Origin of the sequence: Streptomyces sp. NPDC093111, from assembly GCF_040683955.1 — a bacterium.
Lineage (GTDB): Bacteria > Actinomycetota > Actinomycetes > Streptomycetales > Streptomycetaceae > Streptomyces.
Window position 1 is genome coordinate 1 of the sequence record NZ_JBFBNW010000027.1, and the last position, 56,674, is coordinate 56,674.

44 protein-coding genes and 3 pseudogenes (1 of these 47 cut by a window edge) are annotated in these 56,674 nt (G+C 74.2%); 21 read left to right on the top strand and 26 right to left on the bottom strand.

From position 1 onward, the window contains the following. The first annotated feature begins 447 nt into the window (after positions 1-447). Positions 448-897 (top strand): PTS glucose transporter subunit IIA, encoded by a 450-nt coding sequence (locus AB0Q96_RS34375; protein WP_365332449.1) that lies wholly within the window; start codon positions 448-450, stop codon positions 895-897. A gap of 82 nt (positions 898-979) precedes the next feature. Next, a complete protein-coding gene (gene ptsP, locus AB0Q96_RS34380) occupies positions 980-2,650 on the top strand; it encodes a phosphoenolpyruvate--protein phosphotransferase (RefSeq protein ID WP_365332452.1) in 1,671 nt (556 codons plus the stop codon). Between the two features lie 75 nt (positions 2,651-2,725). Here the strand turns inward: ptsP and AB0Q96_RS34385 are convergent, their stop codons facing one another. Next, positions 2,726-3,616 (bottom strand): hypothetical protein, encoded by an 891-nt coding sequence (locus AB0Q96_RS34385; protein WP_365332454.1) that lies wholly within the window; start codon positions 3,614-3,616, stop codon positions 2,726-2,728. Between the two features lie 22 nt (positions 3,617-3,638). After that, positions 3,639-4,919: an MFS transporter gene (locus tag AB0Q96_RS34390; protein ID WP_365332456.1), complete on the bottom strand. Its 1,281-nt coding sequence runs from the start codon at positions 4,917-4,919 to the stop codon at positions 3,639-3,641. 41 nt (positions 4,920-4,960) lie between these two features. Between AB0Q96_RS34390 and AB0Q96_RS34395 the strand changes: the two genes are divergently transcribed. Beyond that, a complete protein-coding gene (locus tag AB0Q96_RS34395) occupies positions 4,961-6,286 on the top strand; it encodes an aminotransferase class I/II-fold pyridoxal phosphate-dependent enzyme (protein ID WP_365332458.1) in 1,326 nt (441 codons plus the stop codon). Between the two features lie 50 nt (positions 6,287-6,336). On the opposite strand, the gene AB0Q96_RS34400 is transcribed toward AB0Q96_RS34395, so the two are convergent. Beyond that, positions 6,337-8,310, bottom strand: a complete 1,974-nt coding sequence (locus AB0Q96_RS34400; protein ID WP_365332460.1) for an acetoacetate--CoA ligase — start codon at positions 8,308-8,310, stop codon at positions 6,337-6,339. Between the two features lie 215 nt (positions 8,311-8,525). Between AB0Q96_RS34400 and AB0Q96_RS34405 the strand changes: the two genes are divergently transcribed. Next, positions 8,526-10,880, top strand: a complete 2,355-nt coding sequence (locus AB0Q96_RS34405) for a glycoside hydrolase family 31 protein (protein ID WP_365332462.1) — start codon at positions 8,526-8,528, stop codon at positions 10,878-10,880. A 39-nt stretch (positions 10,881-10,919) separates the two neighbouring features. On the opposite strand, the gene AB0Q96_RS34410 is transcribed toward AB0Q96_RS34405, so the two are convergent. Further along, on the bottom strand, positions 10,920-11,432 hold the full coding sequence (locus tag AB0Q96_RS34410; RefSeq protein WP_365332464.1) for an NUDIX domain-containing protein: 513 nt from the start codon (positions 11,430-11,432) through the stop codon (positions 10,920-10,922). A 67-nt stretch (positions 11,433-11,499) separates the two neighbouring features. On the opposite strand from AB0Q96_RS34410, the gene AB0Q96_RS34415 reads away from it, so the two are divergent. From AB0Q96_RS34415 to AB0Q96_RS34425, 3 genes and pseudogenes are all read left to right on the top strand, one after another. Continuing rightward, on the top strand, positions 11,500-12,309 hold the full coding sequence (locus tag AB0Q96_RS34415) for a M15 family metallopeptidase (RefSeq protein ID WP_365332590.1): 810 nt from the start codon (positions 11,500-11,502) through the stop codon (positions 12,307-12,309). A 69-nt stretch (positions 12,310-12,378) separates the two neighbouring features. Beyond that, positions 12,379-12,831: pseudogene (locus AB0Q96_RS34420) on the top strand (zinc ribbon domain-containing protein); the annotation flags it as partial. Between the two features lie 98 nt (positions 12,832-12,929). Beyond that, complete coding sequence (locus tag AB0Q96_RS34425; protein WP_365332466.1) at positions 12,930-14,117, top strand: lipid-transfer protein; 1,188 nt, start codon at positions 12,930-12,932, stop codon at positions 14,115-14,117. A gap of 219 nt (positions 14,118-14,336) precedes the next feature. Here the strand turns inward: AB0Q96_RS34425 and AB0Q96_RS34430 are convergent, their stop codons facing one another. The 4 genes from AB0Q96_RS34430 to AB0Q96_RS34445 are packed head-to-tail and all read right to left on the bottom strand — an operon-like array spanning position 14,337 to position 18,483. Then, positions 14,337-14,942 (bottom strand): ATP/GTP-binding protein, encoded by a 606-nt coding sequence (locus AB0Q96_RS34430; protein ID WP_365332468.1) that lies wholly within the window; start codon positions 14,940-14,942, stop codon positions 14,337-14,339. Beyond that, on the bottom strand, positions 14,923-15,330 hold the full coding sequence (locus AB0Q96_RS34435) for a DUF742 domain-containing protein (protein WP_365332470.1): 408 nt from the start codon (positions 15,328-15,330) through the stop codon (positions 14,923-14,925). Before AB0Q96_RS34435 ends, AB0Q96_RS34430 begins: the two co-directional genes overlap by 20 nt. A 16-nt stretch (positions 15,331-15,346) precedes the next feature. Further along, the gene (locus tag AB0Q96_RS34440; RefSeq protein ID WP_365332472.1) at positions 15,347-15,787 is read right to left on the bottom strand and encodes a roadblock/LC7 domain-containing protein; all 441 of its coding nucleotides are present in this window, start codon (positions 15,785-15,787) and stop codon (positions 15,347-15,349) included. Continuing rightward, positions 15,784-18,483 (bottom strand): nitrate- and nitrite sensing domain-containing protein, encoded by a 2,700-nt coding sequence (locus AB0Q96_RS34445; RefSeq protein WP_365332474.1) that lies wholly within the window; start codon positions 18,481-18,483, stop codon positions 15,784-15,786. The genes AB0Q96_RS34440 and AB0Q96_RS34445 overlap by 4 nt, the downstream gene beginning before the upstream one ends. Before the next feature lie 432 nt (positions 18,484-18,915). Between AB0Q96_RS34445 and AB0Q96_RS34450 the strand changes: the two genes are divergently transcribed. Beyond that, on the top strand, positions 18,916-19,266 hold the full coding sequence (locus AB0Q96_RS34450; protein ID WP_365332476.1) for a hypothetical protein: 351 nt from the start codon (positions 18,916-18,918) through the stop codon (positions 19,264-19,266). Between the two features lie 113 nt (positions 19,267-19,379). Here the strand turns inward: AB0Q96_RS34450 and AB0Q96_RS34455 are convergent, their stop codons facing one another. The 5 genes from AB0Q96_RS34455 to AB0Q96_RS34475 all read right to left on the bottom strand — a co-directional run bounded on the left by AB0Q96_RS34455 (position 19,380) and on the right by AB0Q96_RS34475 (position 28,277). Then, on the bottom strand, positions 19,380-24,128 hold the full coding sequence (locus AB0Q96_RS34455) for a hypothetical protein (RefSeq protein ID WP_365332477.1): 4,749 nt from the start codon (positions 24,126-24,128) through the stop codon (positions 19,380-19,382). Positions 24,129-24,212: 84 nt separating this feature from the next. After that, positions 24,213-25,109, bottom strand: coding sequence for a hypothetical protein (locus tag AB0Q96_RS34460; RefSeq protein ID WP_365332479.1), 897 nt, complete (start codon positions 25,107-25,109; stop codon positions 24,213-24,215). Continuing rightward, a complete protein-coding gene (locus AB0Q96_RS34465) occupies positions 25,106-25,975 on the bottom strand; it encodes a hypothetical protein (RefSeq protein ID WP_365332482.1) in 870 nt (289 codons plus the stop codon). The genes AB0Q96_RS34460 and AB0Q96_RS34465 overlap by 4 nt, the downstream gene beginning before the upstream one ends. After that, positions 25,972-27,498, bottom strand: coding sequence for a hypothetical protein (locus AB0Q96_RS34470; RefSeq protein WP_365332484.1), 1,527 nt, complete (start codon positions 27,496-27,498; stop codon positions 25,972-25,974). Before AB0Q96_RS34470 ends, AB0Q96_RS34465 begins: the two co-directional genes overlap by 4 nt. Before the next feature lie 83 nt (positions 27,499-27,581). Next, positions 27,582-28,277 carry a GntR family transcriptional regulator gene (locus AB0Q96_RS34475; RefSeq protein ID WP_365332486.1) on the bottom strand — a complete coding sequence of 232 codons (696 nt, stop codon included), beginning with the start codon at positions 28,275-28,277 and terminating at the stop codon, positions 27,582-27,584. Between the two features lie 245 nt (positions 28,278-28,522). On the opposite strand from AB0Q96_RS34475, the gene AB0Q96_RS34480 reads away from it, so the two are divergent. The 5 genes and pseudogenes from AB0Q96_RS34480 to AB0Q96_RS34500 all read left to right on the top strand — a co-directional run bounded on the left by AB0Q96_RS34480 (position 28,523) and on the right by AB0Q96_RS34500 (position 32,568). After that, positions 28,523-29,803, top strand: coding sequence for an MFS transporter (locus AB0Q96_RS34480; protein WP_365332488.1), 1,281 nt, complete (start codon positions 28,523-28,525; stop codon positions 29,801-29,803). After that, positions 29,800-30,261 (top strand): annotated as a pseudogene (locus tag AB0Q96_RS34485) (DUF1445 domain-containing protein). Before AB0Q96_RS34480 ends, AB0Q96_RS34485 begins: the two are co-directional and overlap by 4 nt. 59 nt (positions 30,262-30,320) lie before the next feature. Further along, on the top strand, positions 30,321-31,085 hold the full coding sequence (locus tag AB0Q96_RS34490; protein ID WP_365332490.1) for a 5-oxoprolinase subunit PxpA: 765 nt from the start codon (positions 30,321-30,323) through the stop codon (positions 31,083-31,085). After that, a complete protein-coding gene (locus AB0Q96_RS34495) occupies positions 31,082-31,708 on the top strand; it encodes an allophanate hydrolase subunit 1 (RefSeq protein ID WP_365332492.1) in 627 nt (208 codons plus the stop codon). Before AB0Q96_RS34490 ends, AB0Q96_RS34495 begins: the two co-directional genes overlap by 4 nt. Then, the gene (locus AB0Q96_RS34500; RefSeq protein ID WP_365332494.1) at positions 31,705-32,568 is read left to right on the top strand and encodes a biotin-dependent carboxyltransferase family protein; all 864 of its coding nucleotides are present in this window, start codon (positions 31,705-31,707) and stop codon (positions 32,566-32,568) included. The genes AB0Q96_RS34495 and AB0Q96_RS34500 overlap by 4 nt, the downstream gene beginning before the upstream one ends. 9 nt (positions 32,569-32,577) lie before the next feature. Here the strand turns inward: AB0Q96_RS34500 and AB0Q96_RS34505 are convergent, their stop codons facing one another. The 6 genes from AB0Q96_RS34505 to AB0Q96_RS34530 all read right to left on the bottom strand — a co-directional run bounded on the left by AB0Q96_RS34505 (position 32,578) and on the right by AB0Q96_RS34530 (position 41,642). Beyond that, positions 32,578-36,171 carry a hydantoinase B/oxoprolinase family protein gene (locus AB0Q96_RS34505; protein ID WP_365332496.1) on the bottom strand — a complete coding sequence of 1,198 codons (3,594 nt, stop codon included), beginning with the start codon at positions 36,169-36,171 and terminating at the stop codon, positions 32,578-32,580. A 4-nt stretch (positions 36,172-36,175) separates the two neighbouring features. After that, positions 36,176-37,150, bottom strand: a complete 975-nt coding sequence (locus tag AB0Q96_RS34510; protein ID WP_365332498.1) for an SGNH/GDSL hydrolase family protein — start codon at positions 37,148-37,150, stop codon at positions 36,176-36,178. Continuing rightward, positions 37,147-38,310: a glycosyltransferase gene (locus AB0Q96_RS34515; RefSeq protein WP_365332500.1), complete on the bottom strand. Its 1,164-nt coding sequence runs from the start codon at positions 38,308-38,310 to the stop codon at positions 37,147-37,149. The genes AB0Q96_RS34510 and AB0Q96_RS34515 overlap by 4 nt, the downstream gene beginning before the upstream one ends. Then, positions 38,307-39,440 (bottom strand): glycosyltransferase family 1 protein, encoded by a 1,134-nt coding sequence (locus AB0Q96_RS34520; protein ID WP_365332502.1) that lies wholly within the window; start codon positions 39,438-39,440, stop codon positions 38,307-38,309. The genes AB0Q96_RS34515 and AB0Q96_RS34520 overlap by 4 nt, the downstream gene beginning before the upstream one ends. Before the next feature lie 139 nt (positions 39,441-39,579). Next, the gene (locus tag AB0Q96_RS34525) at positions 39,580-41,001 is read right to left on the bottom strand and encodes a HEAT repeat domain-containing protein (protein WP_365332504.1); all 1,422 of its coding nucleotides are present in this window, start codon (positions 40,999-41,001) and stop codon (positions 39,580-39,582) included. 242 nt (positions 41,002-41,243) lie between these two features. After that, a complete protein-coding gene (locus AB0Q96_RS34530) occupies positions 41,244-41,642 on the bottom strand; it encodes an ankyrin repeat domain-containing protein (protein ID WP_365332506.1) in 399 nt (132 codons plus the stop codon). A gap of 294 nt (positions 41,643-41,936) precedes the next feature. On the opposite strand from AB0Q96_RS34530, the gene AB0Q96_RS34535 reads away from it, so the two are divergent. Beyond that, complete coding sequence (locus AB0Q96_RS34535; RefSeq protein ID WP_046907412.1) at positions 41,937-42,131, top strand: hypothetical protein; 195 nt, start codon at positions 41,937-41,939, stop codon at positions 42,129-42,131. A 37-nt stretch (positions 42,132-42,168) separates the two neighbouring features. Beyond that, entirely contained in the window at positions 42,169-43,806 is a 1,638-nt protein-coding gene (locus tag AB0Q96_RS34540) for a hypothetical protein (RefSeq protein WP_365332508.1), read from the top strand. An 81-nt stretch (positions 43,807-43,887) separates the two neighbouring features. Here AB0Q96_RS34540 and AB0Q96_RS34545 read toward each other — a convergent pair whose 3' ends face one another. After that, positions 43,888-45,387, bottom strand: a complete 1,500-nt coding sequence (locus AB0Q96_RS34545; RefSeq protein ID WP_365332510.1) for a PLP-dependent aminotransferase family protein — start codon at positions 45,385-45,387, stop codon at positions 43,888-43,890. 114 nt (positions 45,388-45,501) lie between these two features. Here AB0Q96_RS34545 and AB0Q96_RS34550 point away from each other — a divergent pair. From AB0Q96_RS34550 to AB0Q96_RS34565, 4 genes and pseudogenes are all read left to right on the top strand, one after another. Then, positions 45,502-46,107: pseudogene (locus tag AB0Q96_RS34550) on the top strand (hypothetical protein); the annotation flags it as partial. A 221-nt stretch (positions 46,108-46,328) separates the two neighbouring features. Beyond that, positions 46,329-47,093, top strand: coding sequence for a glycerophosphodiester phosphodiesterase (locus AB0Q96_RS34555; RefSeq protein ID WP_365332512.1), 765 nt, complete (start codon positions 46,329-46,331; stop codon positions 47,091-47,093). A gap of 136 nt (positions 47,094-47,229) precedes the next feature. Next, a complete protein-coding gene (locus AB0Q96_RS34560) occupies positions 47,230-48,558 on the top strand; it encodes an MFS transporter (RefSeq protein ID WP_365332593.1) in 1,329 nt (442 codons plus the stop codon). Positions 48,559-48,813: 255 nt separating this feature from the next. After that, on the top strand, positions 48,814-49,188 hold the full coding sequence (locus AB0Q96_RS34565) for an RNA polymerase-binding protein RbpA (RefSeq protein WP_015032218.1): 375 nt from the start codon (positions 48,814-48,816) through the stop codon (positions 49,186-49,188). 188 nt (positions 49,189-49,376) lie between these two features. Here the strand turns inward: AB0Q96_RS34565 and fxsA are convergent, their stop codons facing one another. The 4 genes from fxsA to AB0Q96_RS34585 form a co-directional block, all read right to left on the bottom strand. Then, positions 49,377-49,970: an FxsA family membrane protein gene (gene fxsA, locus AB0Q96_RS34570; RefSeq protein WP_365332514.1), complete on the bottom strand. Its 594-nt coding sequence runs from the start codon at positions 49,968-49,970 to the stop codon at positions 49,377-49,379. 47 nt (positions 49,971-50,017) lie between these two features. Beyond that, positions 50,018-50,797, bottom strand: coding sequence for a polyprenol monophosphomannose synthase (locus tag AB0Q96_RS34575; RefSeq protein ID WP_365332515.1), 780 nt, complete (start codon positions 50,795-50,797; stop codon positions 50,018-50,020). 402 nt (positions 50,798-51,199) lie between these two features. Beyond that, positions 51,200-52,810: an amidohydrolase gene (locus AB0Q96_RS34580; protein WP_365332517.1), complete on the bottom strand. Its 1,611-nt coding sequence runs from the start codon at positions 52,808-52,810 to the stop codon at positions 51,200-51,202. 67 nt (positions 52,811-52,877) lie between these two features. Then, positions 52,878-53,318, bottom strand: coding sequence for an Lrp/AsnC family transcriptional regulator (locus tag AB0Q96_RS34585; RefSeq protein WP_329418887.1), 441 nt, complete (start codon positions 53,316-53,318; stop codon positions 52,878-52,880). Positions 53,319-53,541: 223 nt separating this feature from the next. On the opposite strand from AB0Q96_RS34585, the gene AB0Q96_RS34590 reads away from it, so the two are divergent. Further along, complete coding sequence (locus AB0Q96_RS34590; RefSeq protein WP_365332519.1) at positions 53,542-53,910, top strand: hypothetical protein; 369 nt, start codon at positions 53,542-53,544, stop codon at positions 53,908-53,910. Between the two features lie 3 nt (positions 53,911-53,913). Here the strand turns inward: AB0Q96_RS34590 and AB0Q96_RS34595 are convergent, their stop codons facing one another. Together AB0Q96_RS34595 and AB0Q96_RS34600 are read right to left on the bottom strand one after the other, a co-directional pair. After that, a complete protein-coding gene (locus tag AB0Q96_RS34595) occupies positions 53,914-55,014 on the bottom strand; it encodes a phosphotransferase family protein (RefSeq protein WP_365332521.1) in 1,101 nt (366 codons plus the stop codon). Between the two features lie 14 nt (positions 55,015-55,028). Continuing rightward, a complete protein-coding gene (locus AB0Q96_RS34600; protein WP_365332523.1) occupies positions 55,029-56,150 on the bottom strand; it encodes a hypothetical protein in 1,122 nt (373 codons plus the stop codon). A gap of 181 nt (positions 56,151-56,331) precedes the next feature. Here AB0Q96_RS34600 and AB0Q96_RS34605 point away from each other — a divergent pair, with 181 nt between their 5' ends. Further along, positions 56,332-56,674, top strand: the 5' portion of a protein-coding gene (locus AB0Q96_RS34605; RefSeq protein WP_365332525.1) for a hypothetical protein. It continues 53 nt past the right edge of the window; the window shows 343 of its 396 coding nt (coding positions 1-343); its start codon is at positions 56,332-56,334; its stop codon lies beyond the right edge, outside the window.

The window sequence follows — 56,674 nt, forward strand, 5'->3', positions numbered from 1 at the left end:
ACCCTCTCGGGCTTTCCTCCGGGCGCTTCCTTCGTTCTTGCGTTTCCGACTCTATCAGATCTTTCCGATCCGATTTCCTCGGTGCTTTCCGGTCCGAATTTCGCTTTCGCTTTTCGGCCCTTCCGGCGGGGTCAAACACTACCAGGCTTTTTCGCTCCCCCCGACCACTCCGTCTGCGAGCACGCAGAGGTGTAGACCACTGGGGTTAGGATCTGGCTTGATAGGTGCTGCCGACCCACGACTCAAAGCCGCGTTGGGGTCAAGCAGGAGTACGACAGTACATCCCACCGTCACTTGAGGCAAATCGTTTCCGGGTAGTCCCTAGGTCCGCCAACTGGTACGTCTCGTGCGGAACTGGGACTTCTTATGACTTACGCTTCTGAACAGTACGCCGTCCAGGACAGGTAGTGACGGCGCCACACAATCTCCGCCCCTGGGAGGCTTCCCATGACATCCGTGACGTCGCCACTCGCTGGACGCGCCATTGGTCTCGCCGCAGTACCCGACCCCGTCTTCTCCGGTGCGATGGTCGGTCCCGGCACCGCCATCGACCCCGTGCGTGAGCCCTCCGCGGCCGTCTCGCCCGTCGACGGTGTTGTCGTCTCGCTCCACCCGCACGCGTTCGTCGTCGTCGACGACCAGGGTCACGGGGTGCTCACCCACCTCGGGATCGACACCGTTCAGCTCAACGGCGAGGGCTTCGAGCTCCTCGTGAACAAGGGCGACACCGTGACCCGCGGACAGGAAGTCGTCCGCTGGGACCCGGCCGCGGTCGAGGCCGCCGGCAAGTCCCCCATTTGTCCCATCGTGGCCCTGGAGGCCACCGCGGACTCCCTCTCCTCTGTCGTCGAGGAAGGCGAAGTGAAGGCCGGCGACGCGCTCTTCGGCTGGAACTGACCGCCGGCTCGTCCCTGTGACGCGTCCGCGTACGACATTCAACGCGGCGGCCCTGGCCGCCGCTCTATCGGAGACGGGTGAGATGGAGACAACGCTGCGAGGCGTCGGTGTCAGCCACGGAGTGGCGATCGGCGAGGTCCGGCACATGGGCACGGCGGTTCTGGAGCCGCCGGCCAAGCAGATTCCAGCCGATGAGGCGGAGCGCGAACAGGGGCGCGCCCGTCAGGCTGTGGAGGCTGTTGCTGCCGACCTGAATGCACGCGGCAATCTGGCCGGCGGCGAGGCGCAGGCCGTGCTCGAGGCCCAGGCGATGATCGCCCAGGACCCGGAGCTCATGGCCGACGTCGACCGCCGGATCGTGGTCGGCAGCACGGCCGAGCGCGGTATCTACGACGCGTTCTCGCACTACCGGGAGCTCCTCGCGGGCGCCGGTGAGTACATGGCCGGCCGTGTGGCCGACCTGGACGACGTCCGGAACCGGATCGTGGCGCGCCTGCTCGGCGTGCCGATGCCCGGTGTGCCGGACAGCGACGAGCCGTACGTGCTGATCGCGCGGGATCTTGCCCCCGCCGACACGGCGCTGCTCGACCCGGCTCTGGTGCTCGGCTTCGTGACCGAGGAGGGCGGCCCGACCAGCCACAGCGCGATCCTCGCGCGGGCGCTGGGCGTGCCGGCCGTGGTCGCGCTGCCGGGTGCGGGTGAGCTGGCCGAGGGCACGGTCGTCGCGGTGGACGGTTCCACCGGTGAGATCTTCGTGGACCCGAGCGAGGAGAAGAAGGCGGAGCTGACGAAGGCCGCCGAGGCCCGCAAGGCCGCGCTCTCCGCGTCCAGCGGTCCCGGTGCCACCTCGGACGGGCACAAGGTGCCGCTGCTGGCGAACGTGGGCGGTCCCGCCGACGTGCCCGCGGCGGTCGAGGCCGGTGCCGAGGGCGTCGGTCTGTTCCGTACGGAGTTCCTCTTCCTCGACGACAGCAAGCACGCGCCGTCGGAGGAGAAGCAGATCGAGGCGTACCGCAAGGTGCTCGAGGCGTTCCCCGAGGGCCGTGTGGTCGTGCGGGTGCTCGACGCCGGTGCGGACAAGCCGCTGGAGTTCCTGACTCCGGCGGACGAGCCGAACCCGGCGCTGGGCGTGCGCGGTCTGCGGACGCTGCTGGACCACCCGGACGTGCTCCGGACCCAGCTGACGGCGCTGGCGAAGGCGGCCGAGGGCCTGCCGGTGTACCTCGAGGTCATGGCGCCGATGGTGGCCGACCGTACGGACGCGAAGGCGTTCGCCGACGCGTGCCGTGAGGCGGGGCTGCGGGCGAAGTTCGGCGCGATGGTGGAGATCCCGTCCGCCGCGCTGCGGGCTCGCTCGATCCTGCAGGAGGTCGAGTTCCTGTCGCTGGGCACGAACGACCTCGCGCAGTACACCTTCGCCGCCGACCGTCAGGTCGGTGCGGTCTCCCGGCTGCAGGACCCGTGGCAGCCGGCGCTGCTCGACCTGGTGGCGCTGTCCGCCGAGGCGGCCAAGGCCGAGGGCAAGAGCTGTGGTGTCTGTGGTGAGGCGGCGTCGGATCCGCTGCTGGCCTGTGTGCTGACGGGGCTCGGTGTGACCTCCCTGTCGATGGGTGCGGCGTCGATCCCGTATGTGCGGGCGACGCTGGCGAAGTACACGCTCGCGCAGTGCGAGCGCGCGGCGGCCGCGGCGCGTGCCGCGGACACCGCGCACGACGCGCGGATGGCCGCGCAGGCGGTGCTGTCCGGGGAGTGATCCCCGGCCTGCCGTCGTAGGTCGTCGACGAAGGGGCTTCCCGTCACTCAGGTGGCGGGGAGCCCCTTCGTCGTTTCAGTGGGGGTGGGTGTCGTCGTCGGGGGTGAGGGGGAATCCGGCGCGGTACTCGACGTCGGGTTCCGGGGAGATCGGTTCGCCCGTGCGGGCGTCGGTGCAGTAGGCGTCGAAGACCTCGGCCTCGGTGAGGGGGTGGAGGCGGCCCTGGTGGAGGCGCCAGCCGTGGAGGCGGGCGGGGGCGTCGGGGGCGTGGGTGCGCAGGACGAGGCCGCCGGGGGTGCCGAGGGCGATGCCGGTGGCGAGGACGGTGACGAACTCGGCGCCTTCGGAGCTGTCGAGCCGGGTGGGGCCGGTGGTGTCGCGGGTGGTGTGGAGGACGGCGAGGAGCTGTTCGTCTCCGGCGGGGACGCTGCAGACGAGGTGGTGGGTGCCGGGTCCCGCGGTGTCGAGGAGGCGTACGAGGAGGTGGGAGGCGCGTTCGAAGGAGGCGTGGCCGATGTCCTTGCCGCAGTCGGCGCAGGTGCCGGCGTCGGTGAGGAGCATCGTCGCGTACTCCCAGGTGGCCCGGCGCACGGCCGTGTCGACGAGGACGGGGACGAGGGTGGCGAGGGGTTGGCCCGTGTAGGTGAGGCGGGCGCCGGTCGCGGCGCGCTCGGCGGTGTAGCGGCCGCGGCTGGCGGGGTGGTCGGGGTCGAGGCCGGTGTCGGCGCAGTAGTCGGCGAACTCCTCGGGGTCGAAGAGGGCGAGGGTGGTGGGTCCGCCTTCGGCGGCGAGGGTGCGCAGGAGCTCCTCGACGTGGGCGAGGTAGCGGGTGTGGTCGTCGAAGGCGAAGGTCTCGTACTGCCGCATGGTGGTGAAGTCCTCCTCGTCGGCGAGGAGGGCGACGGTGCTGGGGACTTCGCTGCGCAGGGCGCGGCGCAGGGTCTCCGTGGTGTGGTGGTGGGTCATGGCTCCCCCTGGGCTCTGTCGATCAGTGCTCACTCACCGTAACCGTGGGCACTGACAGTGACGACTGGGCCGGGGGTGTGACGCGGTCGCGGATCACGCGGTGCTGGGCGGCGCCTGCTCCGACCAGGGCGAGGCCGAGGAGGGGCCAGGCGAGGGGGCCGGCCGACATGACGCCGGTGACGAGCAGGGGGCCGGCGAAGCGCTGGGTGGACTGGGCGAGTCCGTGGACGCCGAGGTAGGCACCCTGGGCGTCGGCGGGGGCGAGGGCGACGGAGAGTTCCCAGGAGGCGATCGCGTGGATGATCTCGGCGAACGTGAGGGCGACGACCGCGACCGCCAGGGCTGTGATGGCGAGGGTGCGTCCGCCGGCCGCGGAGGCGGCGAGGGCGAGGGTGCCGACGACGAAGAGTCCCGACAGGGGAATGAGGAGGCCGCGGGCCTTCCAGGTGGTCGCGCCGAAGCGGGAGAGGGGCACCTGGAAGAGGACGACGAGGACGGTGTTGAGGACCAGGAGCAGCGGGGCGAGGCCCACGGGGGCGGCGGTGGCGTGGACGATCCAGAGGGGTACGGCGACCTGGAGGATCGTGTCGTCGAGGAAGAGGGCCGCCTCGGTGGCCGTGTAGGCGAGGAAGGTGCGGTCGCGCCAGGGGCTGGTGGGCCGGTCCTTGGGGGTGTCGTCCGAGGTGGCGACGGTGCGGGACGGGGCGGGGGGTTCGGCGCAGCGCAGGGTGAGCACGGCGATGACCAGGTAGGTGAGGACGTTGCCGACGAGGAGGACTCCGTAGGCGCGGGGGCTGCCGGTGGCGAGGGCGGCCGCGGCGCCGAGTCCGCCGATGGACCAGCCGATGTTGACGGTGGTGCGCTGGATGGCCTGGTAGCGGACGCGGTCGGAGCCCGCGAGGCGGGCCGCGTAGAGCTTGATGAGGACGCTGCCGGCGCGGTCGGGGAGGGCGCCGAGGGCGGAGAAGAGGGTGAGCAGGAGGAAGTTGTCGGTGGTGAGGAGGGCGAGGAGGGCGGCGCCGCGCATGAGCTGGGCGCCGACGATGACGCGGACGAGGGGGAAGCGGTCGGCGAGGCGGCCCGCGAGGGGGGCGCCGGCGATGCCGACGCCGCCGGAGACGGTCATGAGGAGGCCCACCTGGCCGAGGCCGAGGCCGGAGACGTAGGTGAAGTAGAGCGCGGTGCAGCCCGCCCAGAGGCCGGTTCCGGTCTTGTCGATGATGCCGACCAGGAGCATGCGGCGGCCGTCGCGGCCTCCGGGTATGCGGTCGAGCGCGGCGCGGTGCCGGGTCGTGCGGTTCACTCGGTTCCCCCTTGACGCGAGTTATGTATTGATACATAGTTATGTACGTGGCAACACAATATTCGATCACAGGGACCACAGCCAAGGGGATCGCCTCGTCCGTCGAGCGCGGGGTGACCGAGGGGGAGCTCGCGCCGGGCGACGCGCTGCCACCCGTACGGCGGCTCGCCGACGAGCTGGGTGTCAGTCCGGGCACGGTCGCGACGGCGTACAAGGAGCTGCGGCAGCGCGGCCTCGTGGTCACCCGAGGCCGCGGCGGCACGGTGGTCGCCGAGGCCCCCTCCGTCGCGTCCCGGCGTCCGCCGCGGGTGCCCGAGGGCCTCGTGGACCTGGCCGGCGGGCATCCCGACCCCGCGTTCCTGCCGGTGCTCAGGCCCCCGGCCGAGGTCCGGCCGGTGTACGGCTCGCACCGCGCGGCGCCCCGGCTCGCGGTCCTGGAGGAGGCGACCCGCGCGTGGTTCGCCCGGGACGGCGTACCGGCGGAGCGGGTGACCTTCGCCCACGGCGCCCTCGACTGCGTGGCCCGGCTGCTCGCCACGGAGCTGCGGCCCGGGGACGCGGTGGCCGTCGAGGACCCCGGGTTCCACCATCTCCTCGACCTCGTGCCGGCGCTGGGGCTGCGGATGGTGCCGGTCGCCGTGGACCGTGCCGGGCTGACGCCCGACGCCCTGCGGGCCGCGCTGCGCGCCGGGGTGCGGGCCGTGCTGTGCAGTCCGCGCGGCCAGTCCCCCACCGGGGCGTGCTTCACGCCGGAGCGACGGGACGAACTCGCCTCGCTCCTCAGGGAGTTCCCCGAGGTGCTGGTGGTCGAGGACGACCACAACGCGGAGATCTCGGGTGTCGCCGCGGTCTCCCTGGCGACGGCCGGCCTGGAGCGCTGGGCGCAGGTGCGGACGGTGTCCAAGCACCTGGGCATCGACCTGCGCTGGGCCGGGGTGGCCGGCGATCCGGTGACGCTCGCCCGGCACGACGGCCGGATGCTCATGACGTCCGGCTGGGTCAGCCACGTCCTTCAGGAGACGGTCGCCGGGCTGATCACCGATCCCGGGGTCGCCCGGCTCGTCGCGGCCGGCGAAGCCGCGTACACCGAGCGGCGGCGGGCCCTGGTCGACGCCCTCGGTTCGTACGGCATCCGGTCGACCGGGCCCAGCGGTCTGAGCGTGTGGGTGCCGGTGCGGGACGAGTCGGCCGTGGTGAACGGGCTGCGGACGCAGGGCTGGTGGGTGGCGGCCGGTGCCCGCTTCCGGATCGCGGCCCCCACCGGCGTGCGGATCACGACCGCGACGCTGCTCCCGGCCGACGCGCCGCGGCTCGCCGCGGACTTCGCCGCGGTGCTCGGCGACGCGCAGGCCACGTACGGGGGATGACGAGGACGAGGGAAGGGCCCCGCGCGGGTGCGCGGGGCCCTTCCCTCGTCCTACGCGCCGGTGCGGGTGCGGGCCAGCTCCTCGTAGAAGCGCAGCAGGTCGAGGTTGTCGACCGAACCGGCGTTGACGGCCCGCTCCATCGGGGTGCCCTGGAGGAGGCGCTTGACCGGGACCTCGATCCGCTTGCCGGTGAGGGTGTGCGGGACGCCGGGGACCTCGATGATCTCGTCGGGCACGTGGCGCGGGGAGAGTTCGGCGCGGATGGTGCTCTTGATCCGGCCGATGAGCTCCTCGTCGAGCGTGGCGCCCTCGGCGAGGTGGACGAAGAGCGGCATCCAGTAGCCGCCGTCCGGCTCCTCCAGGCCGATGACGAGGGACTCCCTGATCTCCGGGAGGCGTTCGACGGCCTCGTAGATATCGGCGCTCCCCATCCGCACGCCCTGACGGTTCAGGGTCGAGTCGGAGCGACCGTGGATGACGACCGAGCCGTGGTCGGTGATCGTGATCCAGTCGCCGTGGCGCCACACCCCGGGGAACATCTCGAAGTAGCTGTCGCGGTAGCGACTGCCGTCCGGGTCGTTCCAGAAGCGGATCGGCATCGACGGCATGGGGTTGGCGACGACCAGTTCGCCGACCTCGCCGACGAGCGGCTTGCCCGAGGGGTCCCAGGACTGGAGGTCGGTGCCGAGGCCGGCGGCCTGGAGCTCCCCGATGTGGACCGGGAGGGTGGGCACGGCGCCCGCGAAGCAGGAGCAGACGTCGGTGCCGCCGCTGACGGAGGCGATCCACAGGTCCGCGCGGACCTCGTCGTGGAGCCAGCGGAAGCCGTCGGGGGGCAGCGGGGAACCCGTGGTGGCCACGCACTTCACGCGGGACAGGTCGAAGTCGCGGCCCGGGTGGACGTCGGCCTTGGCGCAGGCCATCACGTACGCGGCGGAGGTGCCGTACAGGGTGGCGCCGGTGCGCTCGGCGACGCGCCACTGGGCGCCGGTGTCCGGGTAGCCGGGGCTCCCGTCGTACAGGACGACGGTGGTACCCGTGAGGAGGCCGGAGACGAGGAAGTTCCACATCATCCAGCCGGTGGAGGTGTACCAGAAGAACACGTCCTCCGGGCCGAGGTCGCAGTGCAGCCCCAGCTGCTTGACGTGCTCGACGAGGATGCCGCCCTGGGACTGCACGATCGCCTTGGGCAGGCCGGTGGTGCCCGAGGAGTACAGCACCCACAGGGGGTGGGAGAACGGGACCTGCTCGAACTCGGGCTCGGTGTCGGCGGCGGTGAGCTCGGCCCAGGCCAGGGCGCCCTCGGGGGCGGGGGTGCCGAGCAGCGGGATGTGGACGACCGCGCGGAGCGAGGGCAGTTCGGCGCGCAGCTCGCGCACGGTGTCGCGGCGGTCGTGCTCCTTGCCGCCGTAGCGGTAGCCGTCGACGGTGAACAGGACGACGGGCTCGACCTGCTGGAAGCGGTCCAGGACGCTGCGGGCGCCGAAGTCGGGGGCGCAGGAGGTCCAGACGGCGCCGACGGCGGCGGTCGCGAGGAGGGCGACGACGGACTCGGGGATGTTCGGCAGGTAGCCGCTGATCCGGTCGCCGGGGCGGACGCCGAGGCGGCGGAGTTCGGCGGCCAGCGAGCCGACCTGGCGGCGGAGTTCGGCCCAGGTCACCGGCACGGGGTCATGTGTCTCGTCCACATGGAGCAGCGCGGTGTCGTGGGGGCGCTCCTCGGCGGCGCGCAGCGCGTGCTCGGCGTAGTTGAGGGTGGCCCCCGGGAACCAGTCGGCGCCGGGCATGTCACGGCTGCCGAGGACCCGCTCGTACGGGGTCGAGAAGCGGAGGTCGAACCACTCGGCGACGGCGGCCCAGAAGGTCTCCAGCTCGTCGACGGACCAGCGGTGCAGGGCCGGGTAGCCGCCCTCGGCGGGTGCGCCGTGGCGCTCCGCGGCCCAGGCTTGGAAGCGGGTGACGGCGGCCGCGGCGACGCGGTCCTCGTCAGGATGCCAAAGCGGCTCGGTCTGCGCTGATGTCATGCTGTGGCTCCCTGGCTGTACGCGGGGTCTGCGTGTGTCCCGCGCACGTGCTGGGGTGTGCGCGTGACGCGGCTGACAGGGACGATGCCATGTGAGGGGCGATCGCACCAGGGTTCCCCGCCCATGGTCGGGCAGCTGAATATGTGCTCCCACCACGGGTGAACGGCAGTTGAACGGAGCCGGTTCGGCGTGGTCCGGGTGGCAGGGTGAGCGTCATGGACGGTCGTGAGCTGGTGCGCTCGGTGAAGGTGCTGGGTTCGGTGCGGGGAATGAGGGCGGCGCGGGCGGCGTGGCGGCAGCGCCGCACCGACGCGAGGGCGCTGCCGCCGAGGGGGGCGGAGCGGGCCCGGGTGCCCGGTCCGATGGGTGAGGTGGAGCCGCTGCCGGGCGGGGGGATCGTCCGTTTCGCCCGCTCCGAGCTGCGGATCTCGGTGTCGGCGGGCGGCACCGTCTTCTGGGGCTGGGACGGGGCGGCGCCGCTCCCCTCGTACGCGCTGGCCGGCGAGCCGCCCGAGCCCGATCCGCGGGCCGTCCTGGAGCCGGACACCGACGGCGGCTGGCGGGTGGTGTCGGAGCGGGTGACCGTGGCGGTCTCCCGGCACGGCGCGGTGGAGGTGCGTACCCCGGGTGGCGTGGTGCTGCGCCGGGACCTGCCGCCGCGCTGGTGGGAGCCGGTGGGCGGCGGGCCGGCGCGCTGGGTGCAGCGCAGCGAGGTGGCCGCGGACGCGCGGTTCTTCGGCCTCGGCGGACGGGCGGCCGGGCCGCGGCTGCGGGACGGCTCGTACCGTCTGTGGAACACCGATCCGGGCGGCGGCTTCTCCCCCGGTGACGATCCGCTGTACATCACCATGCCGGTGCAGCTGGTGGTGGCGGACGCGGGGACGCATCTGGTCTTCCACGACGACTCCTGGGACGGGCGGGTACTGCTCGCGGAGGGCGAGGAGGGCGCCGGGTCCGGGCACGACCGTCCGGGGACGAGCGAGGTCCGGATGGACGGCGGGCCGCTGCGGTGCTGGGTGGTGGTCGGCACGCCCGCGCGGGTGCTGCACGGCTGGGCGGCGCTGACCGGGGCGCCGGCGCTGCCGCCGTCCTGGGCGCTCGGGCCGCAGCACGCCCGTTGGGGCTTCGGCAGCGAGCGGGAGGTGCGGCGGGTGGTGGACGGCTACCGGGACCGGGGGCTGCCGCTGTCCGTGCTGCATCTGGACATCGACCACTACGACGGGCACCGCGTGTTCACCGTGGACCGGGAGCGGTTCCCGGACCTGCCCGGGCTCGCGAAGGAGCTGCGGGAGCGCGGGGTGCGGCTGGTGTCGATCGTGGATCCGGCGGTGAAGGCGGAGCCGGGCGACCCGGTGTACGACGGCGGGCGGGCCGCCGGGGCGTTCGTGCGGGACGACCGGGGCGAGGAGGTGCGCGGCGTGGTGTGGCCGGGTGAGTGCGCCTACCCGGACTTCACCGATCCGCGGGCGCGGACGTGGTGGGGCGGGCTGTACGAGGAGCGGCTGCGGCAGGGCTTCTCCGGGGTGTGGCACGACATGAACGAGCCGGTGTCCTTCGCCCCGTTCGGCGAGCGGACGCTGCCCCGTTCGGCCCGGCACGGTCTGGAGGGCCGCGGCGGGGACCATCGCGAGGCGCACAACGTGTACGGGCTGACGATGGCCCGGGCGGGGTACGAGGGGCTGCGCCTCCTGCGGCCCGAGGAGCGGCCCTTCCTGTTCTCGCGCTCGGGGTGGGCGGGGATGCAGCGGTACGGGGGGACCTGGTCGGGCGACGTGTCGTCGGGGTGGCCGGGGCTGCGGGCCTCGCTGGCGCTGGTGCTGGGGCTCGGCCTGTGCGGGGTGCCGTACTCGGGGCCCGACGTGGGCGGCTTCGACGGGAGCCCGTCGCCGGAGCTGTTCCTGCGCTGGTACCAGCTGGGGGCGTGGCTGCCGCTGTTCCGTACCCACGCGGCGATCGACGCGGGGCGGCGCGAGCCGTGGGAGTTCGGCGCGGAGGTACTGGAGCACGCGCGGGCGGCGCTCGTCGAACGGGAGCGGATGCGCCCGTACTTCGTGACGCTGTCCCGGCTCGCGCGGCTGACGGGCGCGCCGTACGTGCGCCCCGTCTGGTGGGGCACCCCGGAGGACCGGGCCCTGCGGGACTGCGAGGACGCCTTCCTGCTCGGCGACTCCCTGCTGGTCGCCCCGGTGCTGTCGCGGGGCGCGGACCGGCGTGCCGTACGGCTGCCGCGCGGGCGCTGGTACGACACGGCGACGGGGCGCGCGTACGACGGCCCCGGGCAGGTCCTGCTGGACGCCCCGCTGTCCCGGGTGCCGGTGCTCGCCCGGGCGGGTGCGGTGATCCCGGTGCGGGACGAGCGGGGCGAACTGTCTCTGGAGGTGTGGGCTCCCGTCGCGGGCCGCACCGGGGGCGGCCTCGTGGTACGCGACAACGGCGACGGCTGGGAGCCCGCGGAGGTCGAGCGGTACCAGTCGCGTCTGGTGGACGGGCGCGTCGTGGTGGAGCGGGTGACGGAGCGGGGTCCGGAGGAGGCGGGGCTGCCGGTGCGGGTGCGGGGGCTGGAGGGCTGAGCAGGTCGGATCCGATGTCCCGAACGGTCTCGCCCGCCCCTACGCGTACGTCCCCGCGAAGAAGTTCCGTACCGCCTCCGTGTGCAGCGGGAAGGCGAGCTCCTCGGCGGCGTGGATCACGTGGTGTCCGGTCGTCTCGTCGGTCGGGATCGAGGGGGGCAGGTCGGCGGCCGGGCGGGGCGGGAGGAGGCCGAGGACGAGGAGGTGTCCGTCCGGGGAGCTGAGGGCGTCGGCGAGGCGGACGTCCGTGGCGGCGGCCCGGATGCCGGTCTCCTCGCGCAGTTCGCGGACGACGGCCTCGCGCCAGTCCTCGCCGAAGTCGACGAATCCGCCGGGCAGGGCGACCCGGCCGGCCTGCGGCTCGATGGTGCGGGTGATGACGACGAGCCCGGTGCCGTGCGGGCCGGTCACGGGGAGCAGGGCGATGGCGACGGGCAGCGGGTTGCGGTAGGCGGTGGCACCGCAGGCGGCGCAGGTCCGGGGCCAGGTGACGCCGGCCGGGTAGCGGGCGCCGCAGCCGGAGCAGTGGGAGTGCGCGGAGGAGTCGGTCACGGGGCGACCGTATGCGATCTCCCTTTCCCGGCGCTGCCGTTACTGGTAGACGGTTGCCATGACTCGACTGACTGGACTCGCCTCCGCTCTCCGTGCCCTCGGTGTCCTGGCCGCCGCCGGTCTGCTCGCCGCCACCGCGGGCGTGCCGCCGGCCCGTGCCGTGCCGGAGCCCAAGGCGCCGAAGGAGTTCGTGGCGCTCGACCGGGTGGATCCGACGATCGTCCAGGAGATGCGCTACACCACGGAGCACGATTTCGTGGGCGAGCGGGTCGACGGCTACCGGCAGCCCGTGTGCATCCTGACGCGGCCGGCCGCGGAGGCCCTGCACCGCGCGCAGGTGCGGCTGCTCGCCCGGGGCTACACGCTGAAGGTGTACGACTGCTACCGGCCGCAGCGGGCCGTGGACCACTTCGTGCGCTGGGCGAAGGACCTGGCCGACGAGCGGATGAAGAAGGAGTTCTATCCGCTGGTCGACAAGTCGCGGCTGTTCGCGGACGGTTACATCGCCGAGAAGTCCGGGCACAGCAGGGGTTCGACGGTGGATCTGACGATCGTGCGCCTGCCGGCCGTGCCGACCCGGCCGTACGTGCCGGGCGAACCGCAGGTGGAGTGCTTCCGGCCGCGGGCGGAGCGCTTCCCGGACAACTCGGTGGACATGGGGACGGGTTTCGACTGTTTCGACACCTTGTCCCACACCGACGATCCCAGGATCACCGGAGTGCAGCGCGCCAACCGGGACCTGCTCCGGGGCGCGCTGGCTGAGCAGGGGTTCGTGAACCTGCCGGAGGAATGGTGGCACTACACCTTCAAGCCGGAGCCGTTCCCGGCCACCTTCTTCGACTTCCCCGTGGCGCGGCGGTCGGTGGCGGGCCACTGACGTCTTCCGTCGCCCGTCGGCCCGTGCCACACTTCTGACGCATCGTCAGATAGCGGGAGGGGCCCGTACATGGCACGGACGCGCAGGCCGGTGGTGGCCGGCTGGTTCACCGACGACGCGGAGGGGTCCGTACCGGGCGGGGGGTTCCGGCTGCTCGGGACCCGCTGCACGGCCTGCGCCTCGGTGTTCTTCCCCCGGGAGGACGACGCCTGCCGCAATCCCGGCTGCCCCGGCGGCGGCGAGCTGACGGAGACGCCGCTCTCCCGGCGGGGCCGGATCTGGTCGTTCACGGACGGCCGCTACCGGCCCCCGGCCCCGTACGTCTCGGACCCGGACGCGCCCTGGGAGCCGTACACCCTGGTCGCGGTGGAGCTCGCGGCCGAGGCCATGGTCGTCCTCGGCCAGGCGGCGCCGGGCGTGCGCACGGCCGATCTCGCGATCGGGGACGAGATGGAACTCGTCCCCGGAGTCCTCAACGAGGACGACGAGCACGTCTGGACCACCTGGCACTGGCGACCGGTCGCCGCGCGGACCGCGAACGGGGACGGCAACGGGGACGGGGACGGGGACGCGGACAGGGACAGGCACGGGCACGGGCACGGGGATCAGGAGGGGGCGGCGTGAACGACATCGCGGTGCTCGGCGCCGGCATGCATCCGTGGGGCAAATGGGGGCGCGGCTTCGTCGGCTACGGGACGGCCGCCGCCCGCGCCGCGCTCGCCGACGCCGGCGTGCGGTGGCAGGACGTCGGCTCCATCGTCGGGGCCAACACCATGCGCTCCGGCTACCCGGGTTACGTGGCGGGGGCCACCTTCGCCCAGGCCCTCGGCTGGCAGGGGGCGCGGGTGACCAGCGTCTACGCGGCCTGCGCCTCGGGGGCGCAGGCCGTGAGCACCGCCCGGTCGCAGATCCTCGGCGGCCTCGCGGACGTGGTCCTCGTGGTGGGCGCGGACGCGGCGCCCAAGGGCTTCTTCGCCCCGGCGGGCGGGGAGCGGCCCGACGACCCCGACTGGCTGCGGTTCCGGGTGCTCGGCGCGACCAATCCGGCGTACTTCGCGCTCTACGCCCGGCGCAGGATGGCCCTGTACGGGGACACTCCCGAGGACTTCGCGCAGGTCAAGGTGAAGAACGCGGCGGCCGGTGCGCTCAATCCGCTGGCCCGCTACCGCAAGCCGGTGAGCGCGGCCGAGGTGGCCGCCTCCGCGGTGGTCGCCGATCCGCTGCGGCTGCTCGACATCTGCGCGACCTCCGACGGGGGCGCGGCGCTGGTGCTGTCGAGCATGGAGTTCGCCCGGCGCCACGGGCACCCGGATCCGGTCCGCATCCGCGCGGTGTCCACGGTGACCCCGACCTATCCGAAGGCGGTCCTCGACCTGCCCGACATCGCGACCGACTCGGCCGCCGTGGTCGCCCCCGCCCCGCACTCCTTCCGCGCGTCGATCGCCAAGGCGGCGTACGAGGAGGCGGGGATCGGTCCCGAGGACCTGTCGCTGGCGGAGGTGTACGACCTGTCCACGGCCCTGGAGCTGGAGTGGTACGAGGACATCGGCCTGTGCGGGGCGGGCGAGGGCGCCAAGCTGCTCCGGGACGGGGTGACCGCGCTCGGCGGGCGCGTCCCGGTCAACACGAGCGGTGGCCTCGCCTCCTTCGGCGAGGCGGTGCCGGCCCAGGCCATCGCGCAGGTCTGCGAGCTGACCTGGCAGCTGCGGGGCACGGCGGGAGCCCGGCAGGTGCCGGGGGCGCGCACCGGGATCACCGCCAACCAGGGCCTGTTCGGCCATGGTTCGGCGGTGGTGGCGGTGCGCTGAGCCCTGGGGAGGTCCGGGGAATCCCGGAACCCGGGGAGCCGGGAGCTGGGAGCCGGGAAGCCGGAACCCAGGGACCCGGGACCCGGGACCCGGGAGCCGGGGAGCCGGGAAACCGGAACCCTGGAACCCGGGACCCGGGACCCGGGAGCCGGAACCCGGGACCCGGGAGCCGGAACCCGGAAGCCCCGGGCGCCCTGCTCCCCGGCTCCCGACCCCGCCCTAACTGGTGACCGTGGCCTGGCCCCGGTCCGCCAGGACCAGGGCGTGTTCGACGACGGCGACCAGGACGTTCTTGACGGACTCCCGGTCGCGGGCGTCGCACATCAGCAGTTCGACCTCGGGGTCGAGGTCGAGCGCGCCGCGGACGCTCTCGGCCGGGAAACGGCGGGAGCCCTCGAAGCAGTTGACGGCGACCGTGAAGGGGATGCCGCGCCGCTCGAAGTAGTCGATGGCGGCGAAGCTGTCCTCAAGGCGGCGGGTGTCGGCGAGGACGACCGCGCCGAGGGCACCCTGCGCCAGCTCGTCCCACAGGAACCAGAAGCGGTCCTGGCCGGGTGTGCCGAAGAGGTAGAGGACCAGGTCCTCGCGCAGCGTGATCCGGCCGAAGTCCATGGCGACGGTGGTGGTCGACTTGGTCTCGACGCCGTGCAGGTCGTCCACGGGCCGGCCGGCCTCGCTGAGGATCTCCTCCGTCCGCAGCGGCCGGATCTCGCTGACCGCGCCGACCAGCGTGGTCTTGCCGACTCCGAAACCGCCGGCGACGAGAATCTTCAGCGTGACCGGTTCGACCGGCGGCTGCTTGCGGCTAGAGCGCCCGAAGGCCATTGATCACCTCGCGAAGGATGCTCACGTCCGGCAGCTCGGCCGGCGGAACGGGGCGGGTCACATGGACGAGCTCGTCGTCGACGAGATCGCCGACGAGGACCCGTACCACCCCGACGGGGAGGTCGAGTCCGGCGGCGAGCTCGGCGATCGACTGCGGCTGCTCGAAGCAGCGTTCGACGATCTCCACGTGCTCGGGGGACAGCGTCTGGTCGCGGCCGGGGTCGTCGGCGGCCGGTTCGGGCACCACCACCGCGATCAGGTCGAGGCGGTGGCGGGTGGCGGCGCTCGTCCGGCCACGGGTCATGGCGTACGGGCGGACCACGGGGCCCGCGTCGGCGTCGAACCAGTGGCCGGGCGCGTCCTCGTGGGACTGCTCTGCGTCACTCATGCCGTCCCCCTCCGCCTCATCCGCCGTTGGGCAGCCCGGTACGGGGCGCCGTCGCGAGGTGCGCGCCGACCCGCTTGACCATCAGGGTCATCTCGTACGCGACCTGGCCGACGTCCGAGTCGGCGTCGGCGAGCACGGCGAGGCAGCTGCCGTCGCCGGCGGCGGTGACGAAGAGGAAGGCGTCCTCCAGCTCGACGACGGTCTGCCGGACCCTGCCCGCCTCGAAGTGGCGGCCGACGCCCTTGGCGAGGCTGTGGAAGCCGGAGGCGACGGCGGCGAGGTGCTCGCCGTCCTCGCGGGAGAGGTCCTGCGAGGCGCCGGTGGGCAGGCCGTCGCTGGAGAGCACCAGGGCCTTGCGGATGGAGCCGACGCGCTGGACCAGTTCGTCGAGGAGCCAGTTCAGCTCCCCGTTGCCGTGGGCGGAGCTGTGCGTTGCTGCGGCGTTCGGTGCGGTCATCGACCGTCCCCCTCGGGTGTCGTTCCTGGTGCTGTCGTTTCGGCGTTGTGCCGTCGTCCGCGCTGCCAGCCGCGCTGCATGGAGGCCATGCGGCTGCGCACCTCCTCGGCGTCGCGCTCGAAGGAGTCGGTCTCGTCGGCGGAGGCCGTCGCGGCCGGCTGGTCCTCGGCGCGCCCGCCGCCCTCGCGCAGCTGCGGCGCGAGGCTGGCCTGGCGGACCCGGCGGGGCAGCCCGCCGAACGGAGTGGGCCCTTCCTGCGGTACGGGGACGAGCGTGGGTCCGCTGCCGTGCGGCGGTACGGGCGCGGGGTGCGGCACGCGGGCCAGCTCCATCGTGTCACCGTCCTCCGGGGCGCTCGGGGCGGGATGGGCGCGGCCCGGCTCGTCGAGGCGTCGGCCGCGGTCGACGACCAGGGTCGGCTGGCGGCGCCGGGGCAGCCGCACCGGGTCGGCGGCCGGCTCGTCGTCCGCGCGGGAGCCGCCGGAGCGGCCGCCGGTCTGGTCCGGGGCCTGCTGGTGCTGGTCGCCGCGGCGGCGGTGCTCGCGGGCCCGGAACAGGCCGCCGCGCTCGCTGTCGGCGTCCAGGAGGTCGGCCGCGCCGCCCAGCAGGTCGTCGAAGCCGTCGGCGCCGAGCGGGGCCTCCAGTTCGACGGGGCCGTCGATCAGCGGGACGGCGGGTTCGAGGGCCGGGTCGGGCACCTTGGTGAGGACCGGGCGGCGGACGGGCAGCCCCGCCACGCCCTCGGCGCCGTCGCGGTCCGTGCTCTTGCGGTCGAGGCGGAAGCCCGCGCCCTGGGTCTCGGGGGCGTCGGTGAGCAGCGCCGCCGGGATGAAGACGACCGCGGTGGTCCCTCCGTACGGGGAGGGCTGGAGCGACACGCGCACGTTCTGGCGCTGGGCGAGCCGGCTGACGACGAAGAGGCCGAGCCGGTCGGTGTCGGAGAGTTCGAAGTCGGGGGTCTCGGCGAGGCGCAGGTTGGCGTCGAGGAGGGCGTCGGGGGTCATGCCGAGGCCGCGGTCGTGGATCTCCAGGGTGAAGCCGTTGGCGACCCGCTCGCCGAGTACCTGCACGGCGGTGTGCGGGGGCGAGAACACCGTGGCGTTCTCCAGGAGTTCCGCGATGAGGTGGGTGAGGTCGGCGACGGCCGGGCCGCCGACGCCGAGCCGGGGAAGCCGGCGGACCTCGATGCGCTCGTAGTCCTCGACCTCGGCGACGGCGGCGCGGACGACGTCCATGAGCTGGACGGGCTTGCGCCACTGGCGGGAGGGCGCGGCGCCGGAGAGGATCACCAGGCCCTCGGCGTGCCGGCGCATGCGCGTGGTCATGTGGTCGAGCCGGAAGAGGTCGGCGAGCTCCTCGGTGTCCTCGGTGCGGCGCTCCATGGTGTCGAGGAGGGTGAGCTGACGGTGCAGCAGGACCTGGTTGCGGCGGGCGAGGTTGACGAACACCTCGGAGACGCCGCGGCGCATGTCGGCCTGCTTCACGGCGGCCTCGACGGCGGCGCGCTGGAGGGTGTTGAGGGCCTGGCCGACCTGGCCGACCTCGTCGTCGTCGTACCGCAGGTGGGGTACCTCGGTCTCGACGTCGACGTGCTCGCCGGCGGCGAGGCGGCGCATGACGCTGGGCAGGCGCACGCCGGAGACCTCCTGGGCCTCCTTGCGCAGCCGGCGCAGGTCGCGGACGAGTTCGCGGCCGATGCGGACGGAGACGACGACGGAGACCAGCAGGGCGACGAAGCCGAGGACGCCGGCGACGCCCGCCTTGAGGAGCACGCTGTACGCGGCGGGCTGGACGCGGTCCTGGTAGCGGTCGCCCGCGGCGGTGTTCTCGGCGGCGAGGTCGTCGAGGACCGAGGTGGCCTGCTCGGACCAGGCCTCCGGGGTGACGGCGCGGGGGCGGTCGGTGGGGCCGGCGGTGATGACCGCCTCCTCCGCCTTGCGCAGCGGGGCGGTCTCGGGGCTGCGCCAGTACTTCTCGAAGCGCTCGCGCTCGCTGCCGGGCAGCACTTCGAGGTTGAACTCGTAGAGGACTTCGCGGGCGGCGACGAGGTCGGAGATCGCGCGGATCTCCTCGGCCGTGACCCGCTCGGCTATCAGGGCGGAGAGGACCAGCGCGTCCTCGCGGGACAGGACCTCGCGGGCCCGGACCACACCGACGAGGGCGCGGCCCTGCTTGTCCATCTCCACGTTCTCCAGGGCATGGAGGGTGAGGAGGAAGCTGTAGCAGGGGTCGACGAGCCGGTTGTAGAAGTCGAGGGCCTGGAGGCGTCCGATGTCGCGGTTCTCGACGGAGCGGCGCAGCGAGGAGAGGCCGTCGAGGGCGTCGAGGAGCGAGGCGAGGCGCTGGGCGGTGACCGGGTTCATCTCGGCGCGGACGCCGGAGTCGGCGGCGTTGCGGCGGATGAGGGTGATCTGCCGGTCGGTGGCCTCGCGTTGCTCGCGCAGCTTGGTCAGCGCGTCGGAGGCGCGGGGGTCGGCCAGGTAGACGAGGGACTGGCGGCGTTCCTTCTGGATGACACGGACGGTGTCCTCCAGCGGGTAGCCGACCTTGTCGACGATGTAGCCGACGTCGAGGAGCTGGCGGGCCTCACGGCCGGTGAGGACCGTGGAGAAACCCCACAGTCCGGTGAGGGAGACGAGCGGCACCAGCAGCAACGCCACGATCTTCCTGCGGATGGACTTCCCGCGAAAGCGCATGGCCTCCCCCACCTCGGCCTCCGCGGCCACGGAGGTCACTCACGTCGTCACGCCCGGCGTCAACACGCGGCGTCAACCTTCAGTTTCAACAAACGGCGGCGCGAGCCTACTACTGCATCACAGCCATCTCGAAGACGCGTCCGGGCGATTTTCAGCCTGCCGAGTGAGTGTTGATCATGAGATGTCCCGGTATTCGGGGAGTTGGGTTCCGGCAGTGTGGCGTAGGACACCTGACAGGACGCCACATTCCCGGCCCGAACAGATGGCTGGAATTGCCCGTTCCGGTCTTCGGGTCGGCAAGTTGAAGGGGACCCCGGCGAAACCTTTACCCTCCCGCGTACGTCATTCTGTACGGGGTGGGTTGTGTCCGCGTAAAGCGGCTCAAGACGGGCAGCCACCCTGAAGACGTCGGTGGTGGGGAGTGACAGCGCTATGGAACACGAGGCGCGGCCGGTTCGGCAGCTGTGGGTGGAGGACAAGAGGGGGCGCGGGCGGATGCCCGACCCCGTGCGGACGGCCGCCGTCCGCGCGGTGATGCTGACCTCGGTGACGCTGATCCAGGCGATGGTGGCCTTCTTCTGTTCGGTCACCGGATCCTGGCTCGCCTTCCCGGTCACGGTCACCACGGTGATCAGCACCGTGGCGGCGACCTGGAGCGTGCTCGACGTGTGGATCACACGTCAGGTGTGGCGCCAGCGCAACGGGGTCGTGTCGGAGCCGAGCAGCACGGCACGGCAGCGGCGCGGCGAGCAGCCGGCGGAACGGCTGTCCGAAGCGGCCTGACATACGGACATACGGACGTACGGACGCGAATGCCGAGTGGCCCGGCCCCCGTGGGGGTCGGGCCACTCGGCATTCGCGCGCTCGGCTCGGTGCTCGCCGGCCCGCGCGCCCGGCTACCCCGCCGTGGCGGGCGCCGGAGCGTCGGGCGTGCGGCGGAACATGCGGGTCGCGGTGATCTCGCCGTGGATCGCCTCGCCCTCCGCGCTCGGCTGCGGCAGCCCGGGGCGCAGGTGCTCCTCCACGCTGATGTACTTCAGGCCCGCGCGCAGGTCCGCGTCGTTGCGCAGCCGGATGACCAGCGGGAACTCGGCGAGCGCGGTCGTGTCGAACAGACCGGTCGTGTACAGCAGCTGGACGCCCAGCGCGTCCGACACGGCCCGCTGGAGCTCCAGCAGGTACGTGGCGTTGGCGCGGCCGATCGGGTTGTCGAGGAAGAGCGTGCCCGCGTGGCGGTGCTTGTCGCGGCCCCGGTCGTTGGAGCGCAGCGCGGCCATCGTGCAGTACAGGGCGATGGCGGCGGTGAGCAGCTGACCGCCGGAGAACACGTCTCCCATCTGGCCGACGGGGACGCGCTCGGCCCGCAGCACCGCGTCCGGCTTGAGGATCTCGACCGCGATGCCGCGCGGTTCGAGGGCGGCGTGGACACCGCGCAGCAGCAGCGACATGCCGTCCCGGCGCAGGTCCGAGTTCTTGCGGACGGCGGCGCGGGTCGCCTCGTCGACGACCTCGCCGAGGCGCTCGGTGAGCGTGGCCTGGTCGGGCTCCTCGAAGCGGATCCGCAGGAACTCCTGGCCGGACCACTCCCCCAGCCCCTCGGGCAGGCGGGAGAGCCGCTGGGCCGAACGCAGGGTGGTCAGCGAGGACTCGACGAGGCCGCGCAGCCGGTCCACGATCGAGTCGCGGTTGCGCTCCAGCTGCTCCAGCTCGTCGGTCAGCACCCGAAGCCGGGGCGCGAACGCCTCGGCCCACTTCGCGGCGTGCTCCGGCAGCGCGGCGGCGGGCAGTTCGCGGATCTGCTGCCGGGCCGGGGTGCGCACCTGCTCGAAGCGGGTCGCGTTGGCATGCCGTACGAGGATGTCACCGGCCTCGCGGACGGCCGCGTCGGCGGCCGACAGGTCGGCGACGCAGCCGCGCAGCGAACGGCGGGCCTCCGCCGCCGAGTCGCGGGCCTCGGCCAGCGGACCCGGGTACGCCTCGGACTCCTCCTGCTCCTCCTCCGCGTGGTCGCGCAGCAGGTCGCGCAGGAGCGCGGCGGTCTCGTCGAAGCCGCCGGTCGCGTCCTCGGCGGCCCGGTGGGCCTGGAGCAGACCGGTGTGGGCGGCGCGGGCCGCCTCCAGGGCGTCGGTGCGGGCGGCCAGTTCGGTGGTGGCGGTGCGCAGCAGGCCCTGGGCGTGCTCCGCGTCGGCCGGGATCAGCTCCTCGGGCAGCCCGGTGTGCGCCTCGCCGTCCTCGGGGGCGAGGCGCTCGGACTCGCCGCGGAGCCGGCCCAGCTTCTCGCTCGCCTCGGAGGCACGGGTCTCCAGCTTCTGCACCAGGGCCTCGGCGCGGGCGGCGGCGGCCTGGCGGGACGGGCCGTCGGCGCCGTCGGTGGACTCCAGGAGCTGTTCGGCGCGGGTGCGGACCTTGTTGGTGAGGCGGTCGAGCTCGGCGAGGGCGGCGGACTCGTCGCTCTCGGCACGGGCCTGTTCGGCGCGCAGGTCGGCGCCGACGCCGACCTTCTCGTACACCTGGGAGGCGGCCCGGTACGCCTCGCGGAGGGTGGGGAGCGCGACGCGGGGCGCGTCGGCGTCCGCCTCCGGGACGATCTCCGGGGCGCCGGCGATCTCGGCGCGCTCGGCGCGCAGGGCGCGGGCGGTGCGGTGGGCGTCGTCGGCGGTGCGCTGGGCGGCGCGCCGGTCCTCGTCGGCGGCGCGGGCGCGCTCCAGGCAGGTCTGGGCGCGGGCCTCGGACTCGGTGGCGTCGTCGGCGAGTTCGCGCAGCTTGACCTGCCAGGCGGAGCGCTCGCGCAGCCGGTAGGCGAGGCCCGCGAGGGCGTCGGCGGCACGGCGGGCGCGCTGGGCGGCCTCCTGGCGCTCGTCGCGGACCCGGGCGGCGTCGGCGGCGGCCTCGTCGGCCTCCGCGCGGACCGTACGGGCCTCGGTGAGGACGCCGGCCGCGGTCTCGGCGGCGGTGCGCGCGGACGCGGCGACGGCCGCCAGCTCGGCGAGCATGCCGGGCGGGCAGTCGGCCCGCCAGGAGCCGATCCGGGCGGCCAGGGAGCGGTCGCCGGTGAGGCGGGCGGCCAGCGAGCGGATCTCCTCGTCGCGGGCGGTGGCGCGGCTGCGCAGCGCCTGTCGCTCCTCGTCGGCGGCGTGCTCGTCGTGCATGGCCGGGTTCGGCGGCACGAGGAAGACGTCCGTGTCCTGACCGGACGCGGGCGCCGGTACGGGGGCGAGCAGGGCGGCGGCGGTGCCGACGGCGACGGTGGAGCGGGGCAGCAGGGCGGCGCCGCTCAGGACCTCACGGGCGCGGCCGTACGAGACGGGGTCGGTGATCACGACGCCGTCGACGAGCTCGGGGCGGGCGGCGAGCACGGCGGCGTGGTCGGCCGGGTCGACGGCCTGGGCGAGGTAGCGCCAGCCGGGCAGGGCCGGGATGCCGTGCTCGCCGAGGAACTCGACGGTGGCGAGGACGTCGGGTCCGGGCGGCAGCAGGCCGCCGTCGCCGAGGGCACCGAGGATCCGGTTGTCGTCGGCCGCGGCGGTGCGCAGGTCGAAGAGCTGGCGTTCGGCGGAGCCGATGGACCGGTCGAGCAGGGCGCGCAGTTCGTCGGCGTTGCGGTCGAAGTCGGTGACGGTGAGCCCGCCGCCGTCGGGCGCCGCGCCGAGGCCGAAGGCGGCGCCGGGGACGGCTCCGGGAGTGTGCGCGTCGGGGCCGGGGGCGTCGCTCGCGCGCTGGCCGGGGAGCGGGGAGCCGGTGCTGTGGCCCGTGCCGGGGCCGGTTCCGGTGCCAGTGCCGGTGCCGGTGTTCTGGCCCGTGCTCGGCAGGGAGAGGAGTTCGGCCAGGCGCGGGTCGGCGGCCAGGGACTCGGCGGCGCGGCGCTCGGCGTCGTAGGCGTTCTCGGCGGCCTCGGCCGCGTCGGAGGCGCGGGCGGCGGCGAGTTCGGCACGGGACTCGGCGGCGGCGGTCTCGCGGGCGCGCTCCGAGGCCGAGCGGGCGGCGTCGCGGGCGACGTCCCAGGCGGCGACCGTGGTCTTCTCGGCGTCGCTCGCCGCGAGGGCGGCGCGGGCCGGGTCGGCGTCGGGCGCGGAGTCGTCGAGCCAGCCGGCCCGTACCGCCTCGGCGGTCTCCTGCTCGACCTCGGCGAGGCGCTGGCGCAGGTGGCCGGCCTCGCTGCGGGCGCGCTGGGCCTCGGTGGCGGCGGCGGTCGCGTCGCGGTGGGCGGTCTCGCCGGCCTCCTGGAGGGCGGCGGACCGCTCCTCCTCCTCGGCGGCCTGCCGCTCCCCCTCCCCGGCGGCCGAGGCGAGGGCGCGGACCAGGTCGGCGGCGGCCTTGGCGCGGGCGGCGAGCGCCGGGGCGGCGTCGCGCTCGGCCTCGCGGATGGCGGCGGCCACCCGGGTCGAGCGGTCGCTCGCGGCGCGGTGCCGGAGCACGTTCTCGGCGGCCTGCCAGGCGGAGTGCAGGGTGCGGGCGTCGGTGAGCTCGCGGCGCTGGGACGCGGCGCCCTTCTCGGCGGCGGTCAGGGCCAGCGAGGCGTGCCGGTACGCGAGTTCGGCGGCGATGAGGGCGCTGCGGCCCCGGGTGTCCTCGGCCTCGGAGACGGCGTGGGCGGCGGAGGTGACCTGCTGGGCGAGCTCGGCGACCCGGCCGCGTTCCTGGGCGGCGCGGGCGGAGAGCCGGCGGGCCAGGGCGCGGGTGCGGCGCTCGGCCCCGGCGTGCACGTCACGCGCGCGGGCGCGGGTGTCGGCGGCCTCCACGATGCGGGTGAGCAGGTCGACGGAGCCGGCCGTGAAGTCGCGTTCGGCGGTGAGCTCGGCGCGGCGGCCCAGCTTGTTGCCGAAGCCGCCGACGAGGTCGGCGAGGCCGTCGGTGTCGCGGGTGTCGGTGACGGCGCGGAGCAGGAGGTCGGTGAAGTCGGAGTCCTTCTTGACCGCGAAGAGGCCGGCGGCCTCACCCTCGTCCGCGTTCATCTCCCGCTGGTAGCGGAAGAGTTCGGGGTCGAGGCCGAGGTCGCCGAGGTGCTCGTTCCAGCGGTCGTGGATCTCCTCCCAGGAGACCTCCAGGTGCGGATACGCCTTGCCCGCCTCGGTGATCGCGTCGCGGAAGCCCTTCATGGTGCGACGGCGGCCGGACGCGCCGGAGGCGCCCTCGACGGGCGGGCGCACGGAGGTCGCCTCGGCGACCGGGAGGTTGTCCAGGCTGAGCCCGGGACCGGGGCGGAAGGAGTACCAGGCCTCGGCGAACTTGCGCGGGTCGTTGGAGACCTGGCGGCCCCGCCACTCGCTGGCCTTGCCGACGACGACCAGTTCGCCGGTGAGGGTGTGCTGCCACTCCAGGGCGACGTGGCCGCAGTCGTCCGCGAGGAGGAACTTGCGCAGCACGCCGGAGCTGGCGCCGCCGAGGGTGTTGCGGTGGCCGGGGAGCATGACCGAGAAGATCAGCTTGAGGAGGACGGACTTGCCGCCGCCGTTCTCCAGGAAGAGGACGCCCGCCGGGGCGGGGCGGCGCGGCGGGCCGACCGGCTCCTCCTCGAAGAACTCCGCCTGGGCGGGGGCGGGGTGCGGCACGGGCGCGCCGACTCCACGCAGGTCCAGGACGGTGTCGGCGTAACGCGCACCGGCCGGACCGATGGAGTAGAGGCGGACCCGGGACAGCTCGTACATGCGGCGGACTCTCGTGCTTCTCGTACGCGGGATGGGCGGTTACGTGCGGGGGGCGGTCACGCGGTGACGGTCACGCGGGGGTGGTCACGCGTGGAAGGGCAGGCCGGCGTCGGCGGCGAGCTCCAGGTCGTCGCCCTCGGGCGGCGGCAGGAGGGTCGCGGAACCGTCGCTGACGGGGACGACGCCGAGGTCGAGGAGCTCGGCCATGGCGGCGCTGCCGGCCATGTCGCGGACCTGGAGCTGGTAGCGGGCGGTAGTGCGGTAGGAGCCGCCGGACTCGTCGCCGGTCCGCTGGAGGAAGCCGGAGTCGGTGAGGAAGGCGACGGCCTTGCCGACGATGCCGGTGGTGGAGCCGGCCAGGCGGCGGGCGTCCTTGGTGGCGCCGGTGGCGCTGCGGCGGGCGTAGATCCGCCAGGCGGCCTCCAGGCCGGGGGCGTCGGATGCGGGGTCGGTGTTCTCGCCGTCCTGCTCGGCGCGCTCTTCGAGGCGGCGGCAGGCCTGACGGACGAAGGCGTCGACGCCGTTGACGGTGAGGCGGCCGATGTAGCCGTCGTCGGCGAGGTCCTCCGGGCGGGGGAAGGCCATGGTCGCGACGGCGAGGTGCGCGAGACCGTGCAGGAAGCGGTCGGCGGAGTCCGTGGAGGCGCGGCGGGCGTAGTCGCCCATGCGGACGGCGAAGACGGAGTCCTCGCCCGCGGTGACGGCCATCCCCGCGCGCGGGGAGACCTCCAGGACGACCAGGCCGAGGCCGGTGGCGACGGCGTCCGCGAGGCGCGCGAAGGCGGGGTTCTCGCGGTAGCGGCGCAGCAGCTCGGCGTACTCGGCGTCACGCGCCGGCAGCAGCTTGGGCTGCAGGCCGAACGAGACCAGCCGGGCCGCGTCGGCGGCGTCGGCGGGCGTGACGGCCGAGGACACGGTGGCGTTCTGCGGGGCCTCCGGCTCGCTCCACGCGTCGGTGTGCTCGACGTGGTGTTCGCTCACGGCTGGGGCTCCTCGGTACGGCGGGGGTGCGGTGGGGCGGGGCGCCCGGAGGGGGCGGGGTGCCCGGACGGGGCGGGGTGCCCGGACGGGGCGGGGACGACTGCGGGGACGGCCCGCTCCGGCGGGGTCTGGTCGGGTGCCGGGGTGGGGACGATCACCGGGACAGCCCGCTCCAGCGGGGTCTGGTCCGGTGCCGGGGCGGGGACGACCACCGGGACAGCCCGCTCCAGCGGGGTCTGGTCCGGTGCCGGGGCGGGGACGACCACCGGGACAGCCCGCTCAGACGGGGTCTGGTCCGGTGCCGGGGTGGGCGCGGGCAGGGGCAGGCGTACGGGCTTGACGGCGACGGGCGCGGGCGTCGGCGCCGGGCTGGGCGCGGTCGGCTTCGCCGTGTCGGCCGGGGGCACGGGACCGCCCTGCGCCGCGGGGTCGGCCTCGGTCGCGGGAGTGGCGTCCGGCCGGTGCTTGCGCGGCAGCGGTACGGCGCGCACGAAGGGACGGCGCACGGGCGCGGGCCCCGCCCCGGCCGGGACGGAGCGCACGCGGGGGCCGTCCGCCGGCACGTCACCGAGCGGCCGGCCGGCACCGGGCCGGGCCAGGGGCACGGCGGCGACGCGGGGGCCGGGGGCGCGCTCGGCGGCGGGGGCCGCCGTAACGGCGGCACCTTCGGCGCCGCGGGCACCGGCCATGTCAGATCCGGGGGTCCTGTCCGGCTCCGGGCCGAGGGGCGTAGCCACCTCCGGGCCGAGGACGCCAGCCGTATCCCCACCGAAGGTCGCAGCCGTCTCCAGGCCGAGGATGTCGGCCGTATCCCCGCCGAAGGTCGCAGCCCCCTCCGGCCCCTCGGGCGTGCCGGGCGTGGTCACGTCGCCTCCGTGCGGTCGGCGGCCATGCCTGCGGCGTCGAGGAGGGCGGTGCCGACGATGAGGTCGGCGCCGCCGAACTCGGGGTCGTCGAGGGTGGTGCCGTCGTCGACGGCGAACAGGAGGCGCTCCTCGCCCTGGCGGTAGGCGGTGCCGACCGGGGGGCTCGCCGCGTGGACGGCGAGGAGGGCGACCAGGTAGGGCAGGTCGGGGTCGCGGCGCCGGGCGTCGGCGAGCAGGCCGGAGAGGCGGCGCGGGGCGTCGTGCTCCAGGTCGAGGAGGTCCATGGCGCTCGCCAGCTGCTCCTCGCTGAAGCGGCTGTCGTCCGGGGTGGCGATCAGGTCCGGCTCGGGCATCTCCGCGCCGAGGTGCTGGCGCTCCACGGGCGGGGTGAGGAGCAGGTCGACGAGGTCGGCGACGCGGACGGAGACGGGGGTGCGCAGGCCGGTGCCGTGGGCGAAGAAGGCGTCGGTGACGCGGGTGGCCTGCTCGACGGGGAGCGGGAGCAGCGGGGCGATCAGCTGCCCGTACAGGTCGAGGCCCGTGTAGGCGGTGGGCGCGGCGAAGGCCTGGCGGTCCTGCTCGGCGCGGAAGAGCGGGCCGGCCTCCAGGAGGCGGGACTGGAGCTGGGTGTGGCGCCGGATGCAGTCCTTGACGATGTCGACGAGCTCGGCGGCGCGGCGCTTGTGCTCCTGGTCCTCGGCCTCGTCGCGGGCCTTGCGGATGTTGGTGAGGATCGCGTTCTCGTGGCGGTAGCGGTCCGCGACGTGGTCGAGCGCTTCGGCGATCATGTCGGGCACGGCGTTGAGCCAGTCGACCGCGCGGACGTTGCGCCGGGTGGCCTCCAGGGTCCTGCGGAGGGTCTCGGCGTACTGCACGGTCCGGTAGCGGGCCTGCTCGGCGGCGAGCTGGGCGTCGGCGAGGCGGCCCCGGCTGATGAGGACCTCCAGCTTCACCTCGGCGGCGATCTGGGCGCTGGTGACGTCGGTGTCGAGGGCGCCGACGAGCACGTTGACGGCCTCGTCGGTGGTGCGCAGGCAGACGCCGCCGCCGTAGCCGGGGACCTCTTCGACCAGCTTGAAGTCGTAGTCGCGGCGGGTGTAGACGCCGTCGGCGCCGAAGGTGCCGTACACGGCGCGGAAGCCGCGGTCGACGCTGCCGACGTTGATCAGGTTCTCCAGGACCCAGCGGGCCACCCGCTCGTGCTCGGCGGTGGGGCGCTCGGGTGCCTGCGCGGCGACGCGGGGCAGCAGCCGGGCGACGACCTGGTCGTGGTCGGCTCCGGTGTCGAAGTCCATGTTGAGGGTGACCAGGTCGATCGCGGAGAGCGCGACCTCGGCCATCGCGTACACCGAGTACTCGCCGGCCAGGTTCGCCTTGCGCACGTCCAGGTCGTGCAGCGGGGCCGTGCACGCGAGCGCGCGGAGCCGCCGCGCGAGCCCTTCGTCGGCGGCCGGGCCCTGCGCGGGGCGCGGCCCCGCGCTGAGCTGGGGCGGAGCGAGGTCCGTCGAGGCAGGCGAAGTCACGGTGCACAGAGTAGGTCCTCGCACAGACAACGGTCGAAACGACGCTTATACGACCCGGCGCGACCGGGGCCCTCGGGGCCCGCTCAGAGCTCCGGGTCGTCGACCGCCTTCGCGTACACGTCGGTGATCCGGGTGCGCGAGTCGTCGAGGTAGCCGGCGAGGAGCTGTTCGGCCCGGTCGCGTTCGCCGGACCGCAGGGCGTCCAGAATCTCCCGGTTTCGCAGGAGATACGGCTCGTGGAGTCCGCGCGGGTCGTCCACGACGTGGAAGGCGAGGCGGAGTTCGGCGAGGACGCCGCGCATGAGCTCGTCGGTGCGGGCGCTGCCGGCGAGGGCGACGAGTTCGCGGTGGAAGTGGATGTTGGCCGTGGAGACGCCCTTCCAGTCCCCGGTGCGGGCGGCGTGCTCGCCCTCGGCGACGGCGGCGGTGAGGCCGTCGACGGCGAACGGGGGTTCTCCCAGGGCGTGGACGACGGCGCACTCGACGAGCCGGCGGGTGCGGTAGATGTCGGCGACGTCGTCGACGGCGAGGACCCGGACGAAGACGCCGCGGTTGAGCCGGTGGACGAGCAGCCGCTCGTGGGTGAGCAGCCGGAACGCCTCGCGCAGTGTGTTGCGGGACACACCGAGGGCGCCGCCGATGCTGTCCTCGGAGAGGCGGGTGCCGGGCGGGAAGAAGCCTTCGGCGATCCGGGTGCGCAGGATGTCGGCGACCCGCTCCGCCGTGCTCGTGCGTCCCAGGAGGGCGCGGTCGTCCGCCAGGTCGCCGATCGTGTCCATCGTTCTCCGTTCCCTCCGTCGTTCGCGGCCGAGTCAATCGCAGGTCCGGCTCCGGAGACAAGGACGCCAAGGGGCGGGAGGGGGAGGGAGGGGACGGCAGGGGTCGGGAGGGGACGGCAGGCTCTCGCGTCGGGACTCTTGTCGGATCGTTGAACGATCCCTACATTGAACGACACCGCACGGTACGTCAGCACGGTTCGTCCGCACGTCTCTCCCGCACTCTCCTCCCTTTCTGCGAGGTGCAGATGAGCACGACCCAGACCCGTCAGACCACCCGGGGCGAACGCCCCTACGACACCGGCGCCTTCGCCTGGCTGCGCGCCCTCGGACCGCGCGGCAGGCGCGCGTTCGGCGGCGCCTTCGGCGGCTACGCCCTCGATTCGTACGACTTCTTCACCCTGCCCCTGTCGATGGTGGCGATCGCCGCCACCTTCGGTCTGGACAAGGGTCAGACCGGTCTCCTCACCACGGTCACGCTCGTGGTCTCCGCCGTCGGCGGCGCGCTGGCCGGCGTCCTGGCCGACCGGGTCGGCCGGGTGAAGGCGCTCCTCGTCACCGTGATCACGTTCGCGCTCTTCACCGTCCTGTGCGGCTTCGCGCCCAACTACGAGACCCTGATGGTCTTCCGCGCCCTCCAGGGGCTCGGTTTCGGCGGCGAGTGGGCGGTCGGCGCCATCCTGGTCGCCGAGTACGCCGACGCGCGGCACCGCGGGCGCACCCTCGGCGGCGTCCAGAGCGCGTGGGCGGCGGGCTGGGCGCTCGCCGTGATCGTCTACACGCTGGTCTTCCGGTTCGTCGACCCCGACACCGCCTGGCGCGTCATGTTCTGGACCGGTGCGCTGCCCGCCCTCCTCGTCGTCTACGTACGGCGGAACGTCGAGGACGCGCCACAGGCGGCCGAGGCGCGCCGCGCGAGCGCCGACCGCGGCTCCTTCACCGCCGTCTTCAAGCGCCCGCTGCTCCGCACCACGCTGTTCGCCGTGCTCCTGTCGACGGGCGTCCAGGGCGGCTACTACACGCTCGCCACCTGGGTGCCGACCTTCCTGAAGACCGAGCGCGGGCTCACCGTCGTCGGCACCGGCGGCTATCTCGCCTTCCTCATCTCGGGGGCCTTCACCGGCTATCTGACCGGCGGGTACCTCACGGACCGGCTCGGCCGGAAGCGGAACATCGCGCTCTTCGCGGTGCTGTCCGCGCTGTCCGTCCTCGCCTACACGCGCATCCCGGACGGGGCGAACACGCTCCTCCTGGTGCTCGGTTTCCCGCTCGGCTTCTGCATGTCGGCCATCTTCAGCGGCTTCGGGTCCTTCCTCGCCGAGCTGTACCCGACCGCCGTGCGCGGCACGGGACAGGGCTTCACGTACAACACCGGGCGCGCGGTCGGCGCGGTGTTCCCGGCCCTGGTCGGGTTCCTCGCCGAGAGCTGGGGCGTGGGCGGGGCGCTCGTCTTCGGCGCGGTGGGCTACGGCCTGGCCCTGCTGGCCCTGCTCGGACTGCCGGAGACCCGGGGGAGGGAGCTCGTATGACCCGCGAAGCCGTCGCCGATCCCCGCACCGCCCGCGCGCGGGCCCGCGGCGGGGCCACCGGTCCCACGGCCGGCTGGGCGCCGGGCCACGCGCAGGCCAACCTCATCGCGGTGCCCGCGGACTGGGCGTACGACGTCCTGCTGTTCCGCACCCGCAATCCGCGGCCCTGCCCGGTCCTGGACGTCACCGACCCCGGCTCCTGGCGCACCGCGCTCGCCCCGGACGCCGATCTGCGCACGCGGGCGATCCGGCCGGGCTCGGCATCCGGGACCTGTCCCGGCCCGACTTCGGGGATCCGGTGGTCGCCGAGCCGGGGGACGTGCCGGTGTTCTGGGGCCTGCGGGGTCACCCCGCAGGCGGCGGTGGCGGCCTCCCGTCCGCCGTTCGCGATCACCCACGCGCCGGGCCGGATGCTCGTGACCGACGTACGGGACGCGGAGTACCGCGTCGGGGCCTGACGGGGGGGGACGCGCTCGTTCCCCCTGCTCTTCTGCGCACGAAAGGAAGGAAACCCACCATGACCCGGGTCTCGATCGATCTCAACGCCGACCTCGGCGAGGGCTTCGGCCGCTGGACGCTGACCGACGACGAGCAGCTGCTCTCGGTGGTCACCAGCGCCAATGTCGCCTGCGGCTTCCACGCCGGGGACGCGGCGACGATGCGGCGCGTCTGCGAGCTGGCGGCGGCCCGCGGGGTACGGATCGGGGCCCAGGTCTCCTACCGGGACCTGGCGGGCTTCGGCCGGCGCTCGATGGACGTGCCGGCGGCGGAGCTGGCGGCCGAGGTCGCCTACCAGATCGGCGCCCTGGAGGTGTTCGCGCGGGCGGCCGGCTCCCGCGTGGCGTACGTCAAGCCGCACGGCGCGCTCTACAACCGGGTGGTCCGCGACGAGGAGCAGGCGGCGGCGGTCGTCGAGGGGGTCCGGCTCGCCTCGGCGGAGCTGCCGGTGCTCGGGCTGCCCGGCTCCCGGCTGCACGAGGCCGCGGAGCGGGCCGGGCTGTCCGTCGTGGGCGAGGCCTTCGGCGACCGCGCGTACCGGGCGGACGGCACCCTGCTGCCGCGGGGGCAGGAGGGTGCCGTGGTGACCGATCCGGGCGAGGTCGTCGAACGGGCGGTGTCCATGGCCCGGTTCGGGGTGGTCGCCGCGCACTGCGGGCAGCCGGTCGCCGTCCGGGCGCGCTCGCTGTGCCTGCACGGCGACACGCCTGGCGCGGTCGGACTCGCCCGGCTGGTGCGTGCCCGCCTGGAGTCCTCGGGCGTCCGGGTGGAGGCTTTCGCGTGAGGGCGCGCAAGGTGTACCGGGTGGGCGACCGGGGGCTGCTCATCGAGCTGGTGAGCGGGGAGGCGACCGAGGCGTTCCACGCCGAGCTGCTGCGGCGGCGGGAGGCGGGCGCGCTGCCGTCGGTACGGGAGATCGTGCCGACGGCGCGGACCGTGCTCCTCGAAGGGGTGGCGGCGCCGGACCGGCTCGCGGCCGAGCTGCGCTCCTGGGACGTGCCCGCGCGGTGCGCGCCCGAGGGGGCGGCCGTGACGGTGCCGGTGCGGTACGACGGGCCGGACCTGGCCGAGGTCGCCGCCCTGTGGGGGGTGTCGGTAGAGGCGGCCGTGCGGATCCACACGGAGACCGTGTTCCGGGTCGCGTTCTGCGGCTTCGCGCCGGGCTTCGCCTATCTGACGGGGCTCGGGCCGCGGCACGAGGTGCCGCGGCGGGCCACGCCGCGGACCGCCGTCCCGGCCGGTTCGGTGGCGCTGGCGGGGCCCTACACGGGCGTGTACCCGCGCTCCTCGCCGGGCGGCTGGCAGCTGGTCGGCACCACCGACGCGGTGCTGTGGGACACCGAGCGCGAGCCGGCGGCGCTGCTCTCCCCCGGTGCCCGGGTGCGGTTCACGGTGGCGGGCCGATGAGCGATCGTGCCGTGGCCGTCGTACGGGCCGGGGCGCTGACGACCGTGCAGGACCTGGGCAGGACGGGGTACGCGCATCTGGGCGTGCCGCGGTCGGGGGCGCTCGACCCGGGCGCGGTGCGGCTGGTCAACCGGCTGCTCGGCAACGAGGAGGGCGCGGCCGTCCTGGAGACCACGGTCACCGGCTGCGCGGTGCGCCCGAGGGGCGCGGTGACGGTGGCGGTCGGCGGGGCGCCGTGCCCGGTGTCCGTGGACGGCCGGCCCGTCGCCTGGGGCACGGGCGTACGGGTCGGCCCCGGGCAGCTCCTCGACGTGGGCCCCGCCGTGCGCGGGCTGCGCTCGTACGTGGGGTTCGGCGGCGGTGTCGCCGTCGACCCGGTGCTCGGCAGCCGCTCCACCGACCTGCTGTCCGGGCTCGGCCCGGCGCCGCTGTCGGACGGGGAGGTGCTGCCGCTGGGGGCGGTCCCGGCCGTACGGGGGTCGGTCGACGCTCCGCCCTGGCCGGGCCCGCCGGACGAACTGGTCCTGCGGGTCCGGCTGGGTCCGCGCGACGACTGGTTCACGCCCGGTGCGCTGCGGACCCTCGCGAGGGGCGGGTGGCGGGTGTCCTCGGCGAGCAACCGGATCGGGCTGCGCACGGAGGGGCCGTCCCTGGAGCGGGCGGTCGTTCGGGAGCTGCCCAGCGAGGGCATGTCCCTGGGCGCGGTGCAGGTGCCGCCGGACGGGCGTCCGGTGGTGTTCCTGGCCGATCATCCGACGACGGGCGGCTATCCGGTGGTGGGGGTGGTCCGGGAGGCGGATCTGCCGGCCGCGGCGCAGGCCGCGCCGGGGACGGTGGTGCGTTTCGTCCCGTATCGCTGAAAACCCTGTTCACAGGGGCGGCGGGCCGTAGCCGCCGCCTCCGGGGGTGCGGACGACGAGGACGTCGCCAGGGCCGACCTCGGTGGTGTCGACGCCGTCGAGGCGGTCGACGGTGCCGTCGGCGCGTTCGACGGAGTCGGCGCCGAGGGCGCCCGGTTCGCCGCCGGCCATGCCGTAGGGCGGGACGTGCCGGTGCCCGGCGAGCAGGGCGACCGTCATGGGTTCCAGGAATCGGATGCGGCGCTCGACGCCGTCGCCGCCGGGCCACCGGCCCCGGCCGCCGCTGCCGTCGCGGACGGCGAAGGCGTCGACCCGGACGGGCAGGCGCCACTCCAGGATCTCGGGGTCGGTGAGCCGGGAGTTGGTCATGTGGGTCTGTACGGCGTCGGCCCCGGCGAAGCCGTCACCGGCGCCGGAGCCGCTGGCGACGGTCTCGTAGTACTGCACGTGGTCGTTGCCGAAGGTGACGTTGTTCATGGTGCCGGAGCCCTCCGCCTGCACGCCGAGGGCCGCGTACAGGGCGCCGGTGACGGCCTGGGAGGTCTCGACATTGCCGGCAACGGTGGCGGCGGGGTGGACGGGGGCCAGCATGGAGCCGGGCGGGACGCGGACGTCGAGCGGTTCCAGGCAGCCGCTGTTGAGCGGGATGTCCTCGTCGACGAGGGTGCGGAAGACGTAGAGGACGGCCGCCATGACCACGGAGGTGGGGGCGTTGGCGTTGCCGGGCAGCTGGGGCGAGGTGCCGGTGAAGTCGATGACGGCACCGCGCCGTTCGCGGTCGACGCGGACGGCGACCTGGACGACGGCGCCGGAGTCGGTCTCGTAGCGGCAGCTCCCGTCGCGGAGCCGGGCGACGATCCGGCGGACGGACTCCTCGGCGTTGGCGCGCACGTGCCGCATGTACGCGTGGACGACGTCGAGGCCGAACTCGGCGACGGTCCGGCGGAGTTCCTCGATGCCCTTCTCGTTGGCGGCGATCTGGGCCCGCAGGTCGGCGAGGTTGGTGTCGGGGTCGCGCGAGGGGTGGCGGGCGCCGGTGAGCAGGGCCCTGGTCTCGGCCTCACGCAGTCTCCCGTCGCGCACGAGCAGCCAGTTGTCGAAGAGGACGCCCTCCTCGTCGACGGTGCGGCTGAAGGCGGGCATGGAGCCGGGGGTGATGCCGCCGATCTCGGCGTGGTGGCCGCGGGAGGCGACGAGGAAGCGCAGGGCGCCGCCGGTGTCGTCGAAGACGGGCGTGACGACGGTGACGTCGGGCAGGTGGGTGCCGCCGTGGTACGGGTCGTTGATCGCGTACACGTCTCCGGGGCGCAGGGAGTCCCGGTTGCGGCGCAGGACCTCCTTGATGGACTCGCCCATGGAGCCGAGGTGGACCGGGATGTGGGGGGCGTTGGCGATGAGGTTGCCCTCGGGGTCGAAGAGGGCGCAGGAGAAGTCGAGCCGTTCCTTGATGTTGACGGAGTGGGCGGTGTTCTCCAGGCGCACGCCCATCTGCTCGGCGATCGCCATGAAGTGGTTGTTGAACACCTCCAGGAGGACGGGGTCGACGTCGGTGCCGGCGGCCACGCGTGCGGGGCGCGGGGTGACGCGGTGCAGGAGGAGGTGTCCGCCGTCGGCGGCGGTGGCGCGCCAGCCGGTGTCGACGACGGTGGTGGCGTCGGCCTCGGCGAGGATCGCGGGGCCGGTGACGGTGTCTCCGGGGCGCAGGTCCTCGCGGCGGTGCAGCGGGGTGGCGACGGGCGCGCCCGCGCTGTGGGTGGTGACCGTGGCGCGCGGGGTGAGCGGCCCGTGCCGGGCTCCTTCGGGGAGGACGACCGGTCCGTGGGGTCCGGCGGCGCCGACGGCCTCCACGGAGACGGCCTCGACGACGAGCGGCTTGTCCATGGTGAAGGCGTAGCGCGAGCGGTGGACGGCTGTGAACTCGGTTTTCATCGATTCCGCGGTGGCGAGGGGTACCTGGAGGGCGGCGTCGGTGCCGGCGTACCGCAGCAGGACGCGCGTGCGGGTGGTGATCGCGTCGTCGGGGAGTCCGTCGGCGCGGAGTTCGGCGCGGGTGCGGTCGGCGAGGGCGGTGCTGAGTTCGGTGAGGCGTTCGGGCGTGCCGGGGGCGTCGAGTGCGGCCTCGACGGACTGCTCGCGCATGGCGGAGGCGTCGGCGAGGCCGATGCCGTACGCGGACAGGACGCCGGCCAGTGGCGGTACGAGGACGGTGTCGATGCCGAGGGCGTCGGCGACGGCGCAGGCGTGCTGGCCGCCGGCGCCGCCGAAGCAGGTGAGGGCGTAGCGGGTGACGTCGTGGCCGCGTTGGACGGAGATCTTCTTGACGGCGTCGGCCATGGCGAGGACGGCGATCTCCAGGAAGCCCGCGGCGACCTCCTCGGGGGTGCGGTCGCCGCCGACCTCGGCGGCGAGGGCCGTGAACCGTTCACGTACGACGTGGGCGTCGAGCGGTTCGTCGCCGTTCTCGCCGAACACGGCCGGGAAGTGGTCGGGCTGGATGCGGCCCAGCATGACGTTGGCGTCGGTCACGGTCAGCGGGCCGCCGCGCCGGTAGCAGGCGGGTCCGGGGACCGCGCCCGCCGAGTCGGGTCCGACGCGGTAGCGGCGTCCGTCGTAGTGGAGGACGGAGCCGCCGCCGGCGGCGACGGTGTGGATGCTCATCATCGGGGCGCGCATACGGACGCCGGCGACCTGGGTGCCGAGTTCGCGCTCGAACTCGCCCGCGTAGTGGGACACGTCGGTGGAGGTGCCGCCCATGTCGAAGCCGATGACCCGGTCGAGTCCGGCCCGCGCCGAGGTGCGGGCCATGCCGACGACGCCGCCGGCCGGGCCGGACAGGACGGCGTCCTTGCCACGGAAGTGGGCGGCCTCGCGCAGACCTCCGTTGGACTGCATGAACATCAGGCGGATCCCGGAGAGTTCGGTGGCGACCTCGTCGACGTACCGGCGCAGGATCGGCGAGAGGTAGGCGTCGACGACGGTGGTGTCGCCCCGGGGAACGAGCTTGATGAGGGGACTGACCTCGTGGGAGCAGCTGACCTGGGTGAATCCGGCGGCGCGGGCGAGGGCGGCGACGCGGGTCTCGTGCTCGGGGTGGCGGTAGCCGTGGACGAGGACGACGGCGGCGGAGCGCAGTCCGGCGCCGTGGGCGGCGGCGAGCTCCGCGCGGACGGCGTCCTCGTCGAGCGGGCGGACGACCTCGCCGCGGGCGTCGACCCGTTCGGGGACCTCGACGACCCGGGTGTAGACCGCCTCGGGGAGCACGATGTGCCGGTCGAAGAGGCGGGGGCGGTTCTGGTAGGCGATGCGGAGGGCGTCGCGGAAGCCGGCCGTGATCAGGAGGACGGTGGGTTCGCCGCGCCGTTCCAGGAGGGCGTTGGTGGCGACCGTGGTGCCCATCTTGACGACGTCGATCCGGTCGGCGGGGACGGGTTCCCCGGGGCGGAGGCCGAGGAGGAGCCGGATGCCGGCGACGGCGGCGTCCTGGGTGCGGGCCGGGTCGTGGGAGAGCAGCTTGCGGGTGACGATCCGGCCGTCCGGGCGCCGGCCCACGACATCGGTGAAGGTGCCGCCCCGGTCGATCCAGAACTCCCAGCGTCCTGTCATGACCTCATTGTGGCGGGGCGGCGGCTCCGAGGGCGTCCGACGCCGTCGGACGCGCGCCGGACCCGGCGGGCGCCAGGGCGGCCGCGAGGGCGTGTTCGGCGCGCGCGTCGAGCCGGGCGCGGGTCCCGGTGGCGGTGTGGCGCAGTTCGGCGGCGGCGAGCAGGAGCAGCTGCGGCAGCAGGTCGTGGCAGCGGCGCAGGACCCAGGCCGTCCCGGCGGTGGCGAGCCAGAGCGCCGCGTCGGCACGGCCGGGCGGTGGCCGTTCCGGCTCGGGCGACGGGGGCGGGCCGTCGGCGAGTCCCCGGTCGCGCAGGAGCCCGTGGAAGGCGCCCGCGACGGCGCGGTGGCCGCGCTCCCCGGGGTGCAGCCGGTCGGCGCTCCACAGCGCCCGGTCCGCGGTCCAGACGGGTGCGTCCAGGTGCAGGTGGACGGCGTCGTAGCGGGCGGAGAGGGCGTGGACGACGCCGTTGACGGACCTCTGTCGGCGGGCCAGGGGGCCGGCGAGCGGCGCGGGCAGGCCGAGCATGAGCCCGGGGTCCGGCAGGCAGGCGGTGAGCAGGACGGCGCCGGCGGCGGTGAGCGCGGCGCAGACCCGGTCGAGGCGGCGGGCGAGGTCCCCGATGTCGAAGGTGCGGCGGAGGGTGTCGTTGACGCCCACGACGACGGAGGCGAGCTGCGGTTCCAGGGCGAGCGCCGCGGGCAATTGCCGCTCGGCGACCTCGCGGCTCTGCGCGCCGCTCTCCGCCAGGTTCGTGAACGTGGTCGTCCCGGCCTCGGCCCGCAGGCTCTCGGCAAGCAGCGCGGCCCAGCCCCGCCACCGTCCGTCGGCCCGGTCGCCGACGCCCTCGCTGAGGGAGTCCCCGAGGACGACGAAGCGGACCGGTCCCCGCGCGGGGACCGGTTGGGGGGCGGCGCCCGCGCGGGGCCCGGTTCCGGGGCCTTCGAGCGCCGCGGCGTCGGCGCCCGCGAGCGTGGTCATCTCGGGGTCTCCAGCCGGGTGGCGGCATCGTGGGCGGCCAGGAAGGCGGCGGTCGCGCGGTCCCAGGAGAAGAGCTCGGCGCGGGCGCGGGCCGTCGCCCGCCGCGGCCCCTCGGGGAGGGCGAGGACGGTGCGCACCGCGCGGGCGAAGGCGGCGGGCTCGTCGGCGGCGCAGGCGCCCGCGTCGGCGACGACCTCGGGGAGGGCCGAGGAGGCGCTGCAGACGACGGGGGTGCCGCAGGCGAGGGCCTCCAGGGCGGACAGTCCGAAGGTCTCGGCGGGGCCGGGGGCCAGGCACACGTCCGCCGCTGCCTGGAGGTCGGCGAGGGCCTCGCGGTCGGCGACGTGACCGAGGAACCGCACCGGGAGGCGCAGCTCCCGGGCGCGGCGCTCCAGGGCGCCCCGCAGGGGCCCGTCGCCGGCGACGACGAGGAGGGCCCGCACCCCTTGGGCACGCAGTGCGGCGAGGGCGTCGAGGGCCGTGCCGGGACGCTTCTCGACGGAGAGCCGGGAGCACAGCACGAGCAGCACCCGCTCCCCTGCCGCGTACCGGGCCCGCAGGACGCCGCTGCGGCGACCGGGGCGGCAGCGGTCCAGGTCGACGCCGAGCGGGGCGCGGACGACGTTGCGGGCCCCGATCCGTACGAACTCCCGCTCGGCCCACTCGGTGGTGCACACGATCCGGGAGTAGGCCCAGGCGGTGCGGCGGTTGAGCCGGTCGGCGGCGCGGACGGCGGCCGGCTCGGGGACGCCCCAGGTGCGGAGCACGCCGTCGGCCGTCTCGTGGGAGACCATCACGGACGGCACCCTGGCCCGGCGGGCCCACTCCCCCGTCCAGCGCAGGGTGGTCCGGTCGGAGACCTCCAGGCGGTCGGGGGCGAGCCCGTCGAGGAGGCGGCGCAGGCGGCGCCGGTCGGCGAGCACCCGGTAGCCGCCGGTGCCGGGGAGCACGGGCCCCGGCAGGGTGATGACCCTGCCCTGGGCGGTGTCCTGGTCGCCCGCCACGTCGCCGGGGACGACGAGGACGGGTTCGTGTCCGGCGGCGCGGTAGCCGCGGCCCAGCTGGTCGAGCGCGGTGCGCAGGCCGCCGGAGGTGGGGGTGACGAAGTTGGCGAGCCGCACGATCCGCATCCCGCGGGTGCCCCGTCCCGTCCCGCTCATGCCGCCACCGCCGTCCGCTCGCGCAGCACCTCCCGGTAGTGGCCGATCAGTTCGTCGCCGATCGCCTCCCAGGTGCGCAGCTCGACGGCGGCGCGCCCGGCTCTGCCGTAGACGGCGCGCAGGGCGGGGGCGGCGACGAGGGCGGCGACGGCCTCGCGCAGCGGGCCGGGGTCGTCGGGCGGCACCAGGAAGCCGGTGCGGCGGTGGTCGACGAGGTCGAGGGGGCCGCCCGCGGCGGGGGCGACGACCGGGACGCCGGAGGCCATGGCCTCCTGGACGGTCTGGCAGAAGGTCTCGTACGGGCCGGTGTGCGCGAACACGTCGAGCGAGGCGAAGATCCGGGCCAGGTCGGCGCCGGTGCGGCGGCCGAGGAAGACGGCGCCGGGGAGCGCGGCCCGCAGCGCCGGCTCGCTGGGCCCGTCGCCGACGACCACGACCCGGACGCCGGGGAGCGCGCAGACCCCGGCGAGGAGGTCGACGCGCTTCTCGGGGGCGAGGCGTCCGACGTAGCCGACGAGCGTCTCACCGCCGGGTGCGAGGGCGCGCCGCAGCGACTCGTCGCGGAGCTCGGGCCGGAAGCGCACGGTGTCGACCCCGCGCCGCCACAGCCGGATCCGGCCGATGCCGTGCGCCTCCAGGTCCCGGATGGCGGCGGTGGAGGGCGCCAGGGTGCGGTCGGCGGCGCCGTGCACCGCGCGGAGCCTGCGCCAGGCGGCGGACTCGCCCGCGCCCACGTAGGTGCGGGCGTATCCGGCGAGGTCGGTCTGGTAGACGGCGACGGCGGGCAGGCCGAGGCGGGCGGCGGCCGTCATGCCGCGCACGCCGAGGACGAAGGGGCCGGCCAGGTGCACGATCTCGGCCCGGTGCGCGGCGAGGGCGGCGGCGACCCGACGGCTGGGCAGGGCGACCCGTACCTGCGGATAGCCGGGCAGCGGCAGGGACGGCACGCGGACGACGGGGCAGGGCGCGTCGGCGTCCGGGCCGGTGGCCGCGAGGGCGCCGGGAAGGGCGGGGGCGACGACCAGGGGGGTGTGGCCGCGGCGGACGAGGTGGAGCGCGGTCTGCTGGGCGCAGTGCGCCACACCGTTGACGTCGGGCGGGAAGGACTCGGTGACGATGACGACACGCATACGGGTGTTGTCGTCGCGCTCGGCGTGTCCCCGTCAAAGTGGATCTGGACGGGCGGGGAACGTCCCATGAGCGTTTGCCCCGGGCGGCGCCCGGAGCGGCGGGGGTGGCCGTTTCGGCCACCCCCGGGGTGTTCGGCGCTCAGACCTGGAGGTCGAGGTCCGGCCCTATCCGGTTGCGTACGGCCGTCTGGACCTCGGCCTCCTCGGCGGGGTCGGCGGCGAGCCGGCGCAGGCGTTCGGCGACGCGTACGTCACCCGTCTCCGCGTGGAGCGCGGCGAGCTCGCGGGTGGTCTCCTCGCAGTCCCACAGGCATTCGACGGCGAAGCCGTTGGCGAAGGTGGGATCGGTGGCGGCCAGCGCGCGGGCGGTGCGGCCGCGCAGCTGGGAGGAGGCCGTCTCGCGGTAGATGTGGCGCAGCACGGGGGCCGCGCACCCGATGCCGAGGCGTCCGGCGCCGTCGACGAGGGGGTAGAGGGCGGCCGCGTCGGGTCCCTGGGCACGCACGGTCTCGCGGAGGGCGCCGAGGACGAGGGGGGAGTCCTGGGTGCCGCCGCGGAAGGCGAGCAGGCCGGCCGCGGCCGTGCCGAGCGCGTCGGGGCGGTGGATCCAGCCGCGGGCCCGGTCCACGGCGGCCTCGCCGCACATGCGGGCGAAGGCGGCGACGGCCGCGTCGGCGACGGTGCGGGAGCCTTCGCCGGCGGCGAGTTCGACGAGGTCGAGGACGGCGGGGTCCTGTGCCTCGGCGAGGTAGTGCAGCGCGGCGCAGCGGGCGCCGTCGGGGCCGCGGCGGGCTGTGGCGAGGATCAGCTCGCGGTCCTCGGGGGCGGCGACGGCGGCCAGGCAGCGGGCGGCGGGCCCGTGCAGTTCGGCGCCGCGCTCCAGGCCCTCCTGGGCCCAGTCGAGGACGGCCTGGACGCTCCAGCCGGGCCGGGGCCCGCTGGGGCGGAGCTGGCGCTGCCAGCGGTCGAAGGAGCCCTGTTCGCCGGCGGCCTTGATCCGGGCGCCCACGGCGGCGCGCGGGTCCTCGGCCCACAGCCGCCAGGGCCGCGGCTCGAAGGCGTCGCGGACGGTGGCGGCGAGCTCGGCCTCGCCCTCGGCGTCGGCCGGGAAGCGGGCGAGCACGGGCAGGGCGAGGGAGCGCAGGCCGGCGTCGTCGTCGCGGAGCGCGAGCTCGTCCAGGGCCCAGGCCCAGTTGGTCCCTGTGGTGACGTACCGCCGCAGGAGCCGCAGGGCGTCGCGGCGTCCGTAGGAGGCGAGGTGGCCGAGGACGGCGAGCGCGAGCCCGGTCCTGCCCTCCTCGGTGTCGAGGCGGTCCTCGGCGCCGAAGAGGTGCGCCTCGATCTCCTCCAGACCTCCGTGGAGGTCCAGGTAGAGCCGTGCGTAGTAGAGGGAGCGGTTCTCGACCTGCCAGTCGTGGCGGGGGTCGTCGAGAACGCAGCCATTGAGGGCCGCGAGGGCCTCGGCACGTGGCGCTGCGAGCGCGTGCAGGGTGCCGTCGCCGCGGCCCCTCTGCAACAGGCCGAGCAGGGTGCCGCTCGGCGCTATGACTGGATCGAACATGGAAGACGCCTCACATCAAGCTGTCGACACGACCGGGGGGAATCCGGGATGAACCGGGTCAGGCTGTTCGCCTAGGCCGTGCGGCAACATGTCGGGCCGCCCGTCGTCCTGCGCTTGTCAGTGACCATCTTCCTCTGCCTCTCGTCGGTGGCCCCCTGCGGGCCCGACGTCATGATGACCCACCCATTTCGCCACCGCGACCACATTTACGACGCTGCTCTCACCTGGGGTTCAACCGGTGTTCACCGGGTTCCGAAGAGCTCCAGGAGTTCGGCCTTGCCGAACATCCGGGCCGTGTCCACGGCGGACGGAGTCCCTGCCTCCGGATTCGCCCCGCCGGCCAGCAGCGCGCGGACGACGGCGTCCTCGCCCTTGAAGACGGCACCGGCGAGCGGAGTCTGGCCGCGGTCGTTGGCGCGGTCCCCGTCGGCGCCGCGCTCCAGGAGGGCGGAGACCGCGTCGGCGTGCCCGTGGTAGGCGGCGAGCATGACGAGCGAGTCGCCCTTCTCGTTGGTGAGGTTCGCGGGGACTCCCGCGTCGACGTAGGCGGCGAGGGCCGCGGCGTCGCCGGTGCGGGCCAGGTCGAAGACCTTGGAGGCCAGCTCGACGACCTCGGGGTCCGGGGTCGGGCTCTCGCTCATGGTGCCGCCTACCTCTCGTTCTTGACCTGCGCACGGCAAGTGAGGCCGTACGAGTGAATCGACAGGGTACTGCCCGGTCGAGGACATGACCGCGCACGATCGAGGCAAAGATCACTCGCGACGCGCTCCCTTTTAGCGCGATCCGGACTTTTCGCCACCCGAAGAAGGTCCGGTTCTACGCCGGTCAAGTGAAAACACCAACAATTCACCCATATGCACCTTTAGTCACATAGATACTTGCTGTGAACCTGGAAGGACTGATGGTGACTGTCCCCTCAACCAGGAGAACACCTCATGATCCTGTCCATTTCAGGCGTCGTCCTGCTCGGCATCATCTGCTTCCTGTTCTTCAAGAAGGACGGCATGAAGGCCTCGCACGCCCTGGTCAGCGCCCTCTTCGGGTTCTACCTCGCGGGCACCGCCATCGCCCCCAGCATCACCGCGGGCGGACAGAGCCTCGCCAGCCTTCTGGGCGGGATCAAGTTCTGACGCCCCCCAGTCCCTTCCACCCCTCCAGGAGTACGACGTGGCCCGGCGACCACTCCCCCGCATTCTGAGCAGCGGCAGCGCCCAGATCGCTCGCAGCCGAGAGATCGCGCGCACGGCCGCCGACAGCGCCACCGATGTGCTCCATCCGCTGATCACCGTCTCGCGTGGTCTGCGGAAGCTGGCCGCGACCGCGCGCGCCAAGTGGGCCGCGACCCCCAAGGAGCGGCGCGGTCCCACGCTGTTCCTGGTCGCGGCCTGCCTCCTGGTCGTCGCCTTCATGCCGTACGGCCCGCTGCTCGCCCTCGTCGGGGTGATGGCCGCGGCCGCCTGGCAGGGACGAGAGCGCCCGGTCGTCAAGACCGGGCCCGACGACGCCGAGGTCGCCCGGCTCAAGGGCCTCTACGAGGCCCTGGTGCCGTACTTCTCACTCCCCGACGACCCGGAGCCGCTCTTCTCCCACGGCGGTGACTGGAGCGAAGCCTTCGCCGACTACACGTTCGACGAGGACGGCCGCCCCACGCGGCTCCGCATCTCCTACCCCCCGTACTTCACCGACGGCGAGCCCGCCGCCCGCGCCCGCATCGAGCAGCTGCTGCACGCCAAGTCGGGGCGCGGCCGCGAGTACCTCTTCGACTGGGACGAGGAGGGCAACCGGCTCACCATGCTCGTGCTCGACGCGCTCCCCACGACCATCGCCGCCCAGCACTTCGTCACCGTGCCCGGCGAGACCGTGCTCGGCTTCACCGACGCCGACGCCGTGCAGCGGACCGTGCCCGTCCGCGCCGCCGACGGCACCGAGGACGCCCCGGCCGTCGTCTGGCGCACCGGACCGCGCTCCACGGAGCCGCACCTGCTGGCCGTCGGGCAGCCCGGCAGCGGCACCACCTCCCTGCTGCGCTCGATCGCGCTCCAGGCGCTCCCCCACGGCGACGTCCTGGTCATCGACGGCGGCGGCACCGGAGAGTTCGCCTGCCTCGTCGGCCGGGCCGGGGTGCTCGCCGTCGAGTGCGGGCTGTCGGGCGCCCTGGCGAGCCTGGAATGGGCGGCCCACGAGACCGAGCGGCGCCTCATCGCCGCGAACCGCGCCCGCCAGGCCGGCCACCCGGCCCCCGACGACATCCGGCGTCCGCTGTGGATCCTCGTCGACCGGCCGAGCGTGCTGGGCCACCTGGCCGCCGCCGACGGCCGCCCCGACCCGCAGGACCTGCTCCAGGTGCCGCTGCGGCACGGACGCGCCGCACAGGTCACCGTCGTGGTCGCCGAGCAGTTCGACAGCCTGGACGTGCTCGCCGAGCCGGTACGGACCCACACCCGGGCCCGGGTCGTGCTCGGCCCGGCCGCCCCCGAGCAGATCGCCTCGGTCCTGGGCAGCCGGCCGCACACCACGCCGGTCCCCGACGTCCCGCCGGGCCGCGGCTACGCCCGCCTCGGCACGGCGCCGGTGCTGCGCCTCCAGGTGCCCGCCACGCCCGACCCCTACGACGACGCGACCAGCGAGGCGCACCGCCAGGCCGTCCTGGAGCTGCTGCCGGAGCGGCAGACGGCCACCACCGCGACGATCGAGGTGGCCCCGGGTTCGGCCCCGGACCCGGACGCCGACGCCGACACGGCACCGACCCTGCGCAAGAACCCCGGGACGACCGCGCTGCCCTCCCCCGTACCCGCGGAGGGCTGAGCCCCGCCCCTCACGACGACCCCCTACGACGAAGAGGGCGGCCGCACCTTCACCGGTGCGGCCGCCCTCTTCCCGTACGGCTCAGGCCACGAAGGACCTCGGCGCCTCGACGCCGGCCCCGGCCCCCGCCTCCACCAGGCGGGCCGCGGCGGCCAGCCGGGCGGCGGCCTCGTCGGCGACCGGGCCGCCGACCGTGAAGGGGAGCCGGACGTACCCCTCGAAGGCGCCGTCCACCCCGAAGCGCGGCCCCGACGGCACCCGGACGCCGACCCGCTCCCCGACCTCCGCGAGGCGCGAGCCGGACAGGCCGCCGGTGCGCACCCACAGGGTCAGGCCGCCCTTGGGGACCTCGAACTCCCAGTCCGGCAGTTCCCTGCGCACGGCCGTCACCAGGGCGTCACGGTTCTCCCGCGCCTGGGCCCGGCGCAGGGCGACGGCCTCCTCCCAGCCGCCGGTGCGCATCAGCCAGTTGACGCCGAGCTGCTCCAGAACGGGGGTGCCGAGGTCCGCGTAGGCGCGGGCGGCGACGAGCGAGCGGATCACGTCCGGCGCGGCCCGCACCCAGCCGATCCGCATGCCCGCCCAGAACGCCTTGCTCGCCGAGCCGACGGTGAGGACGGTGGAGCCGGACGGGTCGAAGGCGCAGACCCGCCGCGGCATCGTCACGTCGTCGTCCAGGAAGAGCTCGGTCATCGTCTCGTCGACCACCAGGACGGTGCCGGCCGAGCGGGCCGCCTCCACCAGCCCGCGGCGCTGCTCCTCGTCGGCGAGGGCGCCGGTGGGGTTGTGGAAGTCGGCGACGACGTACGCGAGTCGGGGCGCCGCGTCCCGCAGCACCTGGCGCCAGCGGCCCAGGTCCCATCCGGCGAGCCCCTCGGCCATGGCGACGGGGACCAGCCGGGCGCCCGCCTCCCGCATCAGCTGGAGGATGTTGGCGTACGAGGGCGACTCCACGGCGATCCGCTCCCCGCGCCCGGCGAAGAGATGACAGATGGCGTCGATGGCCCCCATGGCACCGGTGGTCACCATGATCTGCTCGGGCATGGTCGGGATGCCCCGCTCGGTGTACCGGTCCGCGAGCATCTGGCGCAGCGCGGGCAGTCCCGCCGGGTAGTCGCCGTGGGTGTGCGCGTACGGCGGCAGCTCCTCCAGGGCGCCCTGGATGCCCCGGGTGAGCCAGGGCTCGGGCGCGGGCAGTGCCGCGCAGCCCAGGTCGATCATGGAGCCGAGCGACTCCGGGGGCAGCGGTTCGAGCCCTCGGGCCGGCAGCGGGTTTCCGGCCGGGACGGCCGTCCAGCTTCCGGCACCGCGCCGGGACTCCAGGAAGCCCTCGCCGCGCAGCGCCTCGTAGGCGGCGGCGACGGTGGTGCGGCTGACGGTGAGCGCGACGGCCAGTTCCCGCTCGGCGGGCAGCCGGGCGGCGACCGGGACCCGGCCCTCCAGGACGAGGAGCCGGATGCCGTCGGCGAGGGCACGGTAGGCGGGCGGCTTGCGGACGCCGGGCACGGCGGGCCGGGCCTGCTGGGCCTGGAGCTGCCGGGCGAGCTGCGCGGGCCCGACCGCCGAAGTCCACTGGGCCATGGAAATCAGTCCACCTTCCGCGAATTGGCCATGGTTGGCTCATGTTCTCCCGCCACAGAGTGTCATGAGCCAGTCCACCACGACCACCCAGGTCACCACCCAGGGGGCAATCCCGTGTCCATCGCCTCCGGCCTCCGCGGCCGGCATCTGACCCGCCGGCTCGTCCAGCTCTACGCCGGTCTCGCGCTCTACGGGATCAGCTCGGCGCTCCTCGTGCGCGCCGGGCTCGGCCTGGAGCCCTGGGGCGTCCTCCACCAGGGTCTCGCCGAGAAGACCGGCCTGACCATCGGCGTCGTGTCCATCGGCGTCGGGGCGGTCGTCCTCCTGCTGTGGATCCCGATCCGGCAGAAGCCGGGGCTCGGCACCGTCTCCAACGTCTTCGCCGTCGGCCTCGCCATGGACGGCACGCTCGCCCTGGTGCCCGATGTGGACGGCCTGCCCGCCGGGATCGCCCTCATGCTCCTCGGCATCGTGCTCAACGGCGCGGCGACCGGCCTCTACATCGCGGCACGGCTCGGTCCCGGCCCGCGCGACGGCCTGATGACCGGTCTGCACCGGCTGACCGGACGGTCGATCCGGCTGGTCCGCACCGCGATCGAGATCGCCGTCGTCGCCACCGGCTTCGTCCTCGGCGGCTCGGTCGGCGTCGGCACGGTCCTCTACGCCCTGTGCATCGGCCCGCTGGCGCAGTTCTTCCTGCCGCGGTTCGCGATACCCGAGGCGGATTCCGGATCCGATGTCCAGGAGATTGGATCCGATGTCCCGGAGGTTGGATCCGGTATCCAGGAGATTGGATCCGGTATCCAGGAGAGGGAATCCGACACCCAGGACACCGGATCGGGCGCCGGACCGGGCATCGGATCGGATATCGGATCCCACCCGCGGACCGCCGGCCCCACTCCCGTCGCCACCCGGACACCCTGACAGGCCATACTGCGGCGGTGACTCGCGTACCCCACCCCTACCTCGACCACCCGGCCCCCCTCCCCTTCGCCCACCGCGGCGGAACGGCGGACGGCCTGGAGAACACCGCGGAGGCGTTCCGGCGCGCGACCGCGGCCGGATACCGCTACTTCGAGACCGACGTGCACACGACGGCCGACGGCGTCCTCGTGGCCTTCCACGACGCGACCCTGGACCGGGTGACGGACGCCGGGGGCCGGATCAGGGACCTGCCCTGGGCGGCGGTCCGGGAGGCGCGGGTGGCCGGCAAGCAGCCGCTGCCCCTCTTCGAGGAGCTCCTGGAGGAGTTCCCCGAGGCGCGCTGGAACGTGGACCTGAAGGCGGAGTCCGCGCTCGGGCCGCTGGTGGACCTGATCACCAGGACCGGCGCCTGGGACCGCGTCTGCGTGGGCTCGTTCACCGAGAGCCGGGTGGCGCGGGCCCAGCGGCTGGCCGGGCCCCGCCTGGCCACCTCGTTCGGCGTGAAGGGCGTCCTGGGGCTGCGGCTGCGTTCGCTGGGCATCCCGGCGGCGCTGCGCGCGGGCGTGGTGGCGGCGCAGGTCCCGGAACGGCAGGCCGGCGTCCCGGTGGTGGACCGCCGCTTCGTGCGCGAGGCGCACGCCCGGGGGATCCAGGTGCACGTGTGGACGGTGAACGAGGCGGACCGGATGCACGCCCTCCTGGACCTTGGCGTGGATGGCATCATGACCGATCATCTGGAGACGCTGCGCGGTGTCCTGACGGACCGCGGCCTGTGGGTCTGAGCGCGCGTACCACCACGGGGCACACGGGGACGAACGAGGGGGCGCGGCCTTGACCGACGTCGACAACACGGGCCGACCGGACGACCACGCCGCCGGTCCGGCCGATCCCGCCGGTCCGGCCGACCCGGCGGGTCCGGTGAGCGCCGCCGAGCGCAAGCGCGAACAGCGCGGCTGGTACTTCTACGACTTCGCCTGCTCGGTCTACTCGACCAGCGTGCTGACGGTCTTCCTCGGGCCGTACCTGACCACGGTGGCGAAGGCGGCGGCGGACCCGGAGGGGTTCGTGCACCCGCTGGGCATACCCGTGCGGGCCGGCTCGCTCTTCGCGTACGCCGTGTCCGCCTCGATCGTCGTCGCGGTGCTCGTGATGCCGCTGGTCGGCGCGGCGGCGGACCGCACCGGGCGGAAGAAGCCGCTGCTGGCGGCGTCGGCGTACGTGGGCGCGACGGCCACGACGGGGATGTTCTTCCTGGACGGCGACCGCTATCTGCTGGGAGCCTTCCTGCTGATCGTGGCGAACGCCTCGCTGTCGGTGTCGATGGTGCTCTACAACGCCTATCTGCCGCAGATCGCCGAGCCCGACGAGCGGGACACGGTCTCCTCGCGCGGCTGGGCCTTCGGCTACACCTCGGGCGCGCTGGTCCTGGTGCTGAACCTGGTCGTGTACTCGGGCCACGAGTCCTTCGGCCTGTCCGAGGGGGCCGCGGTGCGGATCTGCCTCGCCTCGGCGGGGCTCTGGTGGGGCGCCTTCACGCTGGTGCCGCTGCGGCGCCTGCGCGACCGGCGTACGGATCCGGCCGAGCGCGCGGCCGACGGAGCCGTCGGCAGTGGCTGGAAGCAGCTGCGGGCCACCCTGCGGGACATGCGCCGCCACCCGCTGACGCTCTCCTTCCTGCTCGCGTACCTCATCTACAACGACGGCGTGCAGACAGTGATCTCGCAGGCCTCGGTATACGGCTCGGAGGAGCTGGGCCTCGACCAGACGACGCTGATCACGGCGGTGCTGCTGGTGCAGGTGCTGGCCGTCGCGGGCGCGCTCGGCATGGGCCGGATGGCGCGCTCGTACGGGGCGAAGCGGACGATCCTGGGGTCGCTGGCGGTGTGGACGGCGATCCTGGCGGCGGGTTACTTCCTGCCCGCCGACGCGCCCGTCTTCTTCTACTGCCTGGCGGCGGCGATCGGTCTGGTCCTGGGCGGCAGCCAGGCGCTGTCCCGTTCGCTCTTCTCCCATCTGGTCCCGCGCGGCAAGGAGGCGGAGTACTTCTCGGCGTACGAGATGAGCGACCGCGGGCTCAGCTGGCTGGGGCCGTTGGTGTTCGGTCTCGCGTATCAGCTGACCGGAAGCTATCGGGATGCCATCATCTCTCTGGTGATCTTCTTCGCTGTCGGGTTCGTGCTCCTCGCGAGGGTGCCGATCCGGCAGGCCGTGGCCGCCGCGGGGAACCCCGTACCGGACCGGATTTAGACGCGGCAGTGAAAGGCCGGTAGTGTACGCCTTTGGCCTGCCAGGCGGACCGTTACTGCGTGCTGCTTTGGTGAAGACGTTGAGTGACATCTACTGCCAGATGTGACAAAACGGGCACTGGTGGGTAGAACAAGGGGCGGCACGACGGGCGACGCATGACCCGGAACGGGAATCTTTACCGCCGACCGGACGTTGACCGGATGACGACGACAGCGACACCTGTCCTGTGGGCGACAAGCCCGGGAGGCACGATTCATGAGTGAGCGAGCTCTTCGCGGCACGCGCCTCGTGGTGACCAGCTACGAGACCGACCGCGGCATCGATCTGGCCCCGCGCCAGGCGGTGGAGTACGCATGCGAGAAGGGGCATCGTTTTGAGATGCCCTTCTCGGTCGAGGCGGAAATTCCGCCGGAGTGGGAATGCAAGGTCTGCGGAATCCAGGCTCTCCTGGTGGACGGGGACGGCCCCGAGGAAAAGAAGGGCAAGCCGGCGCGTACGCACTGGGACATGCTCATGGAGCGGCGCACCCGCGAGGAGCTGGAGGAAGTGCTGGCCGAGAGGCTGGCGGTCCTGCGCTCCGGCGCCATGAACATCGCCGTGCATCCGCGCGACAGCCGGAAGTCCGCCTGACGGACTGCCGCACGGCCTGAGAGAAACGCCGAGGGGCCCGGTACACACTTCGTGTACCGGGCCCCTCGGCGTTTCCGTGTCCGGGTATCCCCGCCGCTCCGTGTCGGGGTATCCCCGCCGCCCGATGTCCCGGTACCCCCGCCGCCCGTTCAGGGCGGCAGCGGGAGCCGGTCACCTCAGGGCGTCGGTCAAGGCATCAGCGGCGGCCGGGGAGCGTGGGGCTCCCCCGGCCCCTGGGGCGCGTCCTCGCGGATGACCTCGCCCTGGACGACCTTCCCGTCCGGCCGGTGCATACGGGCCTGCTGGAAGGCGTCCTGGAGGCTTCCCTGCGGAGCGGCGCTCATCCGGCGCTCCACGGCCTTCTCCGCGTACCGCCCGAGCGCCGAGCGCACCGGCGGGATCAAAAGCAGGAGTCCGGCCGCGTCCGAGAGCAGTCCGGGGATCATCAGGAGGAGCCCGCCGAGCATCAGGAAGCCGTTGCGGTCCTCCACGCCCTTCCTGTCGGCCTCCGTGGGCACCGCGCCCGTCCGGGCCGCCTCCTGGGCCTTCTGGAAGGTCCCCGTGAGGTTGGCGAAGGCGCGCCGCCCCGCCCGCTTGATCACGGTGGCGCCGAGCACGGCGCCGCCGACGAGCAGGAGGAGGACGGTGAGCCCGCCGGCCGCGTTCGCGACCACCGTCAGGAGCCAGATCTCCAGGACCAGCCAGGCGGCGATGGCCAGCGGGAGGAAAGTACGCGCGCGGGAGCGCTTGGGGGCGAGGGGAGGCGTTGCGCCGGTCGTCATGCTCCCCAGTGTGCCTGGCGGCCCGCCGGAACGTCGTAAAGGAAAGATCAGCTCGCGGAACCGCGGCCGAGCAGCTTGCCGACCTTCTGGGCGCGGGCGCTCAGACCCCAGCCGGTGACCCGCCACAGCGCCTCGACGACGATGTTGCGGCTCATCTTGGAGTCGCCGATCTCGCGCTCGACGAAGGTGATGGGGACCTCGACCACGTGGAAGCCGGCGGCCACCGCGCGGCGGGCGAGGTCGACCTGGAAGCAGTATCCGGCCGAGGCCACGTCGTCGAGGCCGAGGCCCTCCAGGGTCTCCTTGCGGAAGGCCCGGTAGCCGCCGGTGACGTCGCGGATCGGCACGTCGAGCATGACGCGGGAGTAGAGGCTGCCGCCGCGGGAGATGAACTCGCGGGACTTCGGCCAGTTCACGATCCGGCCGCCGGGCACCCAGCGGGAGCCGAGCACCAGGTCCGCGCCCTTGAGGGCGGTCAGCAGCCGGGGCAGCTCCTCGGGCTGGTGGGAGCCGTCGGCGTCCATCTCGACGAGGACGCCGTAGCCGTGCTCGATGCCCCAGCGGAAGCCCGCGAGGTAGGCCGCGCCGAGCCCTTCCTTGCCCTTGCGGTGCAGGACGTGGACGTGATCGTCCTCGGCGGCGATCTCGTCGGCGAACTTGCCCGTGCCGTCGGGGCTGTTGTCGTCGGCGACGAGGATGTGCGCCTCGGGTACGGCCTCCCGCACCCGCGCGACGATCGGCTTGATGTTCTCCGCCTCGTTATAGGTCGGAATGATCACCAAGGCCTTGCCGAGCGGGCCGTAACGCCTCTGGCCACCGTCGTTCACTACTGCCCCTTCGGATACAAACGCGAGCCACCACCATAGCGAGCCCCGCGTACCGGGTGCGGGATCGGGGCCCGGCGTCCTTCGGGCCGACCCGGGACCCGCTGGCTGCGGGTCGGCCGATGCCGTTGTCTACTGAACGCCGGGGCCCCACCCGGGTCGCACCCTCCGCCGGAAAAACCTTCCCTCGCCCCCGAGGCGCGGGCGGCGTTCGGTGCCTGCGTGGAGGTTTGAAACCGGTCGGACGTCCTTGGTGGACGTGCCGAACCTACCGGCCCCGGCCCGTTGGCTGTCAACACCCGTTTGACCTGCGACGATGACCCACGCACGCGCGGGGTGCACGAAGATCCGCAGGTCGAGGGCGAGCCCGGACGTTTTCGAGCAGTGGCTCGAAATGTCCGCACGTCACTCGTTCGGCCGTACGAACACCGTTTGTCCGAAGACGACCGTCCGCAGGCAGACGGGAAGATCACGACCGGGGGACAGATCGGGCAGACCGGGCGTTCCGGAGCGCGGATCGGTCGACCAGCGGGCCACCCGGTCGTCCGGCGCCTGGACCACCAGCTCGCCGGTGCGCCAGATCGCGTAGTCGGCGGGGGCGCCCGGCACCAGGGTGCCGGCGTCGTCCCGGCCGACCGCGCGCCAGCCGCCGCGGGTGTGCGCGGTGAAGGCGGCCCGGACCGAGATCCGGTGCTCGGGGTTGCGGTGGAAGGCGGCCGCGCGGATCGTCCCCCACGGATCGAGCGGGGTGACCGGGCTGTCCGAGCCGAACGCGAGCGGCACGCCCGCGCGCAGCAGGGCGGCGTACGGGTTGAGGGTGCGGGCCCGCTCGACGCCGAGGCGGTCGGCGTACATGCCCTCGTCGCCGCCCCAGTACGCGTCGAAGGCCGGCTGCACGGAGGCGGTCAGGCCCAGCTCGGCGAAGGCGGCGATCGACTCGGGGGTGAGCATCTCGGCGTGCTCGACGCGGTGCCGGGCGGACCGGATGCGGGCGAGGCCCAGCTTCTCCGAGGCGGCCCGGACGCCCTCCAGCACGGCGTCGACGGCCGCGTCGCCGATGGCGTGGAAACCGGCCTGGAGCCCGGCCTCGGTGCAGGCCACCACGTGGGCGGTGACGGCCGCCGCGTCCAGGTGGGCGACGCCGGCCCCGGAGCGGTCGGCGTAGGGCTGGTGGAGGCAGGCGGTGTGCGAGCCGAGGGAGCCGTCGGCGAAGAGGTCGCCGGCCGCGCCGAGGGCGCCGAGGGCGCGGGCGCGCTCGACGTCGAGGTCGGCCCAGTAGCCGACGATCCGGGGGCCGGGCTCGCTGCGGGCGAGGTCCATCAGGCCGGTGAAGTCGTCCTCGGAGGAGATCTCGGGACCGCCGCACTCGTGCAGGGTGCCGATGCCGAGCGAGGCCGCGTGGCTGCGGGCGGCCCGCTGGGCCTCGGCGCGCTGCTGCGGGGAGAGCGCGGCGTAGGCGGCGGCGCGGACGGCGTGGTGGGCGTCACCGGTGAGGGGCTGCCCGTCGTGGAAACCGGTCAGCTCGCGGACGCCGGGCACCAGGTCGAGCAGGGCGGTGGTGACGACGGCCGAGTGGACGTCGATCCGGGTGAGGTACAGGGGGCGCCCGTCGGTGAGCTCGTCGAGCTCGGCGCGGGTGAGCGGGCGGCGCTCCGGCCAGCGGGCGGCGTCCCAGCCGTGCCCGATGAGGATGCGGTCGGCCGGGCGGGCGGCGGCGTAGGCGCGGACCCGCTCCGCGGCGTCGGCCAGCGAGGCGGCGGCGGACAGGTCGAGGCCGGTGAGGGCGAGACCGGTGGCCGTGGTGTGCACGTGCGCGTCGACGAACGCCGGGGTGACGAGCGCCCCTTCGAGGTCGAGCACCTCGTCCACGCCCGAGACGAAGGCGTCGGCGGCGCCCTCCGAGCCCACCCAGGCGACGTGCCCGCGCTCCACCACCATGGCGGTGGCGAAGGGGTCGGCGGGGCTGTGGACTTCTCCACCGCGCAGCAGCACGGTGCGGTGTTCGTACGCACTCATGCGACCAGGCTAGGCCGTCGCGGACGCCTTCCTTACCAGCGGGTTCGGGTCCGGCGCGGCTCCGGGCTCAGACGCGCGGCGGCCTGGACTCGTACGGGGTGGAGAGGACGACGGTCGTGCGGCTGGAGACGTGCGCCTGGGAGCGGATGCGGCTGAGCAGGTGCTCAAGCTCCAGGGGGGTGGCGACGCGCACCTTGAGGATGTAGTTCTCCTCGCCGGCGACGCTGTGACATGCCTCGATCTCGGGGATGTCGGCGAGCCGGTCGGGGGTGTCGTCGGGGGCGCTGGGGTCGAACGGTTTCACCGAGATGAAGGCGGTGAGCGGCAGGCCGACGGCCTCCGGGTCGACGACGGCGGCATAGCCGCGGATGACTCCGCGCTGCTCCAGGCGCCGGACGCGCTGATGTACGGCCGAGGTGGACAGGCCCGTGGCCTTGCCCAGGTCGGTGTAGCTCATGCGCCCGTCCTTGACGAGCAACTCGACGATCTGACGATCCAGCTCCTCCATGCGGTGACCCTACGGCCCCGAGGGAGCCGGAGCACAGCCGGGGCCTGCCCTTATGCCTGACTTTGGGCATCCACGGGGCACCTGCGACGGGCATGTGACGAACGCCACAGGTTTTGGCGGGGCTCGGACAGGAGCTCACGGTTATGCGGCGGGCCGCATGGGAATTGCTTGCTGTGGTCGAGGCCACTCAGATCCGGCCGACCCGTCCAAGGGGGAGATCTCCATGCAGGAGCCTGTTGATTCCGTCGACATGTCCGACGAGCTCGACGCGTACGACACCTTTGAGATGTTCCGGGTGATCTGCCCGGACTGCGTCCAGCCGATCGCGCTGCTCGCCGACGAGGACGTGCTCCCGGAGCACGCGCTGTGCCCGACGCCGTGGAACCCCTTCGTGCTCACGGTCTGCACCGGCACGGGCCGGTCCGCCGCAGAGGCCCGCCCGGCGGACGAGACGCTGGAGGTGCAGGAGCAGGACACCGCCCTGCTCCTGACGCTCCCCCAGGGGCTGGACTGGCGCACGCAGCCCTTCTCGCACGTCGGCGGTCCGGGCTCGCGTCCGATCAAGCCGTCGCAGCTGCGCCGCGCGGCCTGACCCTCACCAGTAGCGTCCCTGCACCATCGCCGCGAGGGTGGCGTGGTGCAGGATCAGACCGTCCGTGCCCTGGCCGTCGGACGGCACCTCCACCTCTCCGAAGTACGCCTGCCGGTAGGCGATCCTGAGCATCACGATCGCGTGCCGCAGCGCCGCGTACAGCGTGTGGAACTCCATGTCGCGCGGGGTGTGCCCGGTGAGCCGCGCGTAGCGCCGCTCGATGTCCTCGCGGCGCAGGAAACCGGGGAGTCCCGGCTGCCCGAAGCTCACCGTCAGGTCCTGGAAGAAGCGGTGCAGATAGACCGTCCAGCCGAGGTCGACCTCGCGCGGGGCGCAGGCCGCCATCTCCCAGTCGAGGACGGCGGCGGGCGTGAACCCGTCGTAGACGATGTTGCCGATGCGGGCGTCACCCCAGTTGAGGACGGCGGGCCCCTCGTCGGCGGGCCAGTGCGCGTCCAGCCAGTCGAAGGCCGACTCGATGAGCGGTGAGGGGGCCAGGCCCTTCACCACCCAGGCGTAGTAGGCCCGTTGCGCGTCGACGTGGCGGCGCAGCGGGCTGCCGGCGCCGTCCGGGAGCAGGAACTCGGCCTCCTTCGCGGGGAACTGCTCGTGCAGCCGGGCGATGACCCCGACCGACTCTGCCTCCAGGAGCTCCCGCTCGGCGTCGTCCGCCGCGTGCAGCCAGTTCCCCTCGTACGTGTAGGGCATGACGTCCGGCGGGACGCGGCCCTCGGCGCGGGCCATCACGAAGAAGGGCGCGCCGAGCGGCCCGGGGTCCTCCTCCAGCCAGAGCACCCGCGGCACGGGGACGTCGGTGTGCTCGCCGACCAGGCGCATCACCCGGTGCTGGCGGGCCATGTCGTAGACGGGGAAGACCGTGTACGCGGCGGGGTCGGCGGCGAGTCGCAGGGCGCAGCCGCGGACCGGGGCGTCCGGGTGGTCGAGGTCGAAGAGCAGGGTCTCGCTGGACATGCCGTTGGAGCCGGGCACGGCCAGGCCGTGGACGCGGGCGCCGGGGAGCCGCTCGTCGAGCCAGGCGGTCAGCCGCCGGCCCAGCTCCTCGGGGTCCCGGGTGGTGGTGCGGGGGCGGGGCGCGGTGGCCATGGGACTCCTCGGGCTCAGGGGGCGGTAGAGGTGTGGTCGGCGAAGCCGCTGGGGTCGTGGCGGCCGAAGGAGCCGTGTTCGAAGATGCCGTAGCCGGTGCGGCCGTCCAGGGTGAAGCGGGCGGCGTGGTCGGTGACGCCGTACGCGGCCATGGGGTGCGCGGCCGGGTCGGAGAGGTCGTAGACGCGCCGGTCGGTCCACGCGCGGCCCTGCCAGCTGCCGTGCTGCCAGTCGGTGGCGGGCGGGTATCCGGCGCCGACGGCCAGTGGCGAGGAGGCGAGGATCTCGACACCGATCTCCAGCGGCTTGCCCGCCGGGTCGGTGACGTGGACGACGGCCCGCTCGGGGTCGCGGGTGCCCGGGCGGTACGTGATGTCGGTGCGGGGCCAGCCGAGTTGGGTGTCGCGCCGCCCGTTCCGCACCAGCAGGGCCTCGTTCAGGGTGCGGTAGCCGTCGGCGTCCTCCTGGGCGACGACCATGACGAAGCGGTCCTCGAAGCGCATCGGTATCCAGAGCCAGTGGAAGCCCTCGGGGCGGAACTCGTCGGCGCGGCCGGGCTCCTCGCCGGGCAGCGGGCGCACCCCCCAGCTGCGGTCGCGGGTGCCGGTCCACTCCCCCTCGGTGACGACGTACTCCTCGCCGCCCGCGCGGAGGGTGCCGGTGACGTGGCCCGCCTGGACGAAGCGGCGGCCCTCCAGGGTGAGGCGGTCGCCCCGGCGCTGGGTGTGGTGGGGCTCCCAGACGGCGGGGAAGTCCCCGGTCCAGGTGAGGTCGAAGGAGAGGCCCTCGCGGTCCTCGGGGTCGGGCGCGCAGTGCAGGGTCAGCCGGCGGAGCGGCTCGTCGACGGTGATGCGCAGGGGGCCGACGGACAGGTTCATCCGGTCGTCGCCGAGGGCGTCGGAGGCGCGGACCGCGTGCAGCCGGTCGCCGGTGCGCAGGGTCGCGTAGGCGTCGACGACCCCGGTGTTGGGGTAGACGCCGAGGCCGGCGATGAGCAGGGCGCGGCCCTGGTGGTCGAAGACGTGGAAGATGCACCGGTCGTAGACGTTCCGGTCACCGCTGACGTGGTGCTTCATCGAGAGCGGTGCCTGGTGCACGGGGTACTCGTCGAGTGCGACGGGCCGGTCGTCTGACACGTGTTACCTCCTGGGCGGCGAGCGGGAATTGACGGTACGTCAGAAATCGCGCCGGGGACCAGAGCCGTGCACTCCCGATGCGCCGCCGGAGACCGGGCCCCGCGCGCCCGGGGACGTGTCGAACTCCCGCTCGACACGGCCCGGCGGTGACCGCCGGTACGGCGGGGGCGTTGGTCCCGGTATGACCACGCTGTATACGACACCCAGCGGATACGGCCGGCACCGCCAGTCCGAGCCGCACTTTGAAGAATCGGTTCCGCACGCGCTTCCCGAGGCGGCCCCCGTGCCGCACCCGGCCCCCGCGCCCACCCTCCAGCACGCCCCCGCGCCCACCCTCCAGCACGCCCCCGCGCCCCACCCGGCAGCGGCGCCCGCGCCCGTGCCCGCGCCGGTCCCCCTGCCGGTCCCCGCGGACCCGCCGATCTACCAGGCGGTGCTCAGCCTCTGGGCCAGCCACGGCAGGACCCTGCCCGGCCACCGCGACCAGGAGTGGACCCGGCTCGCCGCCGGGCCGGTCTGGGCGG

Coding starts and splice junctions, on each gene's coding strand:
- AB0Q96_RS34375 (WP_365332449.1), top strand. CDS start 448: ATGACATCCGTGACGTCGCCACTCGCTGGACGCGCCATTGGTCTCGCC.
- ptsP (WP_365332452.1), top strand. CDS start 980: ATGGAGACAACGCTGCGAGGCGTCGGTGTCAGCCACGGAGTGGCGATC.
- AB0Q96_RS34385 (WP_365332454.1), bottom strand. CDS start 3,616: ATGACCCACCACCACACCACGGAGACCCTGCGCCGCGCCCTGCGCAGC.
- AB0Q96_RS34395 (WP_365332458.1), top strand. CDS start 4,961: ATGTACGTGGCAACACAATATTCGATCACAGGGACCACAGCCAAGGGG.
- AB0Q96_RS34400 (WP_365332460.1), bottom strand. CDS start 8,310: ATGACATCAGCGCAGACCGAGCCGCTTTGGCATCCTGACGAGGACCGC.
- AB0Q96_RS34405 (WP_365332462.1), top strand. CDS start 8,526: ATGGACGGTCGTGAGCTGGTGCGCTCGGTGAAGGTGCTGGGTTCGGTG.
- AB0Q96_RS34430 (WP_365332468.1), bottom strand. CDS start 14,942: ATGGCCTTCGGGCGCTCTAGCCGCAAGCAGCCGCCGGTCGAACCGGTC.
- AB0Q96_RS34435 (WP_365332470.1), bottom strand. CDS start 15,330: ATGAGTGACGCAGAGCAGTCCCACGAGGACGCGCCCGGCCACTGGTTC.
- AB0Q96_RS34440 (WP_365332472.1), bottom strand. CDS start 15,787: ATGACCGCACCGAACGCCGCAGCAACGCACAGCTCCGCCCACGGCAAC.
- AB0Q96_RS34445 (WP_365332474.1), bottom strand. CDS start 18,483: ATGCGCTTTCGCGGGAAGTCCATCCGCAGGAAGATCGTGGCGTTGCTG.
- AB0Q96_RS34450 (WP_365332476.1), top strand. CDS start 18,916: ATGGAACACGAGGCGCGGCCGGTTCGGCAGCTGTGGGTGGAGGACAAG.
- AB0Q96_RS34455 (WP_365332477.1), bottom strand. CDS start 24,128: ATGTACGAGCTGTCCCGGGTCCGCCTCTACTCCATCGGTCCGGCCGGT.
- AB0Q96_RS34475 (WP_365332486.1), bottom strand. CDS start 28,277: ATGGACACGATCGGCGACCTGGCGGACGACCGCGCCCTCCTGGGACGC.
- AB0Q96_RS34480 (WP_365332488.1), top strand. CDS start 28,523: ATGAGCACGACCCAGACCCGTCAGACCACCCGGGGCGAACGCCCCTAC.
- AB0Q96_RS34490 (WP_365332490.1), top strand. CDS start 30,321: ATGACCCGGGTCTCGATCGATCTCAACGCCGACCTCGGCGAGGGCTTC.
- AB0Q96_RS34500 (WP_365332494.1), top strand. CDS start 31,705: ATGAGCGATCGTGCCGTGGCCGTCGTACGGGCCGGGGCGCTGACGACC.
- AB0Q96_RS34505 (WP_365332496.1), bottom strand. CDS start 36,171: ATGACAGGACGCTGGGAGTTCTGGATCGACCGGGGCGGCACCTTCACC.
- AB0Q96_RS34510 (WP_365332498.1), bottom strand. CDS start 37,150: ATGACCACGCTCGCGGGCGCCGACGCCGCGGCGCTCGAAGGCCCCGGA.
- AB0Q96_RS34515 (WP_365332500.1), bottom strand. CDS start 38,310: ATGAGCGGGACGGGACGGGGCACCCGCGGGATGCGGATCGTGCGGCTC.
- AB0Q96_RS34520 (WP_365332502.1), bottom strand. CDS start 39,440: ATGCGTGTCGTCATCGTCACCGAGTCCTTCCCGCCCGACGTCAACGGT.
- AB0Q96_RS34525 (WP_365332504.1), bottom strand. CDS start 41,001: ATGTTCGATCCAGTCATAGCGCCGAGCGGCACCCTGCTCGGCCTGTTG.
- AB0Q96_RS34530 (WP_365332506.1), bottom strand. CDS start 41,642: ATGAGCGAGAGCCCGACCCCGGACCCCGAGGTCGTCGAGCTGGCCTCC.
- AB0Q96_RS34535 (WP_046907412.1), top strand. CDS start 41,937: ATGATCCTGTCCATTTCAGGCGTCGTCCTGCTCGGCATCATCTGCTTC.
- AB0Q96_RS34545 (WP_365332510.1), bottom strand. CDS start 45,387: ATGGCCCAGTGGACTTCGGCGGTCGGGCCCGCGCAGCTCGCCCGGCAG.
- AB0Q96_RS34565 (WP_015032218.1), top strand. CDS start 48,814: ATGAGTGAGCGAGCTCTTCGCGGCACGCGCCTCGTGGTGACCAGCTAC.
- fxsA (WP_365332514.1), bottom strand. CDS start 49,970: ATGACGACCGGCGCAACGCCTCCCCTCGCCCCCAAGCGCTCCCGCGCG.
- AB0Q96_RS34580 (WP_365332517.1), bottom strand. CDS start 52,810: ATGAGTGCGTACGAACACCGCACCGTGCTGCTGCGCGGTGGAGAAGTC.
- AB0Q96_RS34585 (WP_329418887.1), bottom strand. CDS start 53,318: ATGGAGGAGCTGGATCGTCAGATCGTCGAGTTGCTCGTCAAGGACGGG.
- AB0Q96_RS34590 (WP_365332519.1), top strand. CDS start 53,542: ATGCAGGAGCCTGTTGATTCCGTCGACATGTCCGACGAGCTCGACGCG.
- AB0Q96_RS34595 (WP_365332521.1), bottom strand. CDS start 55,014: ATGGCCACCGCGCCCCGCCCCCGCACCACCACCCGGGACCCCGAGGAG.